This window comes from Candidatus Weimeria sp. HCP3S3_B5, from assembly GCF_052064335.1.
Lineage (GTDB): Bacteria > Bacillota > Clostridia > Lachnospirales > Lachnospiraceae > Weimeria.
Genome location: NZ_JBQHVU010000004.1, coordinates 57672 through 115342 on the forward strand (window position 1 = coordinate 57672; position 57671 = coordinate 115342).

General features: G+C 46.5%; 47 protein-coding genes and 1 tRNA gene (2 of these 48 cut by a window edge). 43 read left to right on the forward strand and 5 right to left on the reverse strand.

Features of this window, described 5'->3' with window-relative positions:
- The 11 genes from gltB to ACTNCK_RS03280 all read left to right on the forward strand — a co-directional run.
- Nucleotides 1-2609 carry the 3' portion of a glutamate synthase large subunit gene (gltB, locus tag ACTNCK_RS03230; RefSeq protein ID WP_441080936.1) on the forward strand. 2011 nt of this gene lie to the left of the window's left edge, so 2609 of the gene's 4620 nt are visible here — the last part of the coding sequence; the start codon falls outside the window, past its left edge; its stop codon occupies nt 2607-2609.
- 24 nt (nt 2610-2633) lie between these two features.
- Nucleotides 2634-4118 (forward strand): glutamate synthase subunit beta, encoded by a 1485-nt coding sequence (locus tag ACTNCK_RS03235; protein WP_441080937.1) that lies wholly within the window; start codon nt 2634-2636, stop codon nt 4116-4118.
- A 192-nt stretch (nt 4119-4310) separates the two neighbouring features.
- On the forward strand, nt 4311-4628 hold the full coding sequence (locus ACTNCK_RS03240) for a hypothetical protein (RefSeq protein ID WP_441080938.1): 318 nt from the start codon (nt 4311-4313) through the stop codon (nt 4626-4628).
- 43 nt (nt 4629-4671) lie between these two features.
- Nucleotides 4672-6732 (forward strand): V-type ATP synthase subunit I, encoded by a 2061-nt coding sequence (locus tag ACTNCK_RS03245; RefSeq protein ID WP_441080939.1) that lies wholly within the window; start codon nt 4672-4674, stop codon nt 6730-6732.
- A gap of 2 nt (nt 6733-6734) precedes the next feature.
- Nucleotides 6735-7211: a V-type ATP synthase subunit K gene (locus ACTNCK_RS03250; RefSeq protein ID WP_441080940.1), complete on the forward strand. Its 477-nt coding sequence runs from the start codon at nt 6735-6737 to the stop codon at nt 7209-7211.
- Nucleotides 7212-7244: 33 nt separating this feature from the next.
- Nucleotides 7245-7835 (forward strand): V-type ATP synthase subunit E, encoded by a 591-nt coding sequence (locus ACTNCK_RS03255; RefSeq protein WP_441080941.1) that lies wholly within the window; start codon nt 7245-7247, stop codon nt 7833-7835.
- A gap of 20 nt (nt 7836-7855) precedes the next feature.
- Complete coding sequence (locus tag ACTNCK_RS03260) at nt 7856-8833, forward strand: V-type ATPase subunit (RefSeq protein WP_441080942.1); 978 nt, start codon at nt 7856-7858, stop codon at nt 8831-8833.
- A complete protein-coding gene (locus tag ACTNCK_RS03265) occupies nt 8826-9143 on the forward strand; it encodes a V-type ATP synthase subunit F (protein WP_441080943.1) in 318 nt (105 codons plus the stop codon). The genes ACTNCK_RS03260 and ACTNCK_RS03265 overlap by 8 nt, the downstream gene beginning before the upstream one ends.
- 11 nt (nt 9144-9154) lie before the next feature.
- Entirely contained in the window at nt 9155-10930 is a 1776-nt protein-coding gene (locus ACTNCK_RS03270) for a V-type ATP synthase subunit A (protein WP_441080944.1), read from the forward strand.
- A complete protein-coding gene (locus ACTNCK_RS03275) occupies nt 10931-12313 on the forward strand; it encodes a V-type ATP synthase subunit B (protein WP_441080945.1) in 1383 nt (460 codons plus the stop codon).
- A 34-nt stretch (nt 12314-12347) separates the two neighbouring features.
- Entirely contained in the window at nt 12348-13031 is a 684-nt protein-coding gene (locus ACTNCK_RS03280) for a V-type ATP synthase subunit D (protein ID WP_441080946.1), read from the forward strand.
- Nucleotides 13032-13160: 129 nt separating this feature from the next.
- Here ACTNCK_RS03280 and ACTNCK_RS03285 read toward each other — a convergent pair whose 3' ends face one another.
- On the reverse strand, nt 13161-13457 hold the full coding sequence (locus ACTNCK_RS03285) for a DUF3837 family protein (protein WP_441080947.1): 297 nt from the start codon (nt 13455-13457) through the stop codon (nt 13161-13163).
- Entirely contained in the window at nt 13454-13963 is a 510-nt protein-coding gene (locus ACTNCK_RS03290) for a CarD family transcriptional regulator (protein ID WP_441080948.1), read from the reverse strand. Before ACTNCK_RS03290 ends, ACTNCK_RS03285 begins: the two co-directional genes overlap by 4 nt.
- Nucleotides 13964-14170: 207 nt before the next feature.
- On the opposite strand from ACTNCK_RS03290, the gene ACTNCK_RS03295 reads away from it, so the two are divergent.
- The 7 genes from ACTNCK_RS03295 to ACTNCK_RS03325 all read left to right on the forward strand — a co-directional run bounded on the left by ACTNCK_RS03295 (nt 14171) and on the right by ACTNCK_RS03325 (nt 24802).
- Nucleotides 14171-14878, forward strand: a complete 708-nt coding sequence (locus ACTNCK_RS03295; RefSeq protein WP_441080949.1) for a peptidoglycan recognition protein family protein — start codon at nt 14171-14173, stop codon at nt 14876-14878.
- Nucleotides 14879-14889: 11 nt separating this feature from the next.
- A complete protein-coding gene (locus ACTNCK_RS03300; protein WP_441080950.1) occupies nt 14890-15339 on the forward strand; it encodes a phosphatase PAP2 family protein in 450 nt (149 codons plus the stop codon).
- Between the two features lie 99 nt (nt 15340-15438).
- The gene (gene guaB, locus ACTNCK_RS03305) at nt 15439-16896 is read left to right on the forward strand and encodes an IMP dehydrogenase (protein WP_441080951.1); all 1458 of its coding nucleotides are present in this window, start codon (nt 15439-15441) and stop codon (nt 16894-16896) included.
- A gap of 74 nt (nt 16897-16970) precedes the next feature.
- Nucleotides 16971-17975 (forward strand): Wadjet anti-phage system protein JetD domain-containing protein, encoded by a 1005-nt coding sequence (locus ACTNCK_RS03310; RefSeq protein ID WP_441080952.1) that lies wholly within the window; start codon nt 16971-16973, stop codon nt 17973-17975.
- A 5-nt stretch (nt 17976-17980) separates the two neighbouring features.
- Nucleotides 17981-19642, forward strand: coding sequence for a hypothetical protein (locus ACTNCK_RS03315; RefSeq protein ID WP_441080953.1), 1662 nt, complete (start codon nt 17981-17983; stop codon nt 19640-19642).
- A complete protein-coding gene (locus tag ACTNCK_RS03320) occupies nt 19632-20387 on the forward strand; it encodes a DUF6063 family protein (protein ID WP_441080954.1) in 756 nt (251 codons plus the stop codon). Before ACTNCK_RS03315 ends, ACTNCK_RS03320 begins: the two co-directional genes overlap by 11 nt.
- Entirely contained in the window at nt 20384-24802 is a 4419-nt protein-coding gene (locus tag ACTNCK_RS03325; RefSeq protein ID WP_441080955.1) for a hypothetical protein, read from the forward strand. The genes ACTNCK_RS03320 and ACTNCK_RS03325 overlap by 4 nt, the downstream gene beginning before the upstream one ends.
- An 87-nt stretch (nt 24803-24889) precedes the next feature.
- Here the strand turns inward: ACTNCK_RS03325 and ACTNCK_RS03330 are convergent, their stop codons facing one another.
- Nucleotides 24890-25816 carry a hypothetical protein gene (locus ACTNCK_RS03330; protein WP_441080956.1) on the reverse strand — a complete coding sequence of 309 codons (927 nt, stop codon included), beginning with the start codon at nt 25814-25816 and terminating at the stop codon, nt 24890-24892.
- A 248-nt stretch (nt 25817-26064) separates the two neighbouring features.
- Complete coding sequence (locus ACTNCK_RS03335) at nt 26065-26367, reverse strand: hypothetical protein (RefSeq protein WP_441080957.1); 303 nt, start codon at nt 26365-26367, stop codon at nt 26065-26067.
- A gap of 655 nt (nt 26368-27022) precedes the next feature.
- Here ACTNCK_RS03335 and pflB point away from each other — a divergent pair.
- The 7 genes from pflB (at nt 27023) to gdhA (ending at nt 34444) form a co-directional block, all read left to right on the forward strand.
- A complete protein-coding gene (pflB, locus tag ACTNCK_RS03340) occupies nt 27023-29296 on the forward strand; it encodes a formate C-acetyltransferase (protein WP_441080958.1) in 2274 nt (757 codons plus the stop codon).
- A gap of 163 nt (nt 29297-29459) precedes the next feature.
- Nucleotides 29460-30797 (forward strand): TrkH family potassium uptake protein, encoded by a 1338-nt coding sequence (locus ACTNCK_RS03345; protein WP_441080959.1) that lies wholly within the window; start codon nt 29460-29462, stop codon nt 30795-30797.
- A gap of 14 nt (nt 30798-30811) precedes the next feature.
- Nucleotides 30812-31459 (forward strand): potassium channel family protein, encoded by a 648-nt coding sequence (locus tag ACTNCK_RS03350; RefSeq protein ID WP_441080960.1) that lies wholly within the window; start codon nt 30812-30814, stop codon nt 31457-31459.
- Nucleotides 31460-31472: 13 nt separating this feature from the next.
- Nucleotides 31473-32222 carry a pyruvate formate-lyase-activating protein gene (gene pflA, locus ACTNCK_RS03355; RefSeq protein ID WP_441080962.1) on the forward strand — a complete coding sequence of 250 codons (750 nt, stop codon included), beginning with the start codon at nt 31473-31475 and terminating at the stop codon, nt 32220-32222.
- A gap of 82 nt (nt 32223-32304) precedes the next feature.
- A tRNA-Leu gene (locus ACTNCK_RS03360) sits at nt 32305-32389 on the forward strand.
- A 367-nt stretch (nt 32390-32756) separates the two neighbouring features.
- A complete protein-coding gene (locus ACTNCK_RS03365; protein ID WP_441080963.1) occupies nt 32757-32903 on the forward strand; it encodes a hypothetical protein in 147 nt (48 codons plus the stop codon).
- 185 nt (nt 32904-33088) lie between these two features.
- Nucleotides 33089-34444, forward strand: a complete 1356-nt coding sequence (gene gdhA, locus ACTNCK_RS03370; protein ID WP_441080964.1) for an NADP-specific glutamate dehydrogenase — start codon at nt 33089-33091, stop codon at nt 34442-34444.
- 159 nt (nt 34445-34603) lie between these two features.
- Here the strand turns inward: gdhA and ACTNCK_RS03375 are convergent, their stop codons facing one another.
- Entirely contained in the window at nt 34604-35950 is a 1347-nt protein-coding gene (locus ACTNCK_RS03375; RefSeq protein ID WP_441080965.1) for an MATE family efflux transporter, read from the reverse strand.
- 82 nt (nt 35951-36032) lie between these two features.
- Here ACTNCK_RS03375 and ACTNCK_RS03380 point away from each other — a divergent pair, with 82 nt between their 5' ends.
- The 18 genes from ACTNCK_RS03380 to ACTNCK_RS03465 all read left to right on the forward strand — a co-directional run.
- Nucleotides 36033-36656, forward strand: coding sequence for a ribonuclease H1 domain-containing protein (locus ACTNCK_RS03380; protein ID WP_441080966.1), 624 nt, complete (start codon nt 36033-36035; stop codon nt 36654-36656).
- 6 nt (nt 36657-36662) lie between these two features.
- Nucleotides 36663-37775, forward strand: coding sequence for a prephenate dehydrogenase (locus ACTNCK_RS03385; protein WP_441080967.1), 1113 nt, complete (start codon nt 36663-36665; stop codon nt 37773-37775).
- A gap of 19 nt (nt 37776-37794) precedes the next feature.
- Nucleotides 37795-39072, forward strand: coding sequence for a 3-phosphoshikimate 1-carboxyvinyltransferase (gene aroA / locus ACTNCK_RS03390; protein ID WP_441080968.1), 1278 nt, complete (start codon nt 37795-37797; stop codon nt 39070-39072).
- Between the two features lie 87 nt (nt 39073-39159).
- Nucleotides 39160-41574, forward strand: a complete 2415-nt coding sequence (gene leuS / locus ACTNCK_RS03395) for a leucine--tRNA ligase (protein WP_441080969.1) — start codon at nt 39160-39162, stop codon at nt 41572-41574.
- Between the two features lie 56 nt (nt 41575-41630).
- Nucleotides 41631-42842 carry an NADP-dependent isocitrate dehydrogenase gene (locus tag ACTNCK_RS03400; RefSeq protein ID WP_441080970.1) on the forward strand — a complete coding sequence of 404 codons (1212 nt, stop codon included), beginning with the start codon at nt 41631-41633 and terminating at the stop codon, nt 42840-42842.
- 7 nt (nt 42843-42849) lie between these two features.
- Entirely contained in the window at nt 42850-44769 is a 1920-nt protein-coding gene (gene abc-f, locus ACTNCK_RS03405; protein ID WP_441080971.1) for a ribosomal protection-like ABC-F family protein, read from the forward strand.
- Nucleotides 44759-45382, forward strand: coding sequence for a redox-sensing transcriptional repressor Rex (locus tag ACTNCK_RS03410; RefSeq protein WP_441080972.1), 624 nt, complete (start codon nt 44759-44761; stop codon nt 45380-45382). The genes abc-f and ACTNCK_RS03410 overlap by 11 nt, the downstream gene beginning before the upstream one ends.
- A gap of 16 nt (nt 45383-45398) precedes the next feature.
- Nucleotides 45399-46181 carry a hypothetical protein gene (locus ACTNCK_RS03415; RefSeq protein ID WP_441080973.1) on the forward strand — a complete coding sequence of 261 codons (783 nt, stop codon included), beginning with the start codon at nt 45399-45401 and terminating at the stop codon, nt 46179-46181.
- The gene (locus tag ACTNCK_RS03420; protein ID WP_441080974.1) at nt 46120-47007 is read left to right on the forward strand and encodes an NAD(P)H-hydrate dehydratase; all 888 of its coding nucleotides are present in this window, start codon (nt 46120-46122) and stop codon (nt 47005-47007) included. Before ACTNCK_RS03415 ends, ACTNCK_RS03420 begins: the two co-directional genes overlap by 62 nt.
- Complete coding sequence (alr, locus tag ACTNCK_RS03425) at nt 47008-48165, forward strand: alanine racemase (RefSeq protein WP_441080976.1); 1158 nt, start codon at nt 47008-47010, stop codon at nt 48163-48165.
- A 5-nt stretch (nt 48166-48170) separates the two neighbouring features.
- Nucleotides 48171-49007 (forward strand): hemolysin family protein, encoded by an 837-nt coding sequence (locus tag ACTNCK_RS03430; RefSeq protein WP_441080977.1) that lies wholly within the window; start codon nt 48171-48173, stop codon nt 49005-49007.
- 63 nt (nt 49008-49070) lie between these two features.
- Nucleotides 49071-49811 (forward strand): YebC/PmpR family DNA-binding transcriptional regulator, encoded by a 741-nt coding sequence (locus ACTNCK_RS03435; RefSeq protein ID WP_441080978.1) that lies wholly within the window; start codon nt 49071-49073, stop codon nt 49809-49811.
- A gap of 27 nt (nt 49812-49838) precedes the next feature.
- Complete coding sequence (locus ACTNCK_RS03440) at nt 49839-51302, forward strand: glycogen synthase (protein ID WP_441080979.1); 1464 nt, start codon at nt 49839-49841, stop codon at nt 51300-51302.
- Nucleotides 51303-51315: 13 nt separating this feature from the next.
- On the forward strand, nt 51316-53874 hold the full coding sequence (locus ACTNCK_RS03445; RefSeq protein ID WP_441080980.1) for a DNA translocase FtsK 4TM domain-containing protein: 2559 nt from the start codon (nt 51316-51318) through the stop codon (nt 53872-53874).
- Nucleotides 53875-53888: 14 nt separating this feature from the next.
- Entirely contained in the window at nt 53889-55559 is a 1671-nt protein-coding gene (locus ACTNCK_RS03450) for a formate--tetrahydrofolate ligase (protein WP_441080981.1), read from the forward strand.
- Between the two features lie 114 nt (nt 55560-55673).
- Nucleotides 55674-56513, forward strand: a complete 840-nt coding sequence (gene folD / locus ACTNCK_RS03455; protein WP_441080998.1) for a bifunctional methylenetetrahydrofolate dehydrogenase/methenyltetrahydrofolate cyclohydrolase FolD — start codon at nt 55674-55676, stop codon at nt 56511-56513.
- Between the two features lie 6 nt (nt 56514-56519).
- Entirely contained in the window at nt 56520-57443 is a 924-nt protein-coding gene (locus ACTNCK_RS03460) for a chitobiase/beta-hexosaminidase C-terminal domain-containing protein (RefSeq protein ID WP_441080982.1), read from the forward strand.
- 5 nt (nt 57444-57448) lie between these two features.
- Nucleotides 57449-57671: the 5' end (the start) of a thymidine phosphorylase gene (locus ACTNCK_RS03465; RefSeq protein ID WP_441080983.1), read on the forward strand. 1079 nt of this gene lie beyond the right edge of the window; only the first 223 of its 1302 coding nucleotides appear in the window; its start codon is at nt 57449-57451; its stop codon lies beyond the right edge, outside the window.

Consider the following 57671-nt stretch of genomic DNA (forward strand, 5'->3'; position numbering starts at 1 on the left):
ATCACTTTGCTACTCTCTTAGGCTACGGAGCCTCTGCGATAAACCCATATCTCGCTCATGAGAGCATCCGCCAGCTGATAGAGGAGGGTACCCTGAAGAAGGATTACTATGCAGCCTGCAAGGCATATGATGATGCCATCCTTTCAGGAATAGTAAAGATCGCTTCAAAGATGGGTATCTCAACGATCCAGTCATATCAGGGTGCCAAGATATTTGAGGCAGTCGGTATAGACAGGTCGGTGATCGACAGATATTTCACAGGCACGACCTCTCCTATAGGCGGGATCACGCTTGATGATATAGCAAAGGATGTCGAGTACCGTCATGACAAGGCCTTCGATCCGCTCGAGCTTAGAGAGGATACTACTCTTGATTCAAGCGGCTATCATAAGATGCGTTCCGGTAAGGAGGAGCATCTTTACAATCCTAACACTATCCATCTCCTGCAGAAATCCACCTGGACAGGCGACTATTCCCTGTTCAAGGAATATGAGAAGGAGGTAGAGAGAGAGGACTGTGTCAAGAATCTGCGCGGACTTCTGGACTTTAAGTTCCCTAAGAAGGGGATAGCTGTCTCGGAGGTGGAGCCGGCAAGCTCCATTATGAGAAGGTTCAAGACAGGAGCAATGAGCTACGGATCCATTTCAAGAGAGGCTCATGAGACTCTTGCTATAGCAATGAACATGATTCATGGAAAGTCCAATACAGGTGAAGGAGGAGAAGAGGAGGATCGCCTAAGCATTGGCTCAGACGGACTGAACCGCTGCTCTGCCATAAAGCAGGTTGCGAGCGGACGATTCGGTGTCACCTCTGTATATCTGAATTCAGCCCAGGAGATCCAGATCAAGATGGCCCAGGGAGCCAAGCCGGGCGAAGGCGGTCATCTTCCTGGAAAGAAGGTTTACCCGTGGATAGCCAAGACAAGACTTTCCACACCAGGTGTATCCCTTATTTCACCTCCGCCTCATCATGACATCTATTCGATCGAGGATCTGGCAGAGCTTATCTATGATCTGAAGAATGCAAACGACAAGGCAAGGATCTCTGTAAAGCTCGTATCAGAGGCAGGAGTAGGAACAGTCGCATCCGGAGTCGCAAAGGCCGGGGCTCAGGTCATCCTGATCTCAGGACATGACGGCGGAACCGGAGCAGCACCGCTTTCTTCTATCCATAATGCAGGAATGCCATGGGAGCTTGGTATATCTGAGGCTCACCAGACCCTTATCAGAAACGGCCTCCGTGAAAAGGTCATTATAGAGACAGATGGTAAGCTGATGACAGGAAGGGATGTGGCTATAGCAGCCATGCTCGGAGCAGAGGAATACGGCTTTGCTACAGCACCTCTTGTTACAATGGGATGCGTTATGATGCGTGTCTGCAACAAGGATACCTGTCCTGTGGGAATAGCTACCCAGAACCCTAAGCTTAGAAAGCGCTTTGCCGGAAAGCCTGAGTATGTTGTCAATTTCATGAAGTTCATAGCTGAGGATCTTCGCGAGATAATGGCTTCTCTTGGGATAAGGACTATAGATGAGCTTGTTGGAAGAAGCGACCTGCTGAAGGTAAGGGATGACGTTTCAGACGGATCGCATCCTAAGTATGCAAGGGTTGACCTCACCAATGTCCTCGACAATCCTTTTGTAAGGGATATGAAGCCTATCCATTATGACAAGAAGAACGAGTTCGACTTCAAGCTTTCTGATACTCTCGACCAGAAGGTGCTTTTAAAGAAGCTTCCTCTCGATATAGAGCCAGGTGAAAAGAAGTCAGTGGATGTTGATGTGAAGAACACAGACAGAGCATTTGGCACCCTGTTCGGATCAAGGATCACAAGGAAGTTCAAGGAGAGCCTTCCTGAGGATACCTATACTATCCACTGCAAGGGAGCAGGCGGACAGAGCTTCGGAGCCTTTATTCCTAAGGGACTTACTATAGAGCTTGTCGGGGATTCAAACGACTATTTCGGGAAGGGACTTTCAGGAGGAAAGCTTATAGTTTATCCTCCTAAGGGGTCAAGGATACCGGCAGATGAGAATATAGTGATCGGTAATGTAGCTCTTTACGGCGCTACGAGCGGAAAAGCCTTTATCTCCGGAGTTGCAGGAGAAAGATTCCTTGTAAGGAACTCAGGTGCAACTGCAGTCGTAGAGGGAGTCGGAGATCACGGATGCGAATATATGACAGGCGGAATTGCTGTTATATTAGGACGCACCGGAAAGAACTTCGCAGCCGGAATGAGCGGCGGTATCGCCTATGTACTTGATGACGATGCAACTCTCTACAAGAGACTGAACCAGAGCATGGTAAGCCTCGAGCAGGTAACTGACAAGTACGATGTTCAGGAACTGAAGGAGCTTATCGCTGAGCACGTTGCTGTCACAGGCTCTGAAAAGGGAAAGGAGATCTATGATCATTTCTCTGAGTATCTGCCTAGGTTCAAGAAGGTAGTACCTCACGACTTCAAGAAGATGCAGCAGTCGATTGCCTGGATGGAGGAAAAGGGACTGTCATCAGAGGCTGCCCAGATGGAGGCATTCAGAGCAGTCACCGGGCAGAGCGACATAAAGATCAAGACAGAAGCTGATGAGTTTTCACCGTTTACTGCATGACTGGAGAAAGGTAGGAATTAAGTAATGGGTAAGCCAACTGGATTTTTAGATTACAACAGAGAGGAATCAAAGGCACTTTCTCCAAAGGAAAGGATAAAGGACTTTCATGAATTCCATACATATCTGAGCCCACAGAAGCAGTCGCTTCAGGGCGCCAGATGTATGGACTGCGGAGTCCCGTTCTGCCAGTACGGATGCAATATAGCCGGTATGACCTCAGGATGTCCGCTCAACAATCTGGTCCCTGAATGGAATGATCTTGTCTATCATGGCAATTATGAGCAGGCATATATAAGGCTTCACAAGACCTCCAATTTCCCGGAGTTTACCAGCCGGGTATGCCCTGCTCTCTGCGAGAAGGCCTGCACCGAGGGACTTCACTCTGATCCTGTATCGACAAAGGAAAATGAGCATGCGATCATAGAGTATGCCTATGAGCATGGACTTGCAGCAGCGAATCCTCCTAAGGTACGCACAGGCAAAAAGGTCGCAGTGATCGGAAGCGGGCCTTCCGGACTTGCTGTTGCTGATCAGCTGAATCAGAGAGGACATCTTGTCACAGTCTATGAGAGACATGACAAAGTCGGAGGACTCTTAAGATACGGTATCCCTAATATGAAGCTCGAGAAGAGCGTGATCGACAGAAAGGTTTCTGTAATGGAGGAAGAGGGCATCACTTTTGTCACTAACTCTGATGCAGGAAATTCCCTGAAGGCAGCAGGCCTCTTAAAGGATTACGATGCAGTCGTGCTCTGCTGCGGAGCCTCTCATCCGAGAGATATAGCAGCTCCGGGAAGGGATGCAAAGGGGATCTACTTTGCCGTTGATTTCCTTACATCGACGACAAAGGCCCTTGATGCAAATGCCGTTCCTCAGGGAGATTATATCTCCGCAAAGGGCAAGGATGTTATCGTCATAGGAGGCGGAGACACAGGAAATGACTGCGTAGGTACATGCATGAGACATGGGGCAGCATCAGTGACTCAGCTTGAGATGATGCCTGAGCCTCCTGTGGCAAGGACAGAGTCCAACAGCTGGCCTGAGTGGCCGAGGATCTTAAAGACTGATTACGGCCAGGAGGAGGCCATCGCTGTATTTGGTCATGATCCGAGGATCTATCAGACTACTGTAAAGGAATATAAGAAGGACAGAAAGGGCAATCTTAGAGCTGTAGTTCTTGTTTCACTCGAAGCGAAGAAGGATGAGAAGACAGGAAGGATGAATATGGTTCCTGTCGAGGGAAGCGAGAAAGAGGTTCCTTGTCAGCTAGTTCTTATTGCAGCAGGCTTCTTAGGCTCTGAGAAATATGTGACAGACGCCTTCAAGGTAGAGCTTGATGGACGCACTAATGTCTCTGGTGTAAACGGCAGCCACAGGACATCTGCGGATAAGGTATTTACGGCAGGAGACATGCATACAGGCCAGTCACTCGTAGTAAAGGCGATAAATGAGGGACGCCTCTGTGCAAGGGAGGTAGACGAATATCTGATGGGATATTCTAATCTGTAAAGGAAAAAGGAAACAAAAATATATGTGAAATAAAAGAGTTGCACAAAATACAGTGCTGCTCTTTTATTTTTTTGTGCAATTTTCATATATTTTACTTGTTTTAATCAATGACTTGTTGTAAAATTTATAGGGTGAACAGAAAAAGTTCATAATTTCGTTGAACAGAGGGAATGAAAGGACAGGTGATGCTATTTGGCGAAGGAAGTTATCGACCGGATCAGGAAGGCCGAGGACGATCTCGACAGTGCCCAGGCCAGAGCAAAGGATGATGCGGCAGCCATTATCAGGAAGGCCACATCCGATGCAAAGGACTTAAAGCAGAGGAGGATCGAGACTGCAAGGCAGAAAGCCCAGGAGACCATCAGTAGCGCCCGTGAGAGGGCAGCTTCCATCACACAGAAGGCTAAGGAGGAGGGCGGAGCTCTTACCAGGCAGCTTAGGGACGATGCGAAGACAAAGGAAGGAAAAGCGCTTGAGCGGATATTAGAGGCCCTGACTGATGGCCGTTAGTTGACAGGTCCAAAAGGACCTGCAGGAAAGGAGGTCAGACTCTATGGCTGTGATGCCAATGAAGCGGATGACGATCATTGCGATGCGCCGCGACAGAAAACAGTTACTTGAGTTTCTTCAGAGACAGGGCACAGCAGAAATAGACACAGACACAGAAGAGGACGGCCGCTACAAAAAGATCGACGTATCGGCGCAGAAACAGATCTTTGAGAAGAATATTCACTCCATGGAGGATGCCCTGGAGGTGCTTGAGCGGTTTGATCCGCAGAAGAAGGGTCTTCTCTCATCCCTTGAGGGAAGAAAGACGCTCACTGTTGAGGAGTTCGGCAGGGCACTTACAAAGCGTGACGAGGTTCTTGAGACAGTCTCCTGTATCAACTCCCTTTACAGGGAATATGCCCAGTCACTTGCAGCGGTCCCTAAGGCCCAGATGGACAAGGAGGCTCTTTATCCCTGGAAGGATTTCGACCTTCCGCTGGATTTTACCGGGACAAGGCTTACGACAAGCTTTATAGGGACGCTTACCGGAAGGACGAATCTTGAGGAGATCTATGTTTGTCTCGGAGAGCTGTGCGATTTTTCCGATCAGGTGGATGTAAGGATCATAAGCGCTGATGATACCAGCACGGCTGTCATGTTTACGACTCTAAGGACGCATGAGAGGGAACTGTCTGAGGTCCTGCACAGGATGAATTTCACAAAGGCTCCTTCCCAGTCAAGGGCAGTAGAGGACGGAGTGTCACTTGCTCCGGCTAAAGCTATTGAGAGAATAGATGCCCAGATGCAGAGGGCGTCTGCAAGAAGACAGCAGCTGGTCTCAGAGATAAAGGGCTATGGTGACAGAAGAGATGATATAAGACTTATCATTGATTATTTCAGAATGAGATCTGATAAGTATGATGTTATCGGTAAGCTGAACCAGTCTGACCATGTTGTGATAATACATGGATATGTGCCTGAAGCTGACTACAGTAAGCTGTCTCGTGCGCTTGAGGCACGCTTTGATCTTGCATGTGAGTTTTGTGATCCTGCGCCGGATGAGGACGTACCGGTAAAGCTTAGGAACAATGCCTTTGCTTCTCCTGTCGAGGGAGTCGTAAAGAGCTATTCTCTTCCGGGCAAGGACGAGATAGACCCGTCAATGCCTGTGTCGCTTTTCTATTATATCTTCTTCGGACTTATGCTTTCGGATGCAGCATATGGCATCATCATAGCAACTGTATGCGGGGTCCTTCTGAAGAAATTCAAAAACATGGAGGAGGGAATGAAAAGGACATTCCAGATGTTCTTTTACTGCGGTATAGCTACCACGGTAGTAGGCTTCATATTCGGAAGCTTCTTCGGGGACGTCGTATCCTCGGTGGCCCAGACATTTTTCAATGTGCCGAAGGATGCAGCAGCAAGGCTGCTTCCGCCGATCTGGTTCAATCCTCTTGATGACCCTATAAAGATGCTTACCTTCTGCTTTGCAGTAGGACTTATCCATCTTTTTACAGGTCTGGGGATCCTTATGTATCAGGACATAAAGAACGGGAAGCCTCGGGATGCTGTTTATGACGGACTCTTCTGGTATATGTTTGTCGGTGGTTGTGTAGTGCTTCTTCTCTGCCTGCCTATGATAACAGGCATGCTTGGTCTTACGTTTACTCTGGGAGCAGGCGTAAAGAAGATAAGCTCTATAGTAGCGATAATTGGATTTACAGGAATCGTTCTTTTCGCAGGAAGAGATTCGAAAAACTGGGGAAAGAGACTTGCAAAGGGACTTTACGGAGCCTACGGTATCACCTCGTATCTGTCAGATGTGCTGTCATATTCGAGGCTTCTGGCTCTTGGTCTTGCAACCTCCGTCATCTCGTCGGTATTCAATACCATGGCAGGGATGGTAGGAGGAGCCATGCCGGTAGTGGCAGGCGTTATCATGTATGCACTTATCTTCGTGATCGGGCATATATTAAACCTTGCAATAAACGCCCTTGGCGCTTATGTGCATACAAACAGGCTCCAGTATGTGGAGTTCTTTGGAAAGTTCTATAATGGTGGCGGAAGAGAGTTCACGCCATTCGAGGAGAAGACAAAATATTACAAGGTTAAGGAGGAAATCTGACTATGAGCATGGGAACAGTTTGGGCGCTCTTAGGAGCAGCATTATCAGCACTTCTTGCAGGTGCAGGTTCAGCTATCGGAGTAGGAAAGGCCGGACAGGCAGCCGCAGGAGTGATAACAGAGGATCCGTCACTTTTTTCAAAGGTCCTGATCCTTCAGCTTCTTCCAGGTACTCAGGGTATCTACGGACTTCTTATAGCATTCATTACCCTGACTAATATAGGAATAATGGGTGGCTCCGCAGACATGAGCGTTCAGAAGGGAATGCTTTACTTCGCAGCCTGCCTTCCGATGGCAGTAGTTGGCCTTATTTCTGCCATCTGCCAGGCAAAGGCTGCAGTTGCTTCTATCGGTCTTGTAGCAAAGAAGCCGGATCAGTTCGGTAAAGCAATGATCCTTCCTGCAATGGTAGAGACCTATGCGATCCTTGCGCTTCTTGTATCAATTCTTTCAATATTCGGTGTATCTGCTCTTGCATAAATAAAGGAGAAGCAGATAGGAGAAGGAGATCAGATGACAGGATTAGACAAGATTGTAGGCGAGATCGAACAGGAGTCAAAAGACGGCGTAAATGCTATCCTTGACGAGGCCAGAAAAAAGGCCGACCAGATCACAGGAGAAGCCGAAAAGGAGATCCACGCCGCAGAAAAGAAGATAGCGGACAGGGCAGCCGCCACAGCAGCACAAGCTCTAAAGCAGGCTGATGAGGCCGGAGACATAATAAAGCGCCGCTGTCTTCTTGCTGCGAAGCAGGAGATCATCGAGGAGACTCTTCTCGCTGCAAAGAAAAAGCTCTATGGGCTTAGCGACAGCGACTATGCTGCATTCCTTGAGAAGCTGATCATTGAAAATGCCGATCAGGGCAGAGGAGTGATCACGTTCGGCAAGGAGGATGCAGGGAGGCTGCCTGAAGGATTTGTTGACAAGGTTTCTGCCAAGCTTACTGACGGCAGGTCTGTAGCAGAGGGCAATTCAGTTGCTGATTTCGCTCATGGATTCATTCTTTCCTATGAGGGATCTTATGAGAACGTCTCTATAGATGAACTTTTTCTTGCGAAAAAGGACGAGCTTACAGACATAATAAAGGAAACCATATTTGACTGACGACTGAAGGGAGGCTTTTTATGCCGGAAAAGCAATATACATATGCGGTCGCCAGGATCAGAGCAAAGGAAAATGCGCTTTTAAACGATGCCTTTATGGAACAGCTGATCGGCGCTGCATCTGAAAGGGAGGCCCTGTCTCTTCTGTCCGAGAAGGGCTGGAAGGGCAGGAACAATGGGGCAGGAGAGTCAGTACAGGATATCCTCTCCTATGAGGAGGAAAAGACCTTCGATACAGTCCTTTCAATGGTCGATGATCCGCATGCCTTTGATGTATTCCTGCTGAAGAGGGATTATCACAATCTGAAGGCCGCGATAAAGCTTACAGTTTCATCAGGTCAGATAGATGATATCTTTGTTGAGGGAGGAACGATCCCAGTTGAAAGGATAAGGACAGCAGTTTCACAACAGGATTTTTCTTCCCTGCCGGATGCCATGGCAGAGGCAGGAAAGGAAGCAACCGACGAGCTTTTGCATTCGAGAGACGGACAGGCCTGTGATGTGATAATAGACAGGGCGTCTCTTCGTGCCATAAGAGAGGCAGCCCGATCAGATCACAATTCCCTTATCAGAAGGTACGGAGAGCTTACGGTCGCCCTTTCTGATATAAAGACAGCTGTCAGGGGAGCTGATATCGCTAAGGATATGACCTTTTATTCAAGGGCGCTTGCAGAGTGCGATACGATCGATATAAAAAGACTCTCGGAGGCAGCATGTCTGGGACGGGACAGGATATATGACTATCTGGAAAACACCAGATATAAGGATGCTGTCGAAAAGCTTAAAAGATCATTCTTCGCATTTGAGAAATGGTGTAACGATTCGCTGATGGATTCGATAAGGACAGAGCTTTATCATCCGTTTACGATCGGACCTCTTGCAGCATATATACTTGCAAGGATGTCTGAGATCAGCAATGTCCGTATCATCCTTACCGGAAAGGAAAATGATCTGCCTGATACGATGATCAGGGAAAGGATAAGTAAAACTTATGTATAAGATCGCAGTAATGGGTGACTGGGACTCGATCTACGGATTCGGAGCCCTTGGCTTCGAGACTTTCCCGGTCACGGATCCCAGGTCAGCCGAGAAGATACTTCGTGACCTTGCAGAGAAACAGACCGCAGTAATATACGTCACGGAGGCGCTGGCAAAACAGATAGACAGAACAATCGCCTCCTATGCCACGAGGCCACTTCCTGCTATAATCCTGATCCCCGGAGCAAGCGGAAATACCGGGGAAGGGATGCTTGCAGTGAAAAGAAGCGTGGAACAGGCAGTTGGAAGCGACATTGTTTTTGGTAGTTAAGAGGTGACCATATGAGTTTAGGAACAATTAAAAAAGTAGCCGGGCCTCTTGTCATTGCTGAGGGTATGCGTGAAGCGAATATGTTTGATGTGGTCCGCGTATCTGAGCAGAGACTTATCGGTGAGATCATCGAGATGCGCGGAGGAGAAGCGAGTATCCAGGTATATGAGGAGACCAGTGGACTTGGACCGGGAGAGCCAGTCGAATCGACAGGTGAGCCGATGAGCGTCGAGCTTGGACCAGGTCTTATAGGAAATATATACGATGGTATAGAGCGTCCTCTGGAAGAGATAATGAAGGTTACCGGTAGCAACAACCTGAAGCGTGGAGTCGAGGTTCCTGCACTCCCGAGGGATAAGATCTGGCATTTCGTTCCTGTCATGTCCCAGGGCGATCAGGTAGAGGCCGGAGATATAATAGGAACTGTCAGGGAGACCGATGTGGTAACCCAGAGGATAATGGTTCCCTTCGGTATCTCTGGAAGGATCAGCTCGATAAAGGAAGGCGACTTCAAGGTAACTGACACTGTAGCAGTCATAACAGATAATGATGGAAAGGATCATACTGTTGCGATGCTCCAGAAATGGCCTGTAAGAAAGGAAAGACCATATAAACAGAAACTTTCTCCTGACAGACCTCTTATTACAGGGCAGCGTGTTATAGATACGCTTTTCCCTATAGCAAAGGGTGGAGTTGCCGCAGTTCCAGGACCATTCGGCTCAGGTAAGACTGTCGTACAGCATCAGCTGGCCAAGTGGGCGGATGCAGACATAGTGGTCTATATAGGATGTGGTGAGCGTGGAAATGAGATGACAGATGTTCTTAACGAGTTCCCAACCCTTAAGGATCCTAAGACCGGACATTCTCTTATGGAAAGGACTGTCCTGATAGCCAATACATCGGATATGCCGGTTGCAGCCCGTGAGGCATCTATATATACAGGTATCACTATAGCTGAGTATTTCCGTGATATGGGATATTCAGTGGCACTGATGGCTGACTCGACAAGTCGTTGGGCAGAGGCCCTCCGTGAGATGAGCGGACGACTTGAGGAGATGCCTGGTGAGGAGGGCTATCCGGCTTATCTTGGAAGCCGTCTGGCACAGTTTTATGAAAGAGCAGGCCATGTCAAGTGTCTGGGAAGTGATGACAGGGATGGAGCGCTCTCGGTTATCGGAGCAGTTTCTCCGGCAGGTGGTGATATATCAGAGCCGGTCACTCAGGCAACTCTTCGAATAGTAAAGGTCTTCTGGTCGCTGGATGCTAATCTGGCTTACCAGAGACATTTCCCGGCTATTAACTGGCTGACATCATACTCGCTTTATCTCGATAGTCTCGGCAAATGGTTCGACGGCAATGTTTCATCTGACTGGATGGAGCTTCGTGGAAGACTTATGAGCATACTTTCAGATGAGAGCAAGCTGAATGAGATGGTCCAGCTTGTCGGAATGGATTCCCTTTCGGCTCCTGACCGTCTGAAGATGGAGGCTGCAAGAAGTATCCGTGAGGATTTCCTTCATCAGGATGCCTTCCATGAGGTCGATACCTTCTCATCTCTTAAAAAGCAGCTTATGATGATGGAGCTTGTTCTTTCATATTATGACAGGTCGATAGAGGCTCTTGATTCGGGAGCATCCCTTAATGATCTGGTAGCACTTCCGGTAAGAGAGGAAATAGGAAGATTCAAGTATACCCCTGAGAAGGATCTGAAGGAAAGATTCGACCAGATCTCTGATCAGCTTGACAGAGAGATCCATCAAGCAGCAGCAAAAAAGGAGGACTTCTAAATGCCTAGAGAATACAGAACTATACAGGAAGTCTCCGGCCCTCTTATGCTCGTAAGGGGCGTCAGTGATGTCACATATGATGAGCTCGGAGAGCTTACTCTTGAAAACGGAGAAAAGCGTCGCTGCAAGGTTTTGGAGATCGACGGTGGAAATGCACTTGTCCAGTTGTTCGAGCCTTCGACAGGGATCAATCTGGATACCTCATCAGTAAGGTTTCTGGGTCGTCCTATGGAGCTTGGAGTTTCAGAGGATATGCTGGGACGTGTATTTGACGGTCTTGGCCGTCCTATAGATGGGGGACCTGAGATCCTTCCTGATGAGAGAAGGGATATCAACGGACTTCCTATGAATCCTGCCGCAAGAGCATATCCTGAGGAATTCATCGAGACAGGCATATCTGCTATCGACGGACTGAATACTCTTGTACGTGGACAGAAGCTGCCTATCTTCTCAGCATCGGGACTGCCTCATTCACAGCTTGCGGCTCAGATAGCCCGTCAGGCAAAGGTAAGAGGAACAGACGAGCCGTTTGCAGTTGTATTCGCTGCAATGGGTATTACATTTGAGGAGGCTCACTATTTCCAGGAGTCATTCAGGGAATCGGGGGCTATAGACAGGACTGTCCTGTTCGTAAACCTTGCAAACGATCCTGCTGTGGAGCGAATAGCTACCCCTAGAATGGCTCTTACCGCTGCTGAGTATCTGGCATTCGAGAAAAATATGCATGTACTCGTGATAATGACAGATATCACTAACTATGCTGATGCACTCCGTGAGATATCGGCTGCCCGTAAGGAGGTCCCTGGACGCCGTGGATATCCTGGATACATGTATACTGACCTTGCTACCCTCTATGAGAGAGCAGGACGGCAGAAGGGAAAGAAGGGCTCTATAACTATGATCCCTATACTTACCATGCCAGAGGATGACAAGACTCATCCTATTCCTGACCTTACAGGATATATAACAGAGGGACAGATCATCCTGTCAAGAGAGCTTTACCAGAAGGGCATAAAGCCTCCTATAGATGTGCTCCCTTCTCTTTCGAGACTTAAGGACAAGGGAATTGGAGAGGGAAAGACAAGAGCGGATCATGCCAATACGATGAACCAGCTTTTTGCTGCCTATGCCCGGGGCAAGGACGCAAAGGAGCTTATGATCATCTTAGGAGAGGCGGCCCTTACCGATATAGACAAGCTCTATGCCAGATTTGCAGATGAATTCGAGCAGAAATATGTAAATCAGGGCTATACCACAGACCGTTCGATCGAGGAAACCCTTGATATAGGCTGGGAGCTGCTGCGCATCCTGCCTCGCTCAGAGTTGAAGAGGATAAAGGATGAGTTTTTGGATGAGTATTATGAGGTTAGAGGTGTGAGGTGAGAGGGGTGTAACCCCTAGAAAGAAAGGAGTCCCTATGGCTGCTTCACATGTCAATCCTACCAGAATGGAGCTTACCCGTCAGAAGAAGAAGCTCCAGACCGCGCTAAAGGGCCACAAGCTATTAAAGGACAAGCGCGACGAGCTCATGCGTAGATTTTTAGAGCTAGTGCGTGAGGACAAGGCCCTGCGCGAGGAGGTAGAGGAAGAGATAAAAATGGCCAACATGAGCTTCGTGCTTGCCGGAAGCCAGATGTCAAAGGAAGCGGTTTCTGTGGCTTTTATGGCACCAAAGCAGGAAGTGACTGTCGATGTGTCGACCAAAAATGTAATGAGTGTAGATATACCTGTATTTGAGACCTCGTTTCGAGGGAGCAGTGAGGGGGATTTTTATCCCTATGGATTTGCTTTTACCTCGGCTGATCTCGACTGTGGTGTAGAGAAGCTCTCGCTCCTTCTGCCTAAGCTAATAAGACTTGCAGAAAGCGAGAAGTCCTGTCAGCTGATGGCTGCCGAGATAGAGAAGACAAGGAGAAGAGTAAATGCGCTTGAGCACGTACTTATCCCCGAGACTCAGGAAAATATCAGATATATCACAATGAAGCTTGATGAAAATGAGAGATCTTCACAGGTACGCCTGATGAAGGTCAAGGATATGATGCTTGAGGAGGCCCATCACTACAAGGAAAAGAGAGATGCTCTTCCTCTTAAGGATCAGTAAAGACAAGGCTTCCCCAGGTCTCTGTCGTCTTCGCTTCGGAACATTTTTGTTTTATTAGTTCGGAAGAAGACGGTTAAGGTAGAGGAAGACTTATAAAAAACTCCCTCCGGTATTCCGGAGGGAGTTTAATTATGATTTTGTCCCGGAGATAAACAGGTCCTTCATCTGGCTGTCATATCTCTCATCAGGCTCGTAACGCTTGAGAAGGTAGATAAGGTAGTCGCCATCAGGATCGACTTCGCTATCTGAGAGAAAGTCCTGAACTCTTTTATACAGCTCGGACGGAGAGAGATCACCGTTAAGTCCGGGAGATGATCTTTTCTCCAAAAGCCCGCAGGCGTAATAGTATTCGTAATTGCCCGTAAGGATGGAGGTGCGCTTGCTAAGCTTTAAGTCGACGCTTGAGACCGCGAGTGATGCGATCATCTGTCTTCTCCATCGAGGCGTCCGAAGAAGGCTTTCTTCACAGTCTCCATATCAGACTTCATAGAAAAGGCCATTTCCTCAAATAGACGCTTGCCTGCGACGTCCATGACTCTCTCATCAGAGCTCATAGGCTTCTTGCCGGAGGCTATTCTTTTCTTCTGGTGCAGATAGATGCTCTTCACGACAGAAGCAAGAGGCTTTGGGTCAAACAGAGAGATCTTTTCCTTGAACTTCTCGGTACGGGCTCTGTTGCCCTCTTCATGGATCACATCGATACCTGGGATCTCGTCAAGCAGCTTTTCAAACTCTCCGGAGCTCTTTACATCACGGATCCTTGTATTGGAATCTACCGGTGTGATGACTGTGGACTTGCCCTTCTCAAAAATAGGCTCGAGGCAGTAATAAAGCTTCTCGGAACCCTTGCCGTGCAGAGCCTTCTCTGAAATCTCCTTCACCTGACATACGCCTGATGTCTCATGCATCAGATAATCGCCAACCTTGTACATGTATCCTCCTGTTCTTCTTCATACTGCATCTATTATAACACTTTTTTATAAGAAATGTAAGAGAAAATTTAATACAATAACACAGTTGCTTAATAAATGCAATACCTTTTACAGGGATTTTACCTAAAAAGTAATATTCTTTTCGAAACAAGCCCATTTCAGGGAAACTCTTTTATTTTACCGGCTAAAAGTATAGAATAAGTAGTTATGAGTAAGCTTGTTTCATATAGAAAAAAGAAAATTTCAAAGGGTCATATAAGGATCCTGATCGTACTCCTGTCTGCCATGATGCTTATCACAATATGTCTTCTGCTAAGAAGCTGTGCGCTAAGATCTAATAAAAAGGACAGAGCAGATAATGGATCTGCAGTGGAAAATTATGAAGGCTCATATGCAGCTGATTGTATAAATGTGGATCTTTTGACTCCCAACAAATATTCAAGACCAGGGATAAGGCTTCCCAGAATAAATGGAATAGTCGTACATTACACTGCGAATCCGGGCTCGACCGCAAAGGAAAACAGGGATTATTTCGATGGACTTAAAGACAGTCATGCGACTCATGCCAGCAGCCATTTCATAGTAGGGATAGATGGAGAGATAGTCCAGTGCATTCCTACACGGGAGGTTTCATATGCTTCAAACGAGAGAAATATGGATACTATCTCGATAGAATGCTGTCATGTCAGAAAGGACGGCAGGTTTACGGAAAAGACCTATTCATCTCTTGTCAGGCTCTGCGCCTATCTCTGCCACCGCTTTGGCCTAAGTCAGAAGGATATAATAAGACACTATGATGTGACAGGAAAGCTCTGTCCAAGGTATTTCGTGGAGCATAAGGATGTCTGGGCAGGCTTCAAGTCGGATGTGAAGAAGGCTCTGAAGTCAGGCGACTATGAACTTCAGATAAGGTGACGGTAAAACGGATGAAGAGATTTATTGTATTTCTGGACAGGGGTCTTACAGGAGTGACCTATGCGGCTTATATTATCCTTCTAATCTATATAGCAGTAAGCTACGGCCCTGGAGCTGACCTGATAAAGGTGATCCTTGTCCCGGCAAGTGGATTTCTGATAGAGACCATAATAAGAGAGCGGCTTGATTTCAAAAGGCCATATGAGGTGAGCGGCAGACCGCCGCTTATCCCCAAGGAGACAAGGGGGAAAAGCTTTCCCAGCCGTCATGCCTTTTCTGTCACCATGATAGCAGTGACCTATCTGTTTTATCTAAGAGAGGCAGGGATAGTCATGCTTATGATAGCCCTTGCCCTGTGTGTGATAAGGGTAGCAGGGGGAGTGCATTTCGTAAGGGATGTGATTGCCGGAGCGGCGCTTGCAGCGGCATACGGAGTATTCTTTATGATGCTATTAAAATAATTGGACAGCATATGTCTTCCTCTTGACACCTTCATTTCTTTTTGCTAGTATTTATCTAATTATCTAATTGTAGAAGCAGATCAGGAAAGCGAGGAAAAAATGGCTTCAATAATAGGAGAAGGAATCACATTTGATGACGTGCTGTTAGTGCCTCAGTATTCGGAAGTAACACCAAACATGATCGATCTTTCGACAAAGCTTACGAATACTATCACTCTGAATGTGCCGCTGATGTCAGCTGCTATGGATACAGTTACCGAACACCGTATGGCTATAGCCATGGCCAGACAGGGTGGTATCGGTATCATCCATAAGAATATGTCTGTTCAGGAGCAGGCAGAGGAGGTTGATAAGGTAAAGAGATCAGAGAACGGCGTTATCACTGATCCTTTTTTCCTCTCACCTGATAATACCTTAAAGGATGCCGAGAATCTTATGCATAAGTTCCGTATCTCAGGAGTACCTATTACCCTTGAGGACGGCAAGCTCGTAGGTATCATCACAAACCGTGACCTGAAGTTCGAGGAGAATTATGACAGACCTATTAAGGAAGTCATGACATCTGAGAATCTTATCACAGCACCCGAGGGTATCACACTTGATGAAGCCAAGAAGATACTTGCAAAGGCCAGAAAGGAAAAGCTTCCTATAGTCGACAGGGAGGGCAGATTAAAGGGCCTTATCACTATTAAGGATATAGAGAAGCAGATAAAGTACCCTAATTCCGCAAAGGACTCACAGGGACGTCTTGTATGTGGAGCCGGAGTTGGCATCACTGCCAATATGATGGAGCGTACACAGGCTCTTGTTGAGGCAAAGGTTGACTGTGTGGTAGTCGATTCTGCTCATGGAGACTCAAAGAATATCATAAACGCAGTCAAGGAGATAAAGTCCGCTTTCCCTTCTCTTCAGGTCATCGCAGGAAATATAGCTACAGGAGAGGCAGCAGAGCATCTGATAAAGGCCGGAGCCGATGCTGTAAAGTGCGGTATAGGACCGGGATCAATCTGTACGACCCGTGTCGTAGCCGGTATCGGTGTGCCTCAGATCACAGCCATAATGGACTGCTATAATGTGGCAAAGAAGTATAATATTCCTGTCATAGCAGACGGTGGTATCCAGTTCTCAGGAGATATGGTAAAGGCTCTTGCAGCAGGTGGAAATGTCTGCATGATGGGATCACTTTTCGCAGGCTGTGATGAGGCTCCGGGAGCTACTGAACTCTATCAGGGACGTAAATACAAGGTATACAGAGGCATGGGCTCTATTGCCGCTATGGAAAACGGATCAAAGGACCGTTACTTCCAGGAGGGCGCAAGAAAGCTGGTACCAGAGGGCGTCGAGGGCCGCGTAGCCTACAAGGGAAGCGTCGAGGATGTGATCTTCCAGATGGTCGGCGGTATCCGCAGCGGAATGGGCTACAATGGAGCACCTACTATTAAGGACCTCCAGCAGAAGGGCAAGTTCATAAAGATCTCCAACGCAGCCTTAAAGGAAAGTCATCCGCATGATATCCATATCACAAAGGAAGCACCGAATTATTCGATAGATGAGTGAGGAGGGAAGCAGGGGATAGGGTATAGGGATTAGGGAATAGTCCCTAACCCCTGGCCCCTGATCCCTGAAAATACATGAAAAAGATCACACTTGAAGATATACTCAAATCCCGTCGCGGTGAATCATATCAGGATCAGTACGACTATATCATGAATCTGATAAATGATGGAAGGATAAGCCCGGTAAAGAGTGCTTCTACAAATGGCAAGAATCCGCCTCTTCCGCTCCGCTACTGGATCATCGAGGATGAGGCTGATCGGAGTGCATACATCAGCGAGCTTAAGTATGGTCTTAACTACAGGATATCTCCCGACTATTATCTCCATCATCTGAGCCTTTATGAAAAGGACAGGAAATATGTGATCTCGCTTAGTGAGTATCTTGATAAGAATCAGGATGCCCTGAGGATACCTGTCTCAGAAAATGAGAGGAGCTTTGATATCTGGCATCTGGAGAAATTTTTTCAGAAGTCATCAGGCTTTCGTATACTGAAGAACTGCGGGCTTGGACCGGAGGATATGAACTTTTATACGACACAGGAGCCACTGGCTTACTATTCAGCGAGTAGAAAGCCGGGCTCCGTTTTTTTGTTTATAGAAAACAAGGATACCTTTTTCTCAATCCGCCGTATCCTTATAGAAAAGGGCGGACCGTATCCTATATTAGGGACTACAATCTCAACGGTCATATACGGTTCAGGTAAGGGCATCTGGAAATCAATAGAGGATTTCGAAAGCTGTGTTGAGGAATATATGATCGATCAGAGGAATACCTATCTCTATTTCGGTGATATAGATTACGAGGGGATAGGTATCTATGATAATCTGAGGGAGATATTTACATCATCAGGCAGAAGTCTGACACCATTTGAGATGGCCTACAGGAGAATGGTAGAAAAGGCAGAGGCAGCCGGGCTGGATCAGATGCCATTTACCAGGGAAAAGCAGAACAGAAATATAGATACAGAGTTTTTCAGGCACTTTGATAGTGATACAGCAGGAACTATAAGGAGTCTGCTGGAGGATGACAGATATATACCTCAGGAGATCCTTAATGTGACGGACTTTCTTGACAGATAATAAAAATGCAGTATGAATTTTTGAACCAGTTTACCCGCCGTATGAAGCATGTTGGCAGATATGCCGTGCTGATGCGGATGACCATGAACAGGCAGACCCTAAGACAGTACGGATTTGAGACCTATGACGAGCAGATGAATCTGCTTTTTGCAGTTCTTTTATATATCATGGAGCAGTCACTTAAGGATGAAAGCTGTACGGTTGATGATATAGGAGCCTATATAGACGATCTGAACTCATCATATTTCAGGAAAGCAATGGGATATGAGGACAGCAGGGCCATGGCGGATTTCATTATCAATGTGATACTATCTAATGATGGAGTCGCTATGTCCTTCAAGGGCTATGATTTCGACAGGAAGGACTATCAGGATATCCCCATAGCCTATGTGAACAACCGTGTAATCTATACGGATGGAGGAATAAAGAGAACCTCCTACCAGTTGACGGATGATGGCTATGATCTGGTCCTTTCCACTCTGGAGATCGAGGACAATCTGAAGCTACCTGTCCATGAGATGATATTTGAGCTTCATCTGAAGAAGCAGAGCTATGACAAGGCTGTTACAGATATCAGAAATGTATTTCAGATGCTGCAGATCCAGTATAGAAAGATACAGGACGCAATGATCCGGATCAGGAGGAATGCCCTGAGCTATTCGGTGGAAGAGTATCGGGGTATAATGAATGAGAATCTCGATACCTTAAGCGAGACCAAAGAGAAGTTCCTTTCATACAGAAGGATGATCCATGACAAGACCAGAGAAATAGAGGAGAAGGATATAGACTACAGCGATCTTTCCTCTGAGAACAGGAAGAATCTCGAGAATCTCTCACTTATAGATGATTATCTGGGCAGGGCGCTTGAGGAGCAGCAGAAGATATTCGGTTCCCATCTGGATCTTAAATCCCTTTATACGAAGGAGCTTGAGCAGCTGTCACAGATGTCGGCAGTCAGGAGATTTTCCTATACAGCCGATTTCTATGACAGGATACTTAAGGATCCATCATGTCTTGATCGTGTGGATCTTTTCCTCAGACCACTTTTTTCCAGACCAGCAGGCAAGATCTATGATACGTCAAGAGCACTTGCAGTACAGAGGACTCTTAAGGAAAGAGAGGCCTTGGAGGATGAAAAGCTTCTCATTGATGATACTCCTTATGATGAAGGAGGAATGGAGCAGATAAGAAGGAAGCTGTCTCTTTATGACGAGAGCGTTGCTGCCATACTTACAGAGGCAATGAATGGCAGAGAGGAAAAGACCGACAGAGGCCAGGCATCCTGTATCACATTAAAGGATCTGGAGGAGAAATGCAGGGATGATCAGGAACTTAAGCACAGGCTTATACCTGATACATATAAGTTCAAGGAGATAATGGTCGAGCTTTTAAACAGCAGGGAAATGGATATAGGTCTTCTTTTAAAGGAGAGAAGGGAAAATATACAGGAGGAGGCAAGGGTCTTTTCCCTGTCCTCATCTATACTTGATTTTGTAGAGAAAATTACTGACAGAAGTATATATCTGATAGAGGCCATGAAGATAGATGATGGTAGCAGGGCTGTCTTTACCGGGATAGCAGACGATGATTCCGGTGAGGTAATAAGAGATATCTGCTGCTCTAATGTGCTGATACGTGTAAGATGGGAGGATAAGGATGCCGTTTGAGATCGAAGAGATAAGGAAGAGTCAGGAAATCTTCGCAGCCCTGCTCGAGAACCATCAGGTGTCTGAGGAAAAGGACGCAGAGCTTTTTGATGCCTATACGACAAGTGATCCTGTCCAGAGGCTTACCAAGTCTCAGGGAGATGCGCTGGATTCTGATGTGGAGCAGTATGGAGATACTATCTATCTGATACCAAGAGAGGATAATTATTTCCTTGGCTATTCCAAGGCCCAGCTGAAGGCAGAGCTGTGCCGGTCCAATGCTACTGACAAGGACTACTATCTTAGTCAGTTCGTGATCCTTACTTTACTTAGTATGTTTTATGACGGAGTCGGAGTGAGTGCCCATACCAGAGACTTCATAAGGGCAGGGGAGCTGCAGAATACTATCTCGGAAAGGCTTTCTGAGGCAAGGAGCAGATATGATGAGGACAGCCAGCAGGAGACAGGGATAGCATTTACAAATATTTCGGAGGCATATGAGCAGCTGAAGTCTGATGAAAAGGGATCAAGAGCCAGGACCACTAAGGAGGGCTTTCTCTATTATATTCTGAGATTCCTTGAGAGACAGGGACTTATAGAATATATAGAGACGGATGACATGATAAAGACCACAAAGAAGCTCGATCAGTTCATGGACTGGAACCTTCTGAACAAGAATAATTACCAGAGGGTCCTAAGGGTCTTGGGAGAGCTTGACCAGGATGGAGATATGGCTTCGGATGACGAGGAGGAAAGGGATAAATGAGCAGGATAAACAGGGTAAGGATCATTAACTTAAAATACAACAGGGACGCCTGTGAGATAGGTGATGAGACCTTTGATATGAATGGGGAGAATACCCTTCTTTCCTTAAGGAACGGAGGAGGAAAAACAGTTCTGGTACAGATGATCATGGCACCATTTGTACATAGACACTACAGGGACTTAGCCGACAGGAAATTCTCATATTTTTTTAATACTTCAAAGCCTACATTTATCATGGTCGAGTGGAAGCTTGACGGTGGAGGTGGCTATGTGCTCACTGGTATGATGGTGCGTCAGAGTCAGGATGCTGATTCTGCCTATGATACAGAGATCACGAATTTCATCACCGAGTATGATAGGGAGTCAAGGCTTGATATAGCCCATATCCCTTTTACAGAGGAGACATCAAGAGGAGTGGTCCTGAAGGGATATGTCCAGTGCAGGCAGCTTTTCGACAGCTGGAAAAAGGAAGCCGGGACTGCCTTTTTCTGCTATGACATGAACCAGAGCGCCCAGTCCAGACAGTATTTTGACAAGCTCTCCGAATACCAGATCTATTATCGTGAATGGGAGGCAATTATCCATAAGATAAATATGGAAGAGTCCGGACTTTCCAACCTCTTTTCAGACTGCAAGAATGAGGAGGGCCTTGTCGAGAAATGGCTTCTTGATACGATCGAGAAAAAGCTTAACAGAGGCTCTGACTCCATAAAGGAATTCCGTTCGCTTACAGCCAAATATGTCAGATCCTATATGGAGAACAGGTCAAAGATAAAAAGGCGTGATTCTATAGAGGTCTTCAGGCAGCAGACAGCCGGAGTAAGAGAAGAGGGCCAGCGCTATCTGCAGGGTGAACAGGAGATGAGGGAAAGGCAGGATCAGATCGCTTTATTTCGTGACAGTCTGGAGGAGCTGCTTGAAAAAAAGCATGATGAGGAGGAAGGTCTTACAGAGGAAAGAGATGACATTTCATCCCAGATAAACCATCTGAAATATCAGAAATACTCGTTTCAGATCTACGAAAATGATGACAGGATAGAGGAAAACGAGGATAAGATAGCAGAGCTTTGCACATCATGCAAAAGACTTACCGAAAAGAGAAACGATATAGAAAAAAGCAGGCATCTGTTAAGCTGCGCCAGGGAGCAGAGAGATATAAATGCGACGGTAAAGGATCTGAGGGGCGCTTGGCAGAAGCTTTCTGCCCAGAAGGAGAAAGATAAGAACAATGAGCCTGAACGCGAGCGTATTGGCTGCCAGCTGGCCGGATACTATTCTGACCTAAAAAGTGATACGGAGGAAAGGATAGACTCTGTTCTGGGTAAGAGTGCAGGCTTTATGAAGGAGATCTCAAAGAACAGAGATAAGCTTAAGGAGGAGCAGACAAAAAGGCAGCAGGCCTCAAAGGAGATAGGAGGACTCGATCAGCTGATAGAGCTTTTTGCCCAGAGAGAGCAGATTTTTAATAAGAAGTATAATAGAAATCTGTCTAGAAATATCCTTGGCCTCTATGAGGATGGGACGCTTACTGAGGAGAGACTTTCCGGAGAGGAAAGACTGACCGCCTGCGAGAGATCTAAAAAGGAGCTGCTTGGACAGAAGCTTTCTCTTGAGCAGAGGGAGGAATCTCTTGCTCATAAGACCGAGGAGGAAAGAAAGGCTCTGACGCTCGCTGAAAGCGATCTCTCATACAGTCTCGATAAGAAAAAGGAGTTCGATGGTCAGATCGAGGAGAGAAGGGAGATCATCAGATACTTTGACATAAAGGATATGGACATACTGGATACAGAAGGTATTCTTTCGGCAGCCAGAAAAAAGCTCTCGGCAAATGAGGATATAAGAAAGAGCATGGAAATATCTCTTGCTGTAAAAAAGAGAGAGCTTAGACAGCTCGGCGGAGAGGAGGCCGTGGAGCTTTCTGACGAATTCAAGACTATGCTGGAGGAAGCCGGGATAGACTATGTCTATGGTATGAGGTGGCTTTCAAAAAACGCCAACTCGGAAGATCAGAATCGGATGCTTGTCGAGAAGTTTCCTTTTCTTCCATACTCTCTTATCATAAGCAGAAGTGATATGAAACGCCTGTCTTTAATAAGTGAAAAGAGGGATACCTCTATTCCTGTACCATTTATTGTAAGAGAGGATATGAATATCAGCCCGGAGGAAGAGGGCACTGGATCAGAGGAGAATCTCTTTAGCTTTGGAAACGTATGCTTCTATGTCTGCTTTAACAACGAACTCCTGAATAAGGAGCGTATGGAGGAGCTTTTGGCGGCAAAGGAGCATGAAATAAGCCATATAAAGGATTCCATAGCCTCAAGGGAGGAGGAATACAGGGTCTACTATGACAAGTACGGCAGGATCGCAAACCAGGAAATAAGCCGGGAAGTCTGTGAAAGGCTTGATCAGAGGATAGAAGGCCTGAGGGCTGATATAGAAAAAAGAGGGCAGCTGATAGATGACTATAAAAAGGAGCAGGCCTCTGTCAGGGATGAAATTGCATCACTTGCTAAAAGGGCTGGACAGGCGGATGAGAAGATAAGGTCATTAAGGACCTTTTTAGAGGATCTTTCCGATTTTACAGATCAGTATCAGTCCTATATAAGAGTTTTCGAAAAAAGAAAAAGGGTCGAGAGGTCTCTTAAGGAGACAGAGGATGAGATAAGGAATATAAATGAGCTTAGCACAAAGCTTGAGGAGGATCTGAGAAGGGCTGATGAGGAAAAATCCCAGCTCAGGTTTAAGCTTACAGAAATAAATTCAGAGCTTTCCAAATACCAGCAGTATGAAAGGTCAAAGGAGGCTGTTACTGAGGAGATGGCTGTAGAGCTTATTGCCAGATTTGAGGCCCTTACCTCCAAGTCAGCGGTCGAGGTAAAGGAGCTTGAGAAAACGATTGCCGAAAAGTCCAGAAGGCTTAATGAGCAGATGGCTCTTTTGAACAGGAGCGCTGTAGAATATGGATTTTCAAATGAGGAATGGAAGGAAGTGGTCTATGATCAGGAGGAGATGATCCGTCTTGAAAATGAATCTGAAACACTACTTTCTGAACTGAATGAAAAGCAGGGCCAGGTAGCTTCTGCCGAGAAAAATAAGGGTAAGCTCGAGGAGAGAAGGGACTATCTCTATCGCAAGATGAGGGAAGAGACAGGAGAGGAGGAGGCTGTCCCTAAGGCACAGATCCCTGTGATAAGCTTCGATCAGGTTATTCTCGAGAAGAAGCATCTGATAAAAGAGAAGGAGGATCAGATAAAGGAAACACAGAAGAGAGCACAGGTCTATGAGGAAAATCTGGCTGCTATGGCTGAGTTTTCTGATCTTAAGAGGAATGAGGACCAGGAGCTAATAAATGAACTGTCGGAGGAGAGCCCGGATCAGATAGTGAAGCGTCAGGGAGAGCTGAAGCGTGGCTACCATAGGATAAAGGAGCGCCTGCAAAGGTTCAGGGAGGAAATTGGCAGACAGATAACTGCTGTTATGCGCACAGAGGATCTATCAGATGATTTTTTCCAGAAGCCGCTTGCTACGCTTATGTCCCTTACCGATTCGGCGGAAAGGCTTCTGGAGCAGCTGGATATAATCACTTCCTCATTCGATCAGTTGATAGAAAAGCTGCTTGTAGATATCTCTCTGGTTGAAAAGGAAGAAAATGAGCTGGTTGATATGCTTTCTGACTACCTGGCAGCTGTAAACAGCGATCTGGGCAAGATAGATGATAATTCGACGATCACTGTAAGGAACCGTCCTGTAAAGATGCTTCAGATCAAAACTCCTGACTGGGAGGCAAATGAGGCTGTCTATATCACAAGACTTAAGGATTATGTAAGGGATGTGACAGAGCATTGCGTCCTTCTTCTGTCAGAGAATAAGAATATAGAGGAGTATCTGGGTGTAAAGCTTACGACCAAGGCCTTATATGATGCTGTAGCAGGGATAAGCAATGTTACTATCCATCTCTACAAGATCGAGGCTTCAAGGGAATATCCTATCACCTGGTCTGAAGTCGCGAGGAACTCAGGAGGCGAGGGCTTCCTATCCGCCTTTGTGATTCTGTCGAGTCTTCTATACTATCTGCGCAGGAATGACAGTGACATTTTTGCGGACAGGAAAGAGAGCAAGGTGATAATAATGGACAATCCTTTTGCCCAGACCAATGCCTCACATCTTCTCGTGCCGCTTATGGATTTTGCCTCAAAAACCAATACCCAGCTTATCTGCCTTAGCGGCCTGGGCGGTGAATCGATCTATAACAGATTTGACAATATCTATGTCCTGAATCTGTATCCATCGAGCCTCAGAAATGGTCTTGCCTACCTGAAGGCCGAGCATCAGAGAGGCAGTGCAGCCGAGAGTATGATGGTCTCAAATGTGAGGGTAAAAGACCAGGGGGAGTTCGAGCAGATGAGTCTGTTCTAAGGGGTTAGGGGTTAGAGATCAGGGGACAGGGGTGGAAATCCCTAACCCCTGGGCTCTAGCCCCTAGCCCCTAATCCCTAGGCCCTATTTACCTGGCCGTTCCAGTGGTCTTCACCTCATATGAGGAGCATTCGCCGACTAAGTGGCTGATCAGATTATTTGTATAGGTCCTGCCGGTAGAGGTATATATTCCGACCGTTCCGATATCGAGAAGGGATCCACTGGCATCATATAAGAATACATAGTTCTGTATATTCAGATACTTTTTGGATTTGTTTTTTACTGTGATTGCAAGCCCGCTGTCTGTTTTCTTTACTGAGCTTTTGTACATCTTTTGTGAAAGCTTTGTGGCGTTCTTTCCTGTTTTAGTCTGTGAGGCGGTCTCTACAGAAAAGGTCGATGCATCAAGATCGACTGCGAGTGAGGCAGAATAGTAAATCTTTAAATAGCCAGTCTGTCCCGGACCAAGATCAGAGATCGAGCCATATCCGCTTGAAAGCGAGTTTCCGGAGGAATCCTTCAGATCATAAGCGATCTTTATTGTGCTGAAATTACATGAGCTGGTGTTAGTTACCGGTACATAGGCATAGGTGGCATACTTTGTGCATTTGCCTGTTATAAGTGCAGGCCTGGCAAAGGAGCAGATCGTGGAACCGTCCTTTACGCTTATCTTGTATTTCTTCTTTGCACTACGGCCTCTGTAGTCCTTAAGACCGACAGTTACAGTTGCTTTTCCTGTATTCTTGAGACTGATATCGATACGGTTGTTGCCACTGCTTTTTTTTGCTGTAAGGACAGATGACCTTGAACTGCTTACTGATTTTACCGTTCCTCCAAAGATGGAAAGCGTATAGCGGTTTCCATCACTGTCGTTGTTGAAGTAATAAAAGGTGTAGCTTTCCTGGCTGGCAGCATATGCCCTTGCGGTCGGAAGTGCAGCAAAAAGGGTGAGTGCCATTGCAGCTGCTGTGACAAATGACAGCAGTAATGTCTTTTCTTTGTGTTTCTTTATCATTATTTATAACCTCCTGAAAAATTAATAAACTTTTAATATTTTAACAGAATGGATACGGTTTTTCAATATGTAATTGGTAGCATTTGCACAGGGGAAGTTTGAAAAAGCGGATAGTATATGTTATAATATTTATAAAATAAACAGATGAATGTTACTGAGGCAGTTCCCACTATTATAAGATATACAACTGCCTGCAGATATCTGGTATAGTACTGAGGATGTGAGGCGTGGAATGGATCGTAAACGTATCAGTAGATTACAAGGTCTAGTATCGATGTGATCACGATAGAGATGTAAAAATCCTTCCAGGCCCTATAGCTTCGGCTATATTCAGATGTGCTTTTTCTGAATACAGCTTGTATTCCTATGAAGAAGTCTTTTAGCAGTCCAGAAAATGCGAGAATAACAAATGAGGCAGCAAATATGAACAGGATATTTAAGTTACCTATAATGCCATACACTGGAAAATCGTTACCACATGATCTGAATGCATATATTATTCCGGCAGTGATGACCGCCCAGTAGAAAACTATCAACAACATTTTTTTCATGAGCTATTCCTCCATTCAATCAAATATGCTTGTATTTATCGTCATTCTGACGGGGGTATTGTTCCTGTCTCTCATACTTAGAGTTAGTATAAAGCAGTATCCATGCATCCCCGAATGGCGATAATCGGTAAAACTAGAAGTATCCCATTTGTAAGAGAATTGTGAGTTCATTCCACTTTTTTATAGATCGGTGTCGGCTCAGCTGCCTTTGATGTGATTGCAGATGCTGCGGCCATAGCAACCACAAGAATGAAAGATACAATTTTTTTCTTCATAAAAACCTCCAGTTTCTTTTCTGTACAGATATAATTCTCTGTACATTGTCTTAGTTTTCTTTTATCCCTACGGGACGCTTTTATTATAATGCTATAGCATTGGATCAGTCTATTCATTCCTGATTGAATCCTGGTAAAAAGACTCTATTTCGCCTTGATTTTTCTGGAATTTCAACTCTATGGTGGATGGAGTTGCTGTTCAGGAGGGCTTTTGATAAAAAATGTTGGAAATAATACATACATAAAAAGCGAGAGTGCCTATAATGTGATCACAAGGTTAGATAAAACTAACAAAAAGTTTATTCCCTATCTTGTATTCTGGTAAAAGTTGTTATACAATATTTGGTGCAACTCACCAACATTGGTTTAGGAGGTCTTAAATGACAACATTTGATGCATGGGAGGGCTTTAGGCCTGGTCACTGGAATGATGATGTGAACGTCCGTGACTTTATCCAGAAGAACTACACACCTTACGATGGAGACGAGAGCTTCCTCGAGGGACCTACAGAGCGTACCGATAAGCTCTGGGGAAAGCTTCAGGAGTATCAGAAGCAGGAGAGAGCCAAGGGCGGCGTACTCGATATGGAGACAGATGTGGTATCAGATATCGATGCCTATGGCCCTGCTTACATTGACGAATCGATGAAGGATGACGAGCAGGTGGTAGGTCTGCAGACAGACAAGCCGCTGAAGAGAGCCTTCATGCCTTACGGCGGTATCAGGATGGCAGAGGAAGCGCTGACCACCTATGGATATACTCCGAATCCACAGCTTCATGAGATCTTTACAAAATACCACAAGACTCATAACGAGGCGGTCTTTGATGCCTATACTCCTGAGATGATGACAGCCCGTCACTGCCATATAGTGACAGGACTTCCTGATACCTACGGAAGAGGACGTATAGTTGGTGATTACAGAAGAATTGCCCTCTACGGTATTGATTATCTGATCGAGAAGAAGGAAGAGGACAAGGCGGCTACAGGTCACAACGATATGATGACGGGAAAGGTAGTCCGCTTAAGAGAGGAGATCGCTGAGCAGATCAAGGCCCTTAAGAAGATGAAGAAGCTTGCTGCTTCATACGGATTCGACATTTCAAAGCCGGCTACCAATGCGAAGGAAGCAGTACAGTGGCTGTATTTCGGATACCTTTCAGCAATCAAGCAGCAGAACGGTGCTGCAATGTCAGTAGGTCGTATTTCTACATTCCTTGATATCTATATCACGAGAGATATGGAAAAGGGAATCCTGACAGAGAAGGAGGCCCAGGAGCTTATCGACCATCTTACTATGAAGTTTCGTATGGTAAAGTTTGCCCGTATCCCGTCATACAACGAGCTGTTCTCAGGCGATCCGGTATGGGCTACGCTTGAGGTGGCAGGAATCGGAATGGATGGACGCAGCATGGTCACAAAGAACGATTATCGCTTCCTCCATACTCTTGAGAACATGGGACCGGCACCAGAGCCGAACCTCACAGTTCTTTACTCAAGTGATCTTCCTGACAACTTCAAGAAGTATGCAGCCAAGATTTCAGTAGATACTTCATCCATCCAGTATGAGAATGATGATGTTATGAAGCCGATCTGGGGAGATGATTACAGCATCTGCTGCTGCGTATCTGCTACTCAGACTGGTAAGGAGATGCAGTTCTTCGGAGCCCGTGCAAACCTCGCAAAGGCACTTCTCTACGCTATAAACGGTGGCAAGGATGAGAAGTTTAAGGATAAGGAAGGACACCATATGCAGGTTGGACCTGAGATCGCTCCAATGAGCTCGGATGTCCTTGATTATGATGAGGTAGTCCATAAGTATGACCAGACCCTTGACTGGCTCGCAGGTCTCTATGTGAACATCCTTGATCTGATTCACTACATGCATGACAAGTATTACTATGAGTCAGCAGAGATGTCTCTTATCGATACGAATGTCCGCCGTACCTTTGCTACGGGTATCGCAGGATTTTCACACGTGGTTGATTCGCTTTCAGCTATAAAGTATGCGAAGGTTACAGCCATCCGTGACGAAGAGGGTGTTACCACAGACTTTAAGATCGAGGGAGACTTCCCTAAGTACGGCAATGACGACGAGAGAGCTGATGAGATCGCTGTTAAACTGTTAAAGACCTTTATGGGCAAGCTTAGGAAGTTCCATACCTACAGGGATTCAGACGCTACCACCTCAATCCTTACTATCACCTCGAATGTCGTCTATGGTGAGGCTACAGGCGCCACCCCTGACGGCAGGAAGGCATTCACCCCGTTTGCTCCGGGAGCTAACCCTGCATACGGCGCCGAGCAGAACGGACTTCTCGCTTCCCTTAACTCGGTAGCAAAGCTTCCGTATGAGTACTCGCTTGACGGTATCTCGAATACCCAGACGATGACTCCGAACTCTCTGGGACATGATGAGGAGGAGAGAAAGAGCAAGCTTGTAAATGTCCTCGATGGATACTTCAACCAGGGTGCACACCATCTGAACGTGAACGTCTTCGGCAAAGAGAAGCTTCTCGATGCTATGGATCATCCTGAGAAGCCTGAGTATGCCAACTTTACTATCCGTGTATCAGGCTACGCTGTGAAGTTCATCGATCTGACCAGAAAGCAGCAGCTCGATGTAATCAACAGAACCTTCCATGATCATATGTAATAAGGCACAGGGATCGAATCCCTGACCCATACCCTCTTATCCTCGCCCTCCCCACTTATCTGGACACAGGGCGGGGATTTTTTCTTCCGGCTTGAAAAAACAGCTCCAAACGTTTAATATGTCCTATTATGAATGGAGAATGGACTTTGTTAGGAGAATATAAATGAATCTGCTCTGTATATTTAATAGGAGACTGACCTCATTCCAGGTAATTATACTTGGCTTTGCGGCAGTGATCCTGATAGGAGCGCTTATACTTATGCTTCCCATATCATCGAGATCAGGAGAGATGACAGGATTTATGGATTCGCTCTTCACATCGACATCAGCGGTATGTGTTACAGGACTTGTGGTGAAGGATACAGCAGGCTACTGGTCCTTTTTCGGACAGGTAATAATACTTATCCTGATACAGATAGGGGGTATTGGAGTGATCACAATGGCCTCTCTGGTTTCCCTTCTGGCTGGAAAAAAGATCAGTCTGATGCAGAGACAGACCATACAGAATGCTCTTTCCACGCCTCAGGTCGGAGGATCGGTAAGACTTATCAGATTTGTGATAAAGGTTACAGCCATGATAGAGACGGCCGGGGCTGTGCTGCTTCTACCTGTATTTGTAAAGAGATTCGGGATGGTGGGCATATGGTATGCTGTTTTCCATTCGATATCGGCCTTCTGCAATGCCGGATTTGACCTGATGGGCAGGTATACAGGAAGCTTCAGCTCGCTTTGTGCATTTTCAGGCAATCTCTATCTTAGCATAGTCATATGTGTGCTTATAGTGGCCGGCGGGCTCGGATTTCTGGCCTGGGAGGATATAGCAGCCTATAAGCAAAAGATCCATAAGTACAGGATGCAGACAAAGGTGATAATAGCATCGACGGCTATCCTCATTCTTGTACCGACGATCCTGTTTTTCTTTATTGATTTTTCTCATATGCATCTGGTCAGGAGGCTCTCATGCTCCCTTTTTCAGGCTGTAACTCCAAGGACAGCCGGATTCAACACAGTGGATTTCTCAAGCATGACTGATCCGGGCAGGGTAATGATAATGCTTCTTATGCTGGTCGGAGGCTCACCTGGCTCTACGGCTGGAGGAATGAAGACAACGACTGTTGCAGTGCTTACAGCAAATGCATTTGCCATTTTCAGGCGCAGGAAAAATGCCAAGCTCTTTGGCAGGAGGGTAGACGATGAGGTGGTGAAGCAGGCGTCTACGGTACTCTTTATGTATGTGACCCTGTTTTTATCAGGAGCTCTTATCATAAGCTTGATAGAAAACCAGCCGTTTGAAAAATGTGCTTTCGAGGCTATTTCAGCAATTGCAACGGTAGGGCTTTCGCTCGGACTGACACCGGGACTAGGGGTCGTATCACATATTATCCTGATGCTGCTTATGTTCTTTGGCAGGGTCGGAGGATTTACTGTGGTTTATGCGGCTCTTTCATACAGGGAGGGGTCAGAGCTTAAATATCCTCTCGGAAATATTACCGTGGGTTAGGAAAAGGAGGCAAAATGAAATCAATACTGCTTATCGGACTCGGACATTTCGGGACACTGATCGCGAAGGAAATAAATACACTCGGCCATCAGGTTATGGCAGTTGACAAAAATGAGGACAGGGTCAATGCAGCCCTTCCTTTTGTTACAGATGCCCTGATAGGTGACAGTACAAATGAGAGTTTCCTCAATTCACTCGGAGTAAACAACTACGATGTATGCATAGTGACAATAGGAGGAGATTTCCAGAGCTCACTAGAGACTACATCTCTTCTAAAGGAGCTGGGAGGAAAGCTTGTTGTGGCAAGGGCTGACAGGGAGGTTCAGGAGAAATTTCTGCTGAGGAACGGAGCTGATGAGGTCGTAAATCCTGAAAAGCAGATAGCCAGATGGACTGCGATCAGGTTTACATCAAGCTACATTCTCGATTATATAAAGATCGACGACGACCATGCCATCTTCGAGGTAAAGGTACCGGCTGAATGGGTCGGACTGCAGGTAAAGGAGCTTGAGATCCGCCAGAAATTCGGCATAAACATCATGGCCATCAAGGAAAATGGCGATATGAATGTGACAGTCTCTCCAGATGATATACTGAGGGAGGACGAGACGCTTCTGGTTCTCGGAGAGCATAAGGCCATAAGAGAGTGCTTTCATCTGTAAGGAAAGGAATAATATGAGTGATATAAAAGCAAGAGTACATTCGCTGGAGAGCTTCGGCTCGGTTGACGGTCCGGGAATCAGGTATGTGATCTTCCTGCAGGGCTGTAACTTCAGATGCAGATACTGCCACAATCCGGATACCTGGAATCCTGATGGTACGAAAAAGACAAAGCCGATGGAGCTTTCGGCCGATCAGCTTATAGAAAAGGCGCTTAAGTACAGGCCCTACTGGGGTCAGGAGGGAGGCATAACCGTAAGCGGCGGTGAAGCTCTGCTTCAGATCGATTTCCTGCTGGAACTTTTCAGGAAATGTCACGAGAAGGGAATAAACACCTGCCTTGATACCTCGGCCGGGCCATTTACAAGAGAGGAGCCGTTTTTTACAAAGTTTAAGGAGCTGATGTCTGTTACTGACCTCGTGATGCTTGATATAAAGCAGATCTTTGACGACGATCATATAAAGCTTACAGGTCATACAAACAAAAATGTCCTGGATGCGGCTGTCTGGATGTCAGAAAATGGAGTTCCTATGTGGATCCGCCACGTGCTTGTTCCGGGAATCACTACAGATGAAAAGGAATTAAAGGCGCTCAGAGAGTTCATAGATACCCTGAAGACAGTGAAAAGAGTAGAAGTATTGCCATATCATACGCTAGGCGTCTATAAGTACGAGGAGCTCGGTATCCCTTATACACTGAAGGATGTGAACCCACCCACAAAGGAGCAGGTGGATACGGCAAGAAAAATTCTTGGAGCACAATAAAATGCCTGTTACTTTTGATAAAGTGCTTGACACAGGATCATAAAAAGAGTAAAATCATATCGTTCGCGTGAGCGGATCGAATGCAGGAATGGCGGAATTGGCAGACGCGCAGGCTTCAGGTGCCTGTGGCTATTGCAGTCGTGAGGGTTCAAGTCCCTTTTCCTGCATTATCAAGGGATTGCTGATATATTCGGCAATCCCTTATTTTATGCGGCTTTCAGGGCGATTTCGGCCTTCCGGTTCATGCAGGAAATTACCGATTTTGACCACTTTTTCCGATGTTTCGTACACGACTCGTAGACAGAATCTGAGCATTCTGCTATAGAGGATAGAAATAAGGGCTCATTGACAGGCGATTACTCTTATCTTCCAGGCTGTGTGACCAATAAAGAACTTCTGACAATAGACAGCATATTATGAGGAAAGGGGCCCATATTATTTGCTGATATAGATATACTTTCCGAAGACAACACAGATGAATTGAGTTTTCATTTAATTGAAAGATGGAGGGATTAGTGAGGAGAATAAGAATTGATGCAGTTGCCAAAAAGACATTATCAGTTAGCGAATACAGATAAGTGGATTTCTCCTGGAGAATATAATGGAACAAAGGGGGTATGGGAGCTTGTGGTAAATACAAAGACAAAAACAGTCTATCACATTCTGTTCAGAAAGAGCTGAGGCTTTTTTGAAAATAATTCGGGATCATTCATTCGAATATTATAGAGTGATGAATAATTTTTTCTTTACATCAGAGATGTTTATGCTATAATATTTTTTGTGTGTGAGCCGCGGACTTGTGTAAACGGCACATAGACAGGTGACGCTTGTATTATAGGAAAAAGAAAAGAAAGGAGCTTTAAACGATGAAGTTTAAAAGCAGCTATCTGCAGCAGGTCTATGACGGACTTGAGGCAAGGAATCCTGAGCAGAAGGAGTTCTTAGAGGCAGTAGGAGAGGTTCTTGAGTCTCTTGAGCCGGTAGTAGAGAAGAATCCTAAGCTCGAGGAGGATGATGTTATCGGACGTCTGGTCGAGCCTGAGAGAGTGATCCTCTTCAGGGTACCATGGGTAGATGACAATGGCAAGGTTCAGGTCAACCGTGGATACAGAGTACAGTTTAACTCAGCAATCGGACCATATAAGGGAGGACTTCGTTTCCATCCTTCAGTAAATCTGTCAATACTTAAGTTCTTAGGCTTTGAGCAGATCTTCAAGAATTCCCTTACAGGACTTCCTATCGGAGGAGGTAAGGGTGGATCTGACTTCGACCCTAAGGGAAAGAGCGACAGAGAGGTAATGAAATTCTGTCAGAGCTTTATGACAGAGCTCTGCAAGCATATAGGAGCAGACACAGATGTTCCTGCAGGAGATATCGGAGTAGGTGGACGTGAGATAGGCTATATGTACGGTCAGTACAAGAGACTCAGAAATGAGTTTACAGGTGTTCTTACAGGAAAGGGACTGACTTATGGCGGCTCCCTTGCCAGAACTGAGGCTACAGGATACGGACTCTGCTATTATACAGAGGAAGCCTTAAAGACTCTTAAGAATGATTCATTCAAGGGTAAGACAGTAGTCATCTCAGGATCAGGAAACGTAGCTATCTATGCCTGCCAGAAGGCTACAGAGCTCGGCGGTAAGGTCATCACTATGTCCGATTCGAACGGATATATCGTAGCACCTAACGGAATCAAGCTCGACGTGGTAAAGCAGATCAAGGAAGTCGAGAGAGGACGTATCAAGGAGTATCCTGCACGTGCAAACGACGGTTCAGAGTACCATGAGGGATGCTCTGGAGTATGGGGCACCAAGGCTGATATCTATCTTCCATGCGCAACTCAGAACGAGATCGATGAGGAGAGCGCAAAGAAGATCGTAGCTAACGGAGCTATCGCTGTCTGCGAGGGAGCAAATATGCCGTCCACTCCAGAGGCAATTGCAGTATACAAGAAGGCAGGTATCATGTTCGGACCTGCAAAGGCAGCAAATGCCGGTGGAGTAGCTACATCAGCTCTCGAAATGAGCCAGAATTCAGAGAGACTTTCATGGACCTTCGAGGAGGTTGACTCAAAGCTTCAGGGAATCATGAAGAGTATAGTTCACAATTCCATTGATGCAGCTGCTAAATATGGCTTTGATGGTGACCTTCAGGTCGGAGCCAATATAGCAGGCTTTGAAAAGGTAGCAGATGCAATGCTTGCTCAGGGAATAGCATACTGATACCAGAGAAATAATACTAACGGAGAAATAATGAAAACGGGCTGCAGGGATAATCCCTGCAGCCTGTTTTTATGTATCATATTAAGAGCAATAGTAAACGGTGTTTTTATAAGTGTCTCGCAGGTACTGCCTTTTGTTGTGGCAGAGGAAAACGACTGATCAGGAGAGCTTACTGTTTATCTTTTTCTGCTCTATCACAAAGTAGATGATGATAAGAGAAGAAGCAGCGATATAGCTTATAGGATAGCATCTGAGAAGAAAGGTGATGTCCCGGTTCCCTGTAATGAAGGTCCAGAATATCCTGAAGATGCAGATGCTAAGAGTGTTTGTTATCGTGGAAAAGACCACATGGTTTTCTGCACGCAGTGAGGACGAGAGTACATCAGATGGTATGAAGATCCAGTAGATGGGAGCTATGACCTTTGAGATTCTGGCGCCGATGGTTATGACAGCCTGGGATCTGGTAAACATGGAAATAAGAAAGGGAGCGGCTGATACTATGACTATGGCAGCGATCACAGAGAGCACAAGCTCCATTCCTATTACATCAAGGATAGCCCGTTTTATCCGCTGAGGTTTTTTTGCACCATAGTTCTGACCGACGAAGGTAGTTATAGAGACAGAAAAGGCCTCAGTAATAAGCCACCAGAAGGCATCTACCCTTCCATAGGCAGTCCAGGCAGCAACGGTATTTGAACCCATACGGTTTATAGAGGTCTGCAGTATCATATTTGATATAGTAAACATGCTTACGCTTATCGCAGTAGGCAGGCCGATCTTTAAAATATTTGAAAGGATAGGGAGATTTATGTGAAGTCTTTTAAGAGATAGCTTCATGGCACCTGTCCTAAAGACCAGAAGCCAGGTCACAAGGGCTGCGGAAACTCCCTGAGAGATCACTGTAGCGATACCGGCACCAGCTACCCCTATTTTGAGTACGGCGACAAGCCAGAGATCCAGCGCTATATTTATCACACAGCACACTATAAGTATATAGAGAGGACGCCTCGAATCACCTATAGCGCAGAGTATACCTGAGCCTATATTATAGATCAGGATAAAGGCAAGGCCGGCCATCAGTATCCGCAGGTAGGTAAGGGAGCCCGGGAAAAGATCATCCGGAGTACCCAGCAGATGAAGAAAGGCCGGAGCCAGAAGAACTCCTGCTGTCCCTAGTATAAGTCCGCCGGCAAGCGCAAAGGTATAGGCTGTGTGGAGGGCCTCATAAATACGCCTTCTGTCATCTGATCCGTAGGCCTGTGATATGATGACTGTTGCTCCTGAGGCAAGCCCCATAAAGAAGGTGATCACAAGCTCTATTATAAGTCCTGATGAGCCACCTACGCTTGCAAGGGCAATCTTTCCGGAGAAGCGGCCGACTACAACGGCATCCACAGTATTATAGAGAGTCTGGAAAATGGCTCCTATAAGGATCGGAAAGAAAAATATAAGTATCTGCTTCCATATAACCCCGCTTGTTATTTCATTTTTTTCTGTTGATTTCATGACGACTATTATATAATGTTTCGGGGATTGCATTCAACTGTTTTTTGATATAAAGTATTTAGGACAAATGAAGGGAGATATCATGGCAGAAAAGAAACATTTCTATGCGGTGAAAAAGGGCAGGAAGACCGGTATATTTTTAAGCTGGGACGATTGCCGGAAATCAGTAAGCGGCTTCAAGGGAGCTGTATATAAGGGCTTTGTGACCAGGCAGGAGGCAGAGGAATATCTGAATCCTTGTGAGGATGATGACAGGCTTAGGGACATTCCGGAGGATAAGATGCTTATTGCCTATGTGGATGGCAGCTTCTCAAAGGATAAGGGTCGTTATTCATATGGCTGTGTTTTCATAGGGCCGGATGATAAGGTAGAGACTATGTCTGGAAGCGGAGATGATCCGGAGGTCCTTAAGATAAGAAATGTCGGCGGAGAAATGCTTGGGGCCATGCATGCAGTAAAATACGCCTATGAGCAGGGTTACAGGTCGGTGGATATCTGCTATGACTATGCAGGAATAGAGATGTGGGCAAAGGGACTATGGAAGGCCAATAATCCTCTTACACAAAAGTATGCTGCCTATATGAAGCGGATGGATACAAAGATTCCTATAGTCTACCACAAGGTGGCAGCCCATACAGGAATAGAATATAACGAGCTTGCGGACTCTCTTGCAAAGCAGGCTTTAGATCAGACAGAAAGACGGTAAGGACAGATGAAGGAACAGGTGGGATTTGATCCCGAAAAAATAGTATTCGTAGGATTAGGGCTTATCGGAGGCTCTGTTGCAAAGGCGATAAAGAAGACCTATCCCTGTATCCATCTTTATGCCACGGCAGGACATAGAGAGACTGTGGAGGCTGCATTTTATGACGGGCTGATAGAGAACAAGAGCCTCTTAAGTGATCAGGAGATAGCAGATTCTGACGCTATATTTCTCTGCTCTCCGGTGCTTGTAAATGTCGAGTATCTTTCGAGGATAAAGCCCTTCCTCTCACCTGATACCCTGATCACAGATGTGGGCTCTGTAAAGGGAGATATAGCGGCTGAGATAGACAGGCTGGGGCTTTCGGACCAGTTCATAGGAGGTCATCCTATGACAGGGTCAGAGAATACAGGCTACTCCTGTTCTGATCCCTCCTTTCTTGAAAACGCATATTATCTTCTGACCTATCAGAGCGAGAGGGCAAGGAGGATAGTTCCGTTTTTTGACAGATTCATATCGGGACTGGGAGCTATCACAATGACACTAAGGCCGGACCAGCACGATATGGCTGTTGCAGCCATAAGCCACCTGCCTCATGTGATATCGGCATCGCTTGTGAATCTGGTCAGGGAGGATAACAGGGATGATCTCTTACGTACTATAGCAGCAGGCGGCTTTAAGGACATCACGAGGATATCATCATCATCTCCAGTAATGTGGGAAAATATCTGCCTCTCCAACAGGAAGGCTATCCTTAGTATGATAGACCAGTATATGGAGCTGCTTTCGGATTTCAGATCAGAAATAGAGGACGGCAATGGAGAAGAGATAAGAGCAAGATTCCAGTCGGCCAAGGACTTCCGCGACAGTCTTCCTGTAAAGAAAAGAGGACTGCTTCCGGCAGACTTTACAATCTTCTGCGACCTCTGTGATGAGCCCGGACAGATCGCAACGGTTGCGACACTACTTGCCGCTTCAGGTATTTCTATCAAGAATATAGGTATAATCCACAACAGGGAGTTTGAGGAGGGAGTGCTCCAGATAGAGCTTTATTCCGAGGCAGACTATGAGGGAGCAAGGACTCTTCTTGAGTCACACAGCTACAGGCTTCATCTGAGATGATTATTTATGGAGAATTATAATGCATAAATGTAAGCAGCTAAGAGGAGAAATAAGGGTTCCGGGAGACAAGTCGATCTCACACAGAGGTATAATGCTTGGCTCACTGGCCAGAGGCAAGACCTGTCTGCACGGATTCTTATCCGGGGCAGACTGCCTCTCAAGCATTGAATGCTTCAGAAGGCTTGGCATTCAGATAGAAAGAGAGGGTGAAGAGGTAACCATCCATGGAAGGGGCCTTTATGGTCTAAGGGAGGCTTGCGGCTTATTAGATGCCGGAAACAGCGGGACTACCACAAGGCTTATATCAGGTATCCTTGCCGGGCAGAGCTTTACAACAGGCATCACTGGTGACGATTCGTTAAGGAAACGTCCAATGAAGAGAGTGATAGAACCTCTTGGCCAGATGGGGGCAGATATAAGATCAGCTGATGGATTCCTCCCGCTTACCATAAGAGGAGGAGGACTCCATGGCATAGACTATATATCCCCTGTAGCGTCAGCCCAGGTGAAATCCTGTATACTTCTCGCAGGTCTTTTTGCAGAGGGATCTACCTCGGTCACAGAGCCGGCTGTATCAAGAAACCATACCGAGCTTATGCTTAAGGGATTCGGGGCGGACATAAGGACAGACACGAAAAGACACTACAGCTGCATAAGGCCAGGAAGCCAGCTTACAGGACAGGATATCACAGTACCTGGAGATATCTCGTCGGCAGCATACTTCCTTGTGGCGGGACTTATCTGTCAGGACAGTGATATCCTGATAAGGAATGTGAATACAAACCCGACAAGAGCAGGGATCCTAAGTGTGATAGAGGCAATGGGAGGCAATATAGACTATATCGACAGGAGAGAAGTATCTGGAGAGGAGGTCTGTGATATAAATGTAAGGACCTCACAGCTTCATGGGACCGTGATAGAGGGAGATATAATACCGACACTTATAGATGAGCTGCCTGTAATAGCTGTTATGGCTGCCTTTGCAGATGGTGAGACCATAATAAGGGATGCTGCAGAGCTAAAGGTCAAGGAGTCAGACAGGATCGCTACTGTTTCAGAAAATCTCAGAGCAATGGGCTGCGACATCAGGCCGACAGATGACGGATTTGTGATAGAAGGGGGAAGACCGCTCCATGGAGCCCTGATCCATACCTATAAGGATCACAGGATAGCGATGAGCTTTGCCGTGGCCTCGCTTGCAGCAGACGGTGAGAGCGAGCTTGACGATTATGCATGCGTTGATATTTCCTATCCGGGATTCTTCAGGGATCTGTCCGGGCTTTGTGGCAAATCTTGACAAATCCCTTTGTTATGCTAAAATTTTAATATTGTGCCGGGCAGTAAAGGCGGCCGGGGCAATTCTTTTTATACATTGGAGGAAATAATGGATACTATTTATAACCATCGCGCCATAGAGGATAAATGGCGCAGGATCTGGGAAGAGAAGCCGGTAAATCCAAAGGACGATAAGAAGCCTAAGTATTACTGTCTGGATATGTTTCCATATCCGTCAGGAGCTGGACTGCATGTAGGACACTGGAGAGGCTATGTTATCTCTGATGTATGGAGCAGATATCAGATAATGCATGGGAAGTATGTGATCCACCCTATGGGCTGGGATGCCTTCGGACTTCCTGCAGAGAATTATGCCATAAAGACAGGTCAGCATCCTTCTATCTCAACAGCAAAGAATATTGCAAATATAAAGAGACAGGTAAAGCAGATAGGCGCAGTCTATGACTGGGACATGGAGATAAATACCACAGATCCCAGCTACTACAAATGGACCCAGTGGATCTTTGTACAGATGTTCAAGCACGGACTTGCCTATGAGAAGCAGATGCCGCTCAACTGGTGTCCGCACTGCAAGGCGGTTCTGGCAAATGAGGAGGCAGAGGGAGGAATCTGCGAGAGATGCGGAACCCCTGTCACAAAGAAGAACCTTCGTCAGTGGATGCTGAAGATTACAGCCTATGCAGACAGGCTGCTCGACGGCTTAAAGGATCTCGACTGGCCGGAAAAGGTCAAGAAGATGCAGACAGACTGGATAGGACGTTCCTACGGGGCAGAAGTGGATTTCCCGCTCAAGGATCAGCCTGATAAGCATATCACGGTATTCACGACGAGGCCAGATACTCTCTATGGAGCTACCTTCATGGTGCTCTCACCTGAGCATCCTATGGTAAAGGAGCTTACAACAGAGGATAAAAGAGAAGAGGTAGAGGCTTACTGCAGCCAGGCAGCAAATAAATCAAATGTAGACAGGGTGCAGAATAAGGAAAAGACCGGAGTATGGACCGGATCATATGCCATCGATCCTCTAAACGGTGCAGAGGTGCCGATCTGGATTTCAGACTATGTTCTTGCTGATCATGGTACCGGAGCCATCATGTGTGTTCCTGCCCACGACCAGAGAGACTGGGATTTCGCCAAGAAATTCGGCCTTAAGATAATCCCTGTAATAAGTCCAGACGGATCCGACATGAAGGATATGAAGGAGCCATATGTAGAGGCAAAGGGCAAGATGATCAATTCCGGCGACTGGAACGGAATGGATTCTGACAAGCTGAAGGCTGAGGCTCCAGACATGATTCAGAAGATGGGTCTTGGAAAGAGGACAGTAAACTACAAGCTTCGTGACTGGGTATTCTCCCGTCAGAGATACTGGGGTGAGCCTATCCCGATAATCCACTGTCCTAAGTGCGGAGCAGTTCCGGTTCCGGAGGAGGATCTTCCTGTAGTGCTTCCGGATGTGAAGTCCTACCAGCCAACAGATACCGGAGAATCACCGCTGGCTTCGATGGAGGACTGGGTAAATACCACCTGCCCGTGCTGCGGGGGCCCGGCTAAGAGAGAGACCAATACAATGCCTCAGTGGGCAGGATCATCATGGTATTACCTGCGTTATGTGGATGTGCATAATGACAAGGAGCTTGTAAGCCGTGACAAGGCTGATAAGTATCTGCCTGTAGATATGTATATAGGAGGAGTCGAGCATGCAGTCCTCCATCTGCTCTATGCCAGATTCTGGACAAAGTTCCTCCATGATATAGGAGTAGTGGATTTCGACGAGCCATTCCATAAGCTCTTCAATCAGGGTATGATTCTGGGCCCTAAGGGGATCAAGATGAGTAAATCACTTGGAAATGTGGTTTCCCCAGATGACATGATAGAAGATTATGGCTGTGATTCTCTTCGTATGTATGAGCTGTTCATAGGACCTCCTGAGCTTGACAGTGCCTGGGATGACAGAGGGATCGAGGGAATCAACAGATTCTTAAAGAAGGTCTACAAGCTTGTCATAGAAGAAAGCGCAAAGGATGCCCCGGAGACAAAGGAGCTGATCCGTCTCAGAAACCAGATGGTAAAGACTATCACCACAAGACTCGAGGCCTTCTCACTGAATACAGTAGTATCAGGATTTATGGAGTATACAAATACTCTTACAGATATTGCAAAGAAAGGCGGAGTCGATAAGAAGACACTTGAGACACTTGCGGTCCTTCTCGCTCCGTTTGCCCCGCATCTGTCAGAGGAGCTGCATCAGCATCTGGGATACACAAGCTCTGTATTTGAAGAAAAGTGGCCAGAGTGGGATGAGAAGCTTACAGAGGAAGATGAGATAAAGATGCCTGTCCAGATAAACGGAAAGACAAAGGCAGTCATATCCCTTCCAAAGGACATAGACAAGGAGAGCGCCTTAAAGGCAGCCAGAGAAGAAATATCTGACAGACTGACAGGAAACGTGGTAAAGGAGATCTTCGTCCCGGGCAGGATCATAAACTTTGTCATGAGGTAAGGATGGCTAACTCCTAACCCACAAGCTCTACCCCCTCAGAAGGAAAGGACCTACACATGGAAAAGATTACAATGACAACTCCCCTCGTCGAGATGGACGGGGACGAGATGACCCGCATACTCTGGAAGATGATAAAGGACGAGCTGCTTCTTCCTTTTATAGACTTAAAGACCGAGTATTATGACCTCGGCCTTAAGCACAGGGATGAGACCGATGATCAGGTGACTGTTGACGCAAGCAATGCGACAAAGAAGTACGGAGTAGCAGTCAAGTGCGCTACCATCACACCGAATGCTGCCCGTGTAGAGGAGTATGGCCTGAAAAAGATGTACAAGTCCCCTAACGGGACCATCCGTGCTATCCTTGACGGAACTGTTTTCAGGGCTCCTATTATCGTAAAGGGCATCGAGCCAAATGTAAAGACCTGGGAGAAGCCTATTACTATCGCCCGTCATGCCTACGGCGATGTCTATCGTGCTACCGAGATGAAGATAGACGGACCGGGAAAGGTAGAGCTCGTTTATACAAGGGCTGATGGAAGCGAGGAAAGAGCCCTGGTTCATGAATTCGACGGACCAGGTGTCGTACAGGGACAGCATAATCTGCTCTCATCTATCGAAAGCTTCGCAAGGAGCTGCTTTACCTTTGCACTTGAGAAGAAGCAGGATCTCTGGTTTGCTACAAAGGATACGATCAGCAAGAAGTATGACCATACATTCAAGGATGTCTTTGCCGATCTCTACGAAAAGGAATACAAGCAGAAGTTCGAGCAGGCCGGTATCACATACTTCTACACTCTTATCGATGATGCGGTTGCCCGTGTGATGAAGAGCCATGGCGGATTTATCTGGGCCTGCAAGAACTATGACGGAGATGTAATGAGTGATATGCTCTCATCAGCCTTCGGTTCACTGGCAATGATGACCTCGGTGCTCGTATCTCCTCAGGGCTACTATGAGTTTGAGGCTGCACACGGTACTGTACAGAGACATTACTACAAATACTTAAAGGGTGAGGAGACATCGACGAACTCTGTAGCTACCATATTTGCATGGAGCGGAGCCTTAAGGAAGAGAGGACAGATGGATGGTCTTCCTGATCTGGTCAGATTTGCCGATGCGCTTGAGAAGGCAACGATAGAGACGATCGAGTCAGGAAAGATGACCGGAGATCTGGCTCTTATCACAACGCTTCCTAACCCGACTAAGCTGAACAGTAAGGATTTCATCCTTGCCATAAGAGAAAATCTCGAGAAAGAATTAGGTTGATCCAAATATGATATTAAGTGTATCTGATCTGACAAAAAGCTTTGGAGACAAGGTCGTTTTTAAGGACCTTTCCTTTCAGATAAGAGAACATGAACACGTGGCCATTGTAGGTAACAATGGCTGCGGTAAATCAACGCTTCTTAAAGTCATAGTGGGCCAGGAGCCCGCTGACTCGGGAAGCGTTGTTTTTGCTAAGGACTCTACTTTCGGTTATCTGGCCCAGTATCAGGATGCAGATTATCCGGGTACCATCTATGAGTATGTCTACCATGCGAGGGAGGATATCCTTTTAATGGAGGATAAGCTCAGAGAAATGGAGTCTGATATGAAGACTGTAGGAGGGGATGATCTGGCCCGTCTTATGGATTCATATCAGAAGCTAAGTCATGAGTATATGCTTTATGGTGGTGACTCCTATCTGTCGAGAGTGGGTGGCACGCTAAAGGGTCTTGGCTTTACAGAGGACGATTTTGACAAGAGGATGTCGGAGGTGTCAGGAGGACAGAAGACAAGGGTTGCCCTATCGAGACTTCTCGTGACCAACCCCGATCTTTTGCTCCTGGATGAGCCTATAAACCACCTGGATCTGCGTTCAATCGAATGGCTTGAGAATTTCCTTGTAAACTACAGCGGTGCCGTGATCATAGTTGCCCACGACAGATATTTCCTTGACCGGACGGTCAGTAGATGCATAGACTTATCTGACCAGAGGGCGCATGACTATAAGGGCAATTATTCTGCCTTCATGAAGCAGAAGGATCTCTTCCTGCTGACAAGGGAAAGGGAGTTCGAGAAGCAGCAGAAGAAGATCGAGCATGAGAAAAAGGTAATAGAAAAGCTGGAAAGCTTCAACCGGGAGAAGTCAATAAAGAGGGCGGAAAGCCGTAAGAAGGTCCTCGATAAGATAGAGGTAATCGAGAAGCCAAAGGAAGCTGACAAGGCTATGAGGCTTTCACTTTCTCCTCTCTCATCGAGCGGAAAGGATGTCCTTACTGTGACAGATCTGTCCAAGTCCTTTGACGGGACAGAGGTCCTTAAGGACATATCGTTTGATATAAAGCGCGGTGAGAAGGTAGCTCTTATTGGAGACAACGGTATTGGGAAGTCTACTGTCCTTAAGATCATAAATGATATATTCCCTGCGGACTCCGGAAGTGTAAGGATAGGAGCCGGAGTAACAATAGGCTACTACGATCAGGAGCAGCATGGATTCGATGAGGACAATACTCTTTTTGATGAGATGCAGGGAGCCTATCCGTCTCTTAATAATACAAGGGTAAGAAACGTTCTTGCTGCCTTTCTTTTCAGGGATGATGAGGTCTATAAAAAGATAAGGGACCTGTCCGGAGGTGAAAGAGGACGTATATCATTAGCCAAGCTTATGCTTTCCGGAGCTAATTTCCTGATACTAGACGAGCCTACCAACCATCTGGATATGGATTCAAAGGAGATACTGGAGCATGCCATAAACAATTACGATGGCACGGTCCTTTATGTTTCTCATGACAGATACTTTGTCAACCAGACAGCAAGCCGTATCCTGGAGCTTAGGCAAGACGGGATCCACCAGTATCTTGGGAATTATGACTATTATCTGAAAAAACGTGAAGAGATAAGGACTGACTTTGGTATAAGCAAAAAGAAGGCAGAGGAGACCATGGAAAAGGCCTCCGCCGGCTCCGCCGATGACTGGAAGAAGCAGAAGGAGGAGGCTAGGGCAAGGCAGAAGAAAGAGAGAGAGGCCAAAAGGATAGAGGAAGAGATAGAAAAAAAGGAAGCGGAGAAAGAGAAGATCAATGAGGAATTCAGTGATCCGGCGACAGCCAGAAACTCCGCCAGACTAAATGAGCTTACTGAAAAGCTTTCGCTACTTGATGAAGAATTAAAAAAGCTATATGATGATTGGGAAGGGGTTTATGGAGAATAATATTTCTCAGGCCGTGATCAGACGGATGCCAAGATATTACAGATATCTGGGAGAATTACTGGAGAACGGGGTAGAGAGGATCTCTTCAAAGGAGCTTTCAGAGCGGATGCAGGTCACTGCGTCTCAGATAAGGCAGGATCTGAATAATTTCGGAGGCTTCGGCCAGCAGGGCTATGGCTATAATGTCGAGTTCCTCTATGAGGAGATAGGAAGGATCCTTGGCCTTACAAGGGTCCATAATGTGGCCCTGTTCGGAGTAGGAAATCTGGGCGCAGCCATTGCCAATTATGTGAATTTCGAGAAGCTGCCCTTTCGTATGATAGGCCTCTTTGATGTCGATCAAAAGAAAAAGGACAGGATAGTTGGCGGGATACCTGTGATGATGATAGACGAGTTCGAGGACTTCATAAAGGAGCACAGGGTAGACATAGCAGTGCTTACCCTGCCTAAGGATGCGGCAATGCCAGTAGCCGAGCGTCTTGTGAGTCTTGGCGTGAGAGCCTTCTGGAATTTCGCCCATGTGGATCTGATGGTGCCTGATGATGTGGTAGTAGAAAACGTGCATCTGTCTGATTCGCTGATGCAGCTTTCATATAATATGTCTGGCAGATAAGCCCTGGAGGGATAATATGGATCTGGAGGAAGTTAAGAGGAGAGTATCTGATACCAAGATACCTGTTCTGGTCCTTGACCAGAAGTGGCACAGACTCTTTGCGCTCGAGGGCAAGCCTGATGAAATAAAGACCTCAGAGGTCGCATTAAATGAGCTTCTAAAGGAGCAGGGCGGACTCGGGAATGAGCTTAAGGAGCTTAAAAAGGTAAAGAAGAAGCTAATGGCCAATATAGTAGATCATGTAAATGAGGCAGGATCTACCAATGTCACCAAGGATGCCTCTATGATTGACGAGACAAATCGAAGGATAGAGGAGATAGAGGACAGGCTCTTAGAGCTTCCAAAGGAGATAAAGAATGCAAACAATCAGCTGATGGAGCGTACTGTAGAGTTCGCCTATCAGAGGATGAGGACAAATACAGACGAGATAAATGAGATCTCGGAATGGATAAAGGATATCAGGGTAAAGCTCAAGAAAAATATAATAAGAAAGCAGAACCGGGAGATAAATAACCGTGAGATCTATTCCTATATGCACGATATCTTTGGCAAGGATATGGTGACGCTTTTTGATATCACGGATGATGATCAGATAGTGCTTACCAGCAAGGACTCATATATGTCGGGACATTCTGCAGAGGATAATGAAAACGATAAGGAGGATACTCCGGGAGAATGGAGATCAAAAGGTGCGCTCGGCAATCCTTTATCGTCTGTAAGGAAGGGAGGGGCAGCCGGTGAAAAAATGGATCCTGAAAAGACAGGAGATAATAAAGCTTCTTCCGGAAAGGAAGGATGACAGCAATAAGGGGACCTATGGAAAGCTTCTTATCATAGCAGGAAGACATGAATGTGCTGGCGCAGCCATATTAAGCACTCTTGCTGCAATGCGGTGCGGGCTTGGTATGGTAAAGGTAATAAGTGATAAGGGGAATTTCCAGCCGCTTATGAGCATTGTCCCCGAGGCTCTCTTTTCATCGGATACCTCAGCTGATTCCATACTAAAAAGTCTGTCCTGGGCGGATGCAGCCCTTATAGGACCAGGGATCGGCATGGATGAAAAAGCAGAGGAGCTCCTGCTTGCCCTGCTAAAAAGCCGGGGTATTCCGCTTGCTGTAGATGCGGACGGGCTGAATCTGATCTCACAGGATCATACGCTGCTGCTACTTTTGAAGGAAAAGGCCAGGACAGATCCTGTGATACTTACGCCTCATCTTATGGAGATGAGCAGACTATGCGGTAAGACCATATCATGGCTTAAGGAGCATAGGGAGGAGGCTGCAACAGAGTATTCTAGGCAGTATGGCGCAGTGATAGCGCTTAAGGATGCGATCACAGTCACAGCGGCACCTGACGGAGAGCTTATCATAAATACTACAGGAAATAACGGTATGTCAACGGCGGGAAGCGGCGATGTGCTTTCAGGTGTCATAGCTTCATTTCTGGCCCAGGGATGTAAGGCCCTTGAGGCGGCAGGCCTTGGAGTATATATACACGGAGCTGCAGGAGATATGGCAGCGGCGAGGTACGGAGTGAGAGGAATGAAGGCTCTTGATATAGCAGAGTCACTGGCAACTGTACTTATGCAGTGTGACAGGATAAAGGATAAGGAAAAGGAAGCATAAATGGACTTTTACAGAATATGCGCCAAGGTAGATCTCGACGCGATAGAGCATAATATAAGAGAAGTAAAGAATAGATGCAGAGAAGAAAAAATGTATGCGGTCTTAAAGGCAGACGGCTACGGTCACGGCGCAGTTCCGATCGCTAAGGATCTGGAAAATGATCCGGATATATACGGATATGCAGCAGCCACAGCAGAGGAGGCCTATGAGCTCCTTGATGCCGGAGTCAGGAAACCTATTCTCATCCTTGGCTTTACCTTTACCCATTCATATGAGAGGATAGTAAGACAGGAGGTGCGTCCTGTCATCTTTTCAAGAAAGATGGCGATGGATTATGCCGATACAGCGAGGCGGCTGGGGAAAAAGGTATACTGTCATATAGCTATAGATACCGGAATGGGCCGTATAGGATATCCTGTGACTGAGCAGGCAGCAGATGAGATAGCAGAGCTTTTCTCTGACCCGGTCCTTGTGCCGGAGGGGATATTTACCCATTTTGCAAGGGCAGATGAGAAGGATATGACATATACCAATATGCAGTATGACAAATTCTCTAAGATGATAGATATGCTCCATCAGAGAGGCCTTGATTTTTCCATAAGACATTGCTGCAATTCTGCTGCTTCAATGTATTATGACAGGGATAAGCTCGATGCGGTAAGGCTTGGTATCACGATGTACGGCATGTGGCCCTCGGATGATGTAGACCACAGCTTCCCGCTTGAGCCGTCTCTTACACTTGTATCCCATATAGTGCATTTAAAGACCCTGCCAAAGGGAAGCTCTGTAAGCTACGGAGGGATCTATGTGACTGATGGTGAGAGGAGGATAGCAACAGTTCCTGTCGGATACGCTGATGGATATCCAAGGTCCCTGTCCAATAAGGCAGAGGTGATAATCCGTGGGAAGAGATGCCCTGTGGTCGGACGTATCTGCATGGATCAGATGATGGTCGATGTGACAGACGTCCCGGAGGCAGCCAATATGGACCAGGTGACCCTGATAGGAAGGGATGGAGATCAGGAGATCACTATAGAGGAGCTTGGCAGGATATCGGGAAGGTTCAACTATGAGCTTGCCTGCGATCTGGGGATCAGGATACCGCGCCTTTACTACAAGGGCAAAGAAATGGTTGAGAAGAAGAAATTCTTCAGATAGGGCTTATGAGTATTTTTTCAAAGAATAAACAGAAGCGGACGCTGCATAACCTTGATCCCAACGTGACCGAGGAGGACATAATGTCCATGGTCAATGAAAGCCATGAACAGGGTAATCTCAGGGCCTCAGAGGCAGAAATGATAGAGAATATCTTCGCCTTTGATGACAAGGATGCAAAGGATATAATGACTCACAGATCAGATATTTTTGCCCTTGACGGGGAGATGACCTTAAGGGATGCCATAGCTGTCTTCGATAAGAGCCATTATTCCAGATTCCCGGTATATCTTAAGGATCTTGACAATATAATCGGGACTATCCATATGAAGGAGCTCTTTCATTTCGCGATAACAGACACCGACAGGACCAGAAAGATCCGCGATATTGACGGACTTATAAGAAAGGCAGAGTTCATACCGGAAACCCACTCCATAAACACCCTCTTTACCCAGATGCAGTTCCAGAAGCTTCATCTGATGATAGTCGTTGATGAGTATGGACAGACATCTGGCATCATCACTATGGAGGATATCATAGAAGAGATTGTCGGAAATATCCAGGATGAGCATGACCTCGATGAGAGACTTATAGTAGAAAAGGCTCCGGGGGTATATATAATAAGCGGAAAGGCACCGCTTACGGAGGTGTCAGAAAGGCTTGGGATCGATCTTACTGAACCGATAGAGTCGGAGATCGAGACGCTGAACGGACTCCTGCTCTATCTGTACGGACATGTCCCGGAGGAAAATGCCCATTTCAAGCTAAAGGCATTCGGATATATATTTGAAATCTTAAATGTCCACGAGAGGGTCATAACAAAAGTAAAGGTATGGAAGGCTTGAAAGAAGAACCATATAATGGTAAAATATTTAAGTTAAATAAGATGGAAAGGATATTTATTCAAAATGTCAGGACATTCAAAGTTTGCTAATATCAAGCACAAGAAAGAAAAAAATGACGCCGCAAAGGGAAAGGTATTCACAATTATAGGACGTGAGATAGCTGTTGCGGTAAAGGAGGGAGGTCCTGATCCTGCAAATAACAGCAAGCTCCGTGATGTGATCGCGAAGGCCAAGGCTGCAAATATGCCTAATGATACTATAGACAGAGGTATAAAGAAGGCTGCAGGAGATGCAGGGAGCGTCAATTACGAGACTGTCACCTATGAGGGATACGGCCCGGGCGGAACTGCTATAATAGTAAAGGCTCTTACAGACAATAAGAACCGTACAGCCGCAAATGTAAGGAATGCTTTCTCAAAGGGACACGGAAATATAGGTACACAGGGGTGTGTATCATATATGTTTGACGAAAAGGGTCAGATCATCGTCGATAAGGAAGAGGCCGATACAGACGCCGATACTCTGATGATGGAGGCTCTTGACGCAGGAGCAGAGGATTTTGTCGAGGAGGATGACAGCTATGTGATCACGACTGATCCGGCTGATTTCTCAGATGTAAGACAAAAGCTCGAGGATCAGGGACTGCCTATGGCTGACGCCCAGGTCACCATGATCCCTCAGACCTATGTGACTCTTTCGAGTGAAGAGGACAAGACCAATATTCAGAGGATACTTGACTGGCTCGACGATGACGACGATGTCCAGGAGGTATATAATAACTGGGAAAATGACAGCGAGGAATGATCTCCTCACGATAAAGGAGGCAATGCTATGAAGAAGATTCTTTTTGCCGCAAGTGAATGCTTTCCGTTCGTAAAGACCGGAGGACTGGCCGATGTAGTTGGCGCTCTCCCCAAGGAATTTGACAAGGAGAACTGGGATATAAGGGTTGTGATCCCTGACTATACCTGTATACCGCCGAGATTTCGTGACAATTTCAAGTTCAAGACCAGCTTCCAGATGTCGGGCGGACCTCTTATGGGTGAAAAGTATGTTGGCGTTATGGAGTATGAATACGCAGGCGTCACCTATTATTTCATCGACAATCTTGAGTATTTCGAGTGCTTCTATCCATATGGAGACACCAGATACGATATAGAGAAGTTCATCTATTTCGACAAGGCAGTCCTGTCCATGCTTCCGGTGATCGGCTTCAAGCCTGATATAATCCACTGCCATGACTGGCAGACAGGCTTTATTCCGGTCTATCTGAAGAATGAATTCCAGGGTAATGAGTTCTTCTGGGGTATGAAGACTATTATGACGATCCACAATCTCAAGTTCCAGGGAGTCTGGGATATAGAGACAATAGAGGGGCTTTCGGGATTTCCGTCATATCTGTTCACACCGGACAAGCTCGAGTTCAATAAGGCAGGGAATATGCTTAAGGGCGGTCTGGTCTATGCAGACTATATCACGACAGTTTCTCAGACCTACTGCGAGGAGATCCAGACGCCTTATTACGGCGAGGGACTCGACGGACTTCTGTCATCAAGACATTTCGATATGCAGGGAATAGTAAACGGTATCGACTATATTACCTATGACCCTTCGACAGATATGTCAATATTCAAACAGTATGATGTTTCCTCCTTCCGCAGGAACAAGAAGATAAATAAGGAAAAGCTCCAGGAGGAGCTGGGGCTTACTGTGGACGGAAAGAAATACATGATAGGTCTTGTATCGAGACTTACCGATCAGAAGGGGCTCGATCTGATAAACTACTGTATGGACGGTATAGCAGATGATAATACCCAGTTCGTAGTAGTTGGTACCGGAGAGAACCGCTATGAGAATATGTTCCGCCATTATGCATGGAAGTATCCGGATCGGATCTCAGCCAATATCTATTACTCAGAGGATATGGCAAGGAAGCTGTATGCTGCGGCAGATGCCTTCCTTATGCCGTCACGGTTTGAACCATGCGGACTTACCCAGCTGATAGCCTTCAGATACGGAACCATTCCTATCGTAAGGGAGACAGGAGGACTGAAGGATACAGTAACTCCATACAATGAGTATGAGAAGACCGGGGACGGCTTCTCATTCAAGAACTATAACGGAGACGAGATGCTAAATATCGTCAATTATTCCAAGGAGATCTATTTCACGAAGAAGGTCGAGTGGAATAAGATGGCGGAGAGAGATATGAAGAAGGATTACTCATGGAACGCCTCAAAGTTCAAGTATGAGGGGCTCTACAATTATCTCTGCGGAGATACACAGAAAGGTTAATACAAGGCAGCAAATGTCAGGCACAAAGAAAAAAAGGAAAGGCACTAAGGGTTCCACAAGCGCGAAGGGCGCCTCGGGAGTCAATAGAGATGTATATCTCTGGCTTTCCCTTGCAGTCTGCACACTGCTGCTACTCAGCAATTTCGGGCTCGGAGGGAAAGCGGGAAATGTTATAAGCCGTTTTCTCTTCGGGCTTTTTGGCGCGATAAATTACGTGCTCCCGATAGGACTTCTTATCGGGATTTTTTTTGCTATATCGAATAAGGGCAACAGGATAGCCGAGGTAAAGCTCTGGGCATCCGTTCTTTTTATAATCTTCCTGGACGGGATCATAGATCTGTTCGGATACGGATCAGATCTGCCTTCGCCAGGCAGGGCATATCTTATTTCCTATAGAGACAGAACAGGCGGAGGGTTTTTCGGAGCTGTAACGGCTCTTATTTTTTCAAAGGCCTTCGGAGCTCTTGCCGCAGGAATCCTGCTTCTTATCTTCATGATCATATGCACTGTGCTTATCACAGAAAGGGGATTTCTAAGTCACCTTATAGACAGGAAGGATAAGGACATACAAAGGCCAGCCCGGGAGGATAAGAAAAGGGCAGAAGAAAAACCGGACAAGCCTCCTGCCAGGAAAAGAAAGGCGATAAAGGGCGTAGCCCTTACTCCGTCATTCATTAAGAATGAGAAGGTAAAGGACCATAAGGACGGACTAAGGGAGATCACTGCCGATCAGATAGAAGATGATGACAAGGCAGATGATAAGGAGATAGAGCTGCCACAAGAAATAGAGAAGCAGGAGGTTGACCTCCATAGCGGATGCGAGGTGAAGACGAATATACATATTCCTGATGAAAGGCCGCCTGAGCCTGATCCGGTAGTTCCTGATCCAGAAGATATAGAAGCATCGCCTGTTGAGGCAGCAGAAAGCGGTCAAGACAGCAGAAAAGAGCCAGAGTCATTGCAGCAGGAGGAGACATTTTATGAAGCACCTGTGGAGCAGAAGACAAAAGAGCCTGCTTGTTGCGCTACAGCTACTGATCCATCCATTGATAAGAGTCTTCCAAAGAAAAAGGACTACATCTTTCCGACTTTTGACTTGCTAAAGCAGGAGAAACAGAATGGAAATGCGAATACAAGGGAGTCCCTGCAGGAGACAGCAGACAAGCTTTCAACGACTCTCCATAATTTCGGGGTCAATGCACAGGTGACAGAGGTGACCTGCGGACCTACTGTCACAAGGTTTGAGATCCATCCTGAGATAGGAGTAAAGGTATCAAAGATAGTAAACTTAGCCGATGATATCAAGCTTAACCTTGCTGCATCAGATATAAGGATAGAGGCACCTATCCCGGGAAAGAGTGCCATCGGGATAGAGGTTCCCAACAAGCATACTCAGGTAGTGCCGTTCAGGGAGATGATGGAGTCAGATGAGTTCCGTAAGACGAAATCAAGGATAGCCTTTGCAGCAGGAAAGGATATAGCCGGAAAGGTAATAGTATCTGATATAGCAAAGATGCCGCATCTTTTAATAGCAGGAGCTACAGGCTCAGGAAAGTCGGTCTGCATCAATACCATAATCATGTCAATCCTTTTCAAGGCCAGACCTGATGAGGTCAGATTCATAATGATAGATCCCAAGGTGGTCGAGCTTTCTATCTATAACGGTATCCCTCATCTGATGACTCCGGTGGTAACCGATCCTAAAAAGGCAGCCGGAGCCCTCCAGTGGGCAGTAAACGAGATGACCGACAGATACAAGAAATTCGCCCAGACCGGTGTCCGTGATATAAAGGGCTACAATGCCAGGATAAAAAATGGTAAGATAGGAGTCAGGGACAAAAACGGAGAGACCGTAATGGTTGAGACCGAGAGGATGCCTCAGATAATCGTCATAGTAGATGAGCTGGCTGATCTGATGATGCAGTGTCCCAAGGAGGTAGAGGGAGCCATATGCCGGCTGGCCCAGCTTGCGAGAGCCTGCGGTATTCACCTGGTAATAGCTACCCAGAGACCGTCGGTAGATGTCATCACAGGACTCATAAAGGCAAATATGCCAAGCCGTATAGCCTTTGCGGTGACAAGTGGTGTGGATTCCCGTACCATACTTGATATGAACGGGGCTGAGAAGCTTCTGGGCAAGGGAGATATGCTCTATTTCCCTCAGGGACTTTCAAAGCCTGAAAGAGTCCAGGGAGCCTTTGTCCCTGACGAGGATGTGTCGAGGGTAGTCGATTATATCAAGAAGATGAATGGCGGTGATGCAGAGTACGACAGCAGCATAGAGGAGTCGATCGAGGAAAGTACTCCTGCCTCATCTGGGGCTGACAGAGATGGAAATAATGATTTCGACCAGCAGGACCAGTATTTCGCTGATGCTGCTTATCTGATAATAGACAAGCAGAAGGGATCTATCGGTATGTTGCAGAGGAATTTCAAGATAGGCTTCAACAGGGCGGCCCGGATCATGGACCAGCTCGAGGAGGCCGGAGTGGTCGGAGCTGAGACAGGCACCAAGCCACGCGCAGTTCTTATGACAAAGGAAGAGTTCGATAACTATCTGGAAGGTATATGAAACAGGAGGCAAGAATGAAGTCAGACATCGAGATAGCACAGGAAGCCGAAAAGCTAAGGATCGAGGAGGTCGCAGAAAAGGCCGGCATACCTCGCGATTCACTTGAGTTCTATGGTAAGTACAAGGCAAAGCTTTCAGAGGAATATTTACGGGAGCTTGATAAGAAGGAGGATGGCAAGCTGGTCCTTGTCACCGCAATAAATCCTACTCCGGCAGGTGAGGGTAAGACCACTACTACGATAGGACTTGTTGATGCTCTTAACAGACGTGGTGTAAAGACAGTTGCTGCCCTAAGAGAGCCTTCACTCGGACCATGCTTTGGTATAAAGGGAGGAGCTGCCGGAGGCGGCTATGCCCAGGTGGTCCCTATGGAGGAGCTGAACCTTCACTTCACAGGTGATTTCCATGCTATTACGAGTGCCAACAATCTGCTTGCAGCCATGCTTGACAACCATATCCAGCAGGGCAATGAGCTTGGCATCGATCCAAGAAGCGTGGTCTGGAAGCGCTGCATGGATATGAATGACAGGGTGCTTAGAAATATCGTCGTAGGTCTGGGCAGAAAGCCGGATGGAATGCCTCGTGAGGATCATTTCGTTATCTCGGTAGCAAGCGAGATCATGGCGATCTTTTGTCTGGCAGATGATCTTCATGACTTAAAGGAGCGCCTTAAGAAGATAATAGTTGCCTACAATTTCAAGGGCCAGCCGGTCACTGCAGAGGACTTGAAGGCAGTAGGCGCTATGGCAGCCCTTCTTGTTGATGCTATAAAGCCTAACCTGATCCAGACCTTAGAGCACAATCCGGCCATAGTCCATGGAGGACCTTTTGCAAATATAGCGCATGGCTGCAACTCTGTCCGTGCTACAAAAGCAGCAATGAAGCTTGGTGATATAGCAGTCACAGAGGCAGGCTTCGGAGCCGATCTCGGTGCTGAGAAGTTCTTTGATATCAAGTGCAGGAAGGCCGGACTTCATCCTGATGCTGTAGTCCTCGTTGCTACTATAAGGGCTCTTAAGTATAATGGAGGTATCCCTAAGGATCAGCTCAAGGAGGAAGATCTCGATGCTCTTAAGAGGGGAATAGTAAATCTGGAGAAGCACATAGAAAACCTGAAGAAATACAAGGTCCCTGTGATCGTAACCTTGAATTCCTTCGATACTGATACAAAGGCAGAAATCGCCTTTGTAGAGAGCTTCTGTAAGGAAAGAGGAGCAGAGTTCGCTCTCTCAGAGGTCTTCGCAAAGGGAGGCGAGGGAGGACTGGCTCTTGCTGATAAGGTTATAGGGACACTAAAGACTAAGAAGAGCGATTTTGCTCCGCTTTACCCGGATGATTTGCCGCTTGAGCAAAAGATCGAGACTATCGCGAGGGAGATCTACGGTGCAGACGGAGTAAGCTATGCTCCGGCCGCAAAAAAGGAGCTGATAAAGCTTAAGGACCTGGGAATGGATTCTCTTCCTGTCTGCATGGCAAAGACACAGTATTCTCTGTCAGACAATGCAAAGGCACTTGGCAGGCCGAGCGGCTTTACTGTAAATGTAAGGGAGATCTACCCATCAGCAGGAGCCGGTTTTGTCGTAGCAGTTCTTGGAAATATCATGACAATGCCTGGCCTTCCAAAGCATCCGGCAGCAGAGAATATCGATGTGACAGATGATGGAAGGATTGTTGGGTTGTTTTAGTAGGTGTTGAGGTGAGAGGTGAGAGGTGCGAGGCCGCTGTCTGAGGCTTTAAGTTTCGAGATGAGAGCAAGCTGAAAGCGAATCTCGAACCTGGTGAAGAGAAAGAGAAAATATATAATGAATATTATTGATGGAAAGAAGATCTCTACGGAGATCAAGGATGAGGTAAAGCAGGATGTAGAGGCCCTCAAGGCAAAGGGGATAAAGCCATGTCTTGCAGTAGTTCTGGTAGGAGATGATCCGGCCAGCAGGGTCTATGTCAGGAATAAGATAAAGGCCTGCGAGTATACAGGGATCAAGTCGGTCTCAGTCACAATGCCAGCCGATACGAGTGAGGATAGTCTGCTTGAAAAGGTAGCAGAGCTTAATGCAGACAGGTCAGTGCATGGAATACTTGTCCAGCTTCCTCTGCCTGCCCAGATAGATGAGCAGAAGGTGATAAATGCGATAGATCCAGATAAGGATGTGGATGGATTCTCACCTGTATCAGTCGGAAGGCTGTCTATCGGCCTTAAGGGATTTACCTCCTGCACACCAGCAGGTATAATAGAGCTGCTCAAAAGAAGTGGCATAGCAATAGACGGCAGGACCTGCGTGATCTGTGGAAGGAGCAATATAGTAGGAAAGCCTATGGCAATGCTTCTTTTAAGAGAAAACGGAACAGTCACGGTCTGCCATTCCCATACCAGGGACTTAAGGGCAGTCACAGGCGAGGCAGACATCCTTATAGCAGCAATAGGAAAGCCTAAGTTTTTTACAGCAGACTATATAAAGGATGGAGCAGTAGTAATAGATGTCGGAATGGACCGTGACGAGAACGGAAAGCTCTGTGGAGACGTGGATTTCGATTCTGTAAAGGATAAGGCATCATATATCACTCCTGTCCCGGGAGGGGTAGGACCGATGACTATTGCCATGCTTATGAAAAACTGCGTGGAGGCAGCCCAGGAGTAGCGGCCTATGAAGAAGAAGCTTTCGATCGGAATCATAATAGTGATAGCGCTGATGGGACTTATATATTATCAGTACACCACATCATTCTCCTACCAGTATACACAGGGGAGAGCAGCCGAGACAAAGAAGGAATACAGCAGTGCGGTGCTGCATTACAGAAGGGCTCTAGAAAAGAAGCCTGAGGATGTAAGGACCCTTTATTCTCTGGGAAATGTCTACTCAAGGCTTGGTGGTCAGAAGGAGCTTGCCAAGTCATTTCTGCTCAAGGCAGTTTCCCTGGACGGGAACTATACCCAGGCTTTTTCTCTTCTCCTGAAGCTCTATGAGAGCGACGGAGACTATGATTCGATGGAGAATGTGCTTAAGTATGCTGATGGAGAAGAGACTAAGGCAGTGTTCAAGGACTTCCTTATTAAGCCTCCTGTATTCTCACAGCCATCGGGAAGCTATGACGATGATATAGTCCTTACACTTGAGACGCCTGAGGACGAGAGCGATTATCAGATATTCTATACGACGGACGGCAAGGCTCCGAACGGGGTTCACGGACATCTCTATGACGGGTCCTTGTATCTGACAGAGGGCAAAAACGTCGTGAAGGCCGTATGCAGGAATACCAATGGCAAGTTCGGAGAGGTCGAAAAAAGGGTATACCGGATAAAGTACAAAACTCCGGCAGAGCCTAAGGCTGATCCGAATGGTGGAAAGTTTACAAAAAAGAAAAAGGTGACCCTGACGGCCGATGACGGATGCTTTATCTATTATTCCTGGAGCAGGAAGAGCAGGACACCCGATGCATCAGATCATAAGTACAGTGAGCCGATTGAGATACCAAAGGGATATCATGTTCTGTCGGCAGTGGCCATAGATCGTCATGGCAAACGGAGTAAGGTTTATCATATGGGGTTTTCATATTACCCGGATAAGTGAGGAATATGAGGATATTTGATATCATAGACAGGAAGAAAAACGGAAATACCCTTACAGATGAGGAAATCAGGTTTTTTGTAAAAAGCGTGGTTGACGGGAGCGCATCAAACGAGCAGATCGGAGCCATGCTTATGGCCATTGTCATCCGCGGTATGGATGAGTGGGAGACAGAGATACTGACACAGGCCATGGCAGAAAGCGGAGACCGGATCGATCTGTCAGGAGTCG

Coding starts and splice junctions, on each gene's coding strand:
- ACTNCK_RS03235 (WP_441080937.1), top strand. CDS start 2,634: ATGGGTAAGCCAACTGGATTTTTAGATTACAACAGAGAGGAATCAAAG.
- ACTNCK_RS03245 (WP_441080939.1), top strand. CDS start 4,672: ATGGCTGTGATGCCAATGAAGCGGATGACGATCATTGCGATGCGCCGC.
- ACTNCK_RS03250 (WP_441080940.1), top strand. CDS start 6,735: ATGAGCATGGGAACAGTTTGGGCGCTCTTAGGAGCAGCATTATCAGCA.
- ACTNCK_RS03255 (WP_441080941.1), top strand. CDS start 7,245: ATGACAGGATTAGACAAGATTGTAGGCGAGATCGAACAGGAGTCAAAA.
- ACTNCK_RS03260 (WP_441080942.1), top strand. CDS start 7,856: ATGCCGGAAAAGCAATATACATATGCGGTCGCCAGGATCAGAGCAAAG.
- ACTNCK_RS03265 (WP_441080943.1), top strand. CDS start 8,826: ATGTATAAGATCGCAGTAATGGGTGACTGGGACTCGATCTACGGATTC.
- ACTNCK_RS03270 (WP_441080944.1), top strand. CDS start 9,155: ATGAGTTTAGGAACAATTAAAAAAGTAGCCGGGCCTCTTGTCATTGCT.
- ACTNCK_RS03275 (WP_441080945.1), top strand. CDS start 10,931: ATGCCTAGAGAATACAGAACTATACAGGAAGTCTCCGGCCCTCTTATG.
- ACTNCK_RS03280 (WP_441080946.1), top strand. CDS start 12,348: ATGGCTGCTTCACATGTCAATCCTACCAGAATGGAGCTTACCCGTCAG.
- ACTNCK_RS03285 (WP_441080947.1), bottom strand. CDS start 13,457: ATGATCGCATCACTCGCGGTCTCAAGCGTCGACTTAAAGCTTAGCAAG.
- ACTNCK_RS03290 (WP_441080948.1), bottom strand. CDS start 13,963: ATGTACAAGGTTGGCGATTATCTGATGCATGAGACATCAGGCGTATGT.
- ACTNCK_RS03295 (WP_441080949.1), top strand. CDS start 14,171: ATGAGTAAGCTTGTTTCATATAGAAAAAAGAAAATTTCAAAGGGTCAT.
- ACTNCK_RS03300 (WP_441080950.1), top strand. CDS start 14,890: ATGAAGAGATTTATTGTATTTCTGGACAGGGGTCTTACAGGAGTGACC.
- guaB (WP_441080951.1), top strand. CDS start 15,439: ATGGCTTCAATAATAGGAGAAGGAATCACATTTGATGACGTGCTGTTA.
- ACTNCK_RS03310 (WP_441080952.1), top strand. CDS start 16,971: ATGAAAAAGATCACACTTGAAGATATACTCAAATCCCGTCGCGGTGAA.
- ACTNCK_RS03315 (WP_441080953.1), top strand. CDS start 17,981: ATGCAGTATGAATTTTTGAACCAGTTTACCCGCCGTATGAAGCATGTT.
- ACTNCK_RS03320 (WP_441080954.1), top strand. CDS start 19,632: ATGCCGTTTGAGATCGAAGAGATAAGGAAGAGTCAGGAAATCTTCGCA.
- ACTNCK_RS03325 (WP_441080955.1), top strand. CDS start 20,384: ATGAGCAGGATAAACAGGGTAAGGATCATTAACTTAAAATACAACAGG.
- ACTNCK_RS03330 (WP_441080956.1), bottom strand. CDS start 25,816: ATGATAAAGAAACACAAAGAAAAGACATTACTGCTGTCATTTGTCACA.
- ACTNCK_RS03335 (WP_441080957.1), bottom strand. CDS start 26,367: ATGAAAAAAATGTTGTTGATAGTTTTCTACTGGGCGGTCATCACTGCC.
- pflB (WP_441080958.1), top strand. CDS start 27,023: ATGACAACATTTGATGCATGGGAGGGCTTTAGGCCTGGTCACTGGAAT.
- ACTNCK_RS03345 (WP_441080959.1), top strand. CDS start 29,460: ATGAATCTGCTCTGTATATTTAATAGGAGACTGACCTCATTCCAGGTA.
- ACTNCK_RS03350 (WP_441080960.1), top strand. CDS start 30,812: ATGAAATCAATACTGCTTATCGGACTCGGACATTTCGGGACACTGATC.
- pflA (WP_441080962.1), top strand. CDS start 31,473: ATGAGTGATATAAAAGCAAGAGTACATTCGCTGGAGAGCTTCGGCTCG.
- ACTNCK_RS03365 (WP_441080963.1), top strand. CDS start 32,757: ATGCAGTTGCCAAAAAGACATTATCAGTTAGCGAATACAGATAAGTGG.
- gdhA (WP_441080964.1), top strand. CDS start 33,089: ATGAAGTTTAAAAGCAGCTATCTGCAGCAGGTCTATGACGGACTTGAG.
- ACTNCK_RS03375 (WP_441080965.1), bottom strand. CDS start 35,950: ATGAAATCAACAGAAAAAAATGAAATAACAAGCGGGGTTATATGGAAG.
- ACTNCK_RS03380 (WP_441080966.1), top strand. CDS start 36,033: ATGGCAGAAAAGAAACATTTCTATGCGGTGAAAAAGGGCAGGAAGACC.
- ACTNCK_RS03385 (WP_441080967.1), top strand. CDS start 36,663: ATGAAGGAACAGGTGGGATTTGATCCCGAAAAAATAGTATTCGTAGGA.
- aroA (WP_441080968.1), top strand. CDS start 37,795: ATGCATAAATGTAAGCAGCTAAGAGGAGAAATAAGGGTTCCGGGAGAC.
- leuS (WP_441080969.1), top strand. CDS start 39,160: ATGGATACTATTTATAACCATCGCGCCATAGAGGATAAATGGCGCAGG.
- ACTNCK_RS03400 (WP_441080970.1), top strand. CDS start 41,631: ATGGAAAAGATTACAATGACAACTCCCCTCGTCGAGATGGACGGGGAC.
- abc-f (WP_441080971.1), top strand. CDS start 42,850: ATGATATTAAGTGTATCTGATCTGACAAAAAGCTTTGGAGACAAGGTC.
- ACTNCK_RS03410 (WP_441080972.1), top strand. CDS start 44,759: ATGGAGAATAATATTTCTCAGGCCGTGATCAGACGGATGCCAAGATAT.
- ACTNCK_RS03415 (WP_441080973.1), top strand. CDS start 45,399: ATGGATCTGGAGGAAGTTAAGAGGAGAGTATCTGATACCAAGATACCT.
- alr (WP_441080976.1), top strand. CDS start 47,008: ATGGACTTTTACAGAATATGCGCCAAGGTAGATCTCGACGCGATAGAG.
- ACTNCK_RS03430 (WP_441080977.1), top strand. CDS start 48,171: ATGAGTATTTTTTCAAAGAATAAACAGAAGCGGACGCTGCATAACCTT.
- ACTNCK_RS03435 (WP_441080978.1), top strand. CDS start 49,071: ATGTCAGGACATTCAAAGTTTGCTAATATCAAGCACAAGAAAGAAAAA.
- ACTNCK_RS03440 (WP_441080979.1), top strand. CDS start 49,839: ATGAAGAAGATTCTTTTTGCCGCAAGTGAATGCTTTCCGTTCGTAAAG.
- ACTNCK_RS03445 (WP_441080980.1), top strand. CDS start 51,316: ATGTCAGGCACAAAGAAAAAAAGGAAAGGCACTAAGGGTTCCACAAGC.
- ACTNCK_RS03450 (WP_441080981.1), top strand. CDS start 53,889: ATGAAGTCAGACATCGAGATAGCACAGGAAGCCGAAAAGCTAAGGATC.
- ACTNCK_RS03460 (WP_441080982.1), top strand. CDS start 56,520: ATGAAGAAGAAGCTTTCGATCGGAATCATAATAGTGATAGCGCTGATG.